Annotated in this window: 39 protein-coding genes and 7 pseudogenes (1 of these 46 running past the window's edge); 26 read left to right on the forward strand and 20 right to left on the reverse strand. The window is 69.3% G+C overall.

Annotated features, from left to right (window positions below):
- The 3 genes and pseudogenes from ACFY01_RS41495 to ACFY01_RS41505 form a co-directional block, all read right to left on the reverse strand.
- Nucleotides 1-392: the 5' portion of a hypothetical protein gene (locus ACFY01_RS41495; RefSeq protein ID WP_390740968.1), read on the reverse strand. 82 nt of this gene lie to the left of the window's left edge; only the first 392 of its 474 coding nucleotides appear in the window; the start codon lies at nt 390-392; its stop codon lies off the left edge, out of view.
- Between the two features lie 686 nt (nt 393-1,078).
- A pseudogene (locus ACFY01_RS41500) lies at nt 1,079-1,393 on the reverse strand (lamin tail domain-containing protein); the annotation flags it as partial.
- An 806-nt stretch (nt 1,394-2,199) separates the two neighbouring features.
- A pseudogene (locus tag ACFY01_RS41505) lies at nt 2,200-2,388 on the reverse strand (transposase family protein); the annotation flags it as partial.
- Nucleotides 2,389-2,531: 143 nt separating this feature from the next.
- Between ACFY01_RS41505 and ACFY01_RS41510 the strand changes: the two are divergent.
- The 7 genes and pseudogenes from ACFY01_RS41510 to ACFY01_RS41540 form a co-directional block, all read left to right on the forward strand.
- Nucleotides 2,532-3,176, forward strand: coding sequence for a LysE family translocator (locus ACFY01_RS41510; RefSeq protein WP_390740969.1), 645 nt, complete (start codon nt 2,532-2,534; stop codon nt 3,174-3,176).
- Nucleotides 3,177-3,419: 243 nt separating this feature from the next.
- A pseudogene (locus tag ACFY01_RS41515) lies at nt 3,420-3,904 on the forward strand (transposase family protein); the annotation flags it as partial.
- Between the two features lie 186 nt (nt 3,905-4,090).
- Nucleotides 4,091-5,452: an IS21 family transposase gene (locus ACFY01_RS41520; protein ID WP_390740970.1), complete on the forward strand. Its 1,362-nt coding sequence runs from the start codon at nt 4,091-4,093 to the stop codon at nt 5,450-5,452.
- On the forward strand, nt 5,449-6,258 hold the full coding sequence (istB, locus tag ACFY01_RS41525) for an IS21-like element helper ATPase IstB (protein ID WP_344406887.1): 810 nt from the start codon (nt 5,449-5,451) through the stop codon (nt 6,256-6,258). Before ACFY01_RS41520 ends, istB begins: the two co-directional genes overlap by 4 nt.
- Nucleotides 6,248-6,898 carry a hypothetical protein gene (locus ACFY01_RS41530; protein WP_390740971.1) on the forward strand — a complete coding sequence of 217 codons (651 nt, stop codon included), beginning with the start codon at nt 6,248-6,250 and terminating at the stop codon, nt 6,896-6,898. Before istB ends, ACFY01_RS41530 begins: the two co-directional genes overlap by 11 nt.
- A gap of 63 nt (nt 6,899-6,961) precedes the next feature.
- Nucleotides 6,962-7,678, forward strand: coding sequence for a Clp protease N-terminal domain-containing protein (locus ACFY01_RS41535; RefSeq protein ID WP_390740972.1), 717 nt, complete (start codon nt 6,962-6,964; stop codon nt 7,676-7,678).
- Between the two features lie 145 nt (nt 7,679-7,823).
- Nucleotides 7,824-7,904 (forward strand): annotated as a pseudogene (locus tag ACFY01_RS41540) (IS5/IS1182 family transposase); the annotation flags it as partial.
- Nucleotides 7,905-8,078: 174 nt separating this feature from the next.
- Here the strand turns inward: ACFY01_RS41540 and ACFY01_RS41545 are convergent.
- Complete coding sequence (locus ACFY01_RS41545) at nt 8,079-9,056, reverse strand: Lrp/AsnC family transcriptional regulator (RefSeq protein WP_390740973.1); 978 nt, start codon at nt 9,054-9,056, stop codon at nt 8,079-8,081.
- A gap of 116 nt (nt 9,057-9,172) precedes the next feature.
- Here ACFY01_RS41545 and ACFY01_RS41550 point away from each other — a divergent pair, with 116 nt between their 5' ends.
- The 5 genes and pseudogenes from ACFY01_RS41550 to ACFY01_RS41570 all read left to right on the forward strand — a co-directional run bounded on the left by ACFY01_RS41550 (nt 9,173) and on the right by ACFY01_RS41570 (nt 12,658).
- Nucleotides 9,173-10,627, forward strand: coding sequence for a carboxylesterase/lipase family protein (locus tag ACFY01_RS41550; RefSeq protein WP_390740974.1), 1,455 nt, complete (start codon nt 9,173-9,175; stop codon nt 10,625-10,627).
- Between the two features lie 14 nt (nt 10,628-10,641).
- Nucleotides 10,642-10,896: a hypothetical protein gene (locus tag ACFY01_RS41555; protein ID WP_390740975.1), complete on the forward strand. Its 255-nt coding sequence runs from the start codon at nt 10,642-10,644 to the stop codon at nt 10,894-10,896.
- A gap of 117 nt (nt 10,897-11,013) precedes the next feature.
- Nucleotides 11,014-11,595, forward strand: a complete 582-nt coding sequence (locus ACFY01_RS41560) for a hypothetical protein (protein WP_390740976.1) — start codon at nt 11,014-11,016, stop codon at nt 11,593-11,595.
- Between the two features lie 37 nt (nt 11,596-11,632).
- Nucleotides 11,633-12,332 (forward strand): annotated as a pseudogene (locus ACFY01_RS41565) (alpha/beta fold hydrolase).
- A gap of 8 nt (nt 12,333-12,340) precedes the next feature.
- A complete protein-coding gene (locus ACFY01_RS41570) occupies nt 12,341-12,658 on the forward strand; it encodes a carotenoid oxygenase family protein (protein ID WP_390741007.1) in 318 nt (105 codons plus the stop codon).
- Nucleotides 12,659-12,870: 212 nt separating this feature from the next.
- Here the strand turns inward: ACFY01_RS41570 and ACFY01_RS41575 are convergent, their stop codons facing one another.
- Nucleotides 12,871-13,815 (reverse strand): cupin domain-containing protein, encoded by a 945-nt coding sequence (locus ACFY01_RS41575; RefSeq protein ID WP_390740977.1) that lies wholly within the window; start codon nt 13,813-13,815, stop codon nt 12,871-12,873.
- 112 nt (nt 13,816-13,927) lie between these two features.
- Here ACFY01_RS41575 and ACFY01_RS41580 point away from each other — a divergent pair, with 112 nt between their 5' ends.
- The 4 genes from ACFY01_RS41580 to ACFY01_RS41595 all read left to right on the forward strand — a co-directional run bounded on the left by ACFY01_RS41580 (nt 13,928) and on the right by ACFY01_RS41595 (nt 16,563).
- Nucleotides 13,928-14,788 (forward strand): NAD(P)H-binding protein, encoded by an 861-nt coding sequence (locus ACFY01_RS41580; protein WP_390740978.1) that lies wholly within the window; start codon nt 13,928-13,930, stop codon nt 14,786-14,788.
- Nucleotides 14,785-15,237, forward strand: a complete 453-nt coding sequence (locus ACFY01_RS41585) for a nuclear transport factor 2 family protein (protein ID WP_390740979.1) — start codon at nt 14,785-14,787, stop codon at nt 15,235-15,237. Before ACFY01_RS41580 ends, ACFY01_RS41585 begins: the two co-directional genes overlap by 4 nt.
- A 337-nt stretch (nt 15,238-15,574) precedes the next feature.
- On the forward strand, nt 15,575-16,009 hold the full coding sequence (locus ACFY01_RS41590) for an RNA polymerase sigma factor (protein ID WP_390740980.1): 435 nt from the start codon (nt 15,575-15,577) through the stop codon (nt 16,007-16,009).
- Entirely contained in the window at nt 15,973-16,563 is a 591-nt protein-coding gene (locus tag ACFY01_RS41595) for an RNA polymerase sigma factor (protein ID WP_390740981.1), read from the forward strand. Before ACFY01_RS41590 ends, ACFY01_RS41595 begins: the two co-directional genes overlap by 37 nt.
- A gap of 102 nt (nt 16,564-16,665) precedes the next feature.
- Here the strand turns inward: ACFY01_RS41595 and ACFY01_RS41600 are convergent, their stop codons facing one another.
- Nucleotides 16,666-17,259: a UbiX family flavin prenyltransferase gene (locus ACFY01_RS41600; protein WP_390740982.1), complete on the reverse strand. Its 594-nt coding sequence runs from the start codon at nt 17,257-17,259 to the stop codon at nt 16,666-16,668.
- Nucleotides 17,260-17,656: 397 nt separating this feature from the next.
- On the opposite strand from ACFY01_RS41600, the gene ACFY01_RS41605 reads away from it, so the two are divergent.
- Nucleotides 17,657-18,817 carry an alpha-hydroxy-acid oxidizing protein gene (locus ACFY01_RS41605; protein WP_390740983.1) on the forward strand — a complete coding sequence of 387 codons (1,161 nt, stop codon included), beginning with the start codon at nt 17,657-17,659 and terminating at the stop codon, nt 18,815-18,817.
- 84 nt (nt 18,818-18,901) lie between these two features.
- Nucleotides 18,902-21,772, forward strand: a complete 2,871-nt coding sequence (locus ACFY01_RS41610) for an AAA family ATPase (protein WP_390740984.1) — start codon at nt 18,902-18,904, stop codon at nt 21,770-21,772.
- A gap of 201 nt (nt 21,773-21,973) precedes the next feature.
- Here ACFY01_RS41610 and ACFY01_RS41615 read toward each other — a convergent pair whose 3' ends face one another.
- The 5 genes from ACFY01_RS41615 to mdlC form a co-directional block, all read right to left on the reverse strand.
- A complete protein-coding gene (locus ACFY01_RS41615) occupies nt 21,974-22,297 on the reverse strand; it encodes a helix-turn-helix domain-containing protein (protein WP_390740985.1) in 324 nt (107 codons plus the stop codon).
- A 300-nt stretch (nt 22,298-22,597) separates the two neighbouring features.
- Complete coding sequence (locus tag ACFY01_RS41620) at nt 22,598-23,503, reverse strand: alpha/beta hydrolase family protein (RefSeq protein WP_390740986.1); 906 nt, start codon at nt 23,501-23,503, stop codon at nt 22,598-22,600.
- A 528-nt stretch (nt 23,504-24,031) separates the two neighbouring features.
- Nucleotides 24,032-25,651, reverse strand: coding sequence for an amidohydrolase (locus ACFY01_RS41625; protein ID WP_390740987.1), 1,620 nt, complete (start codon nt 25,649-25,651; stop codon nt 24,032-24,034).
- Nucleotides 25,652-25,814: 163 nt separating this feature from the next.
- A complete protein-coding gene (locus ACFY01_RS41630) occupies nt 25,815-26,564 on the reverse strand; it encodes an SDR family NAD(P)-dependent oxidoreductase (protein WP_390740988.1) in 750 nt (249 codons plus the stop codon).
- An 11-nt stretch (nt 26,565-26,575) separates the two neighbouring features.
- The gene (gene mdlC / locus ACFY01_RS41635; RefSeq protein WP_390740989.1) at nt 26,576-28,159 is read right to left on the reverse strand and encodes a benzoylformate decarboxylase; all 1,584 of its coding nucleotides are present in this window, start codon (nt 28,157-28,159) and stop codon (nt 26,576-26,578) included.
- Nucleotides 28,160-28,512: 353 nt separating this feature from the next.
- On the opposite strand from mdlC, the gene ACFY01_RS41640 reads away from it, so the two are divergent.
- The 3 genes from ACFY01_RS41640 (at nt 28,513) to ACFY01_RS41650 (ending at nt 31,363) form a co-directional block, all read left to right on the forward strand.
- Nucleotides 28,513-28,917: a tautomerase family protein gene (locus ACFY01_RS41640; protein ID WP_390740990.1), complete on the forward strand. Its 405-nt coding sequence runs from the start codon at nt 28,513-28,515 to the stop codon at nt 28,915-28,917.
- 251 nt (nt 28,918-29,168) lie between these two features.
- Nucleotides 29,169-29,957 (forward strand): acetoacetate decarboxylase family protein, encoded by a 789-nt coding sequence (locus ACFY01_RS41645; protein ID WP_390740991.1) that lies wholly within the window; start codon nt 29,169-29,171, stop codon nt 29,955-29,957.
- A gap of 278 nt (nt 29,958-30,235) precedes the next feature.
- Complete coding sequence (locus ACFY01_RS41650; protein ID WP_390740992.1) at nt 30,236-31,363, forward strand: MerR family transcriptional regulator; 1,128 nt, start codon at nt 30,236-30,238, stop codon at nt 31,361-31,363.
- Nucleotides 31,364-31,701: 338 nt separating this feature from the next.
- Here the strand turns inward: ACFY01_RS41650 and ACFY01_RS41655 are convergent, their stop codons facing one another.
- From ACFY01_RS41655 to ACFY01_RS41670, 4 genes and pseudogenes are all read right to left on the reverse strand, one after another.
- The gene (locus ACFY01_RS41655; protein WP_390741008.1) at nt 31,702-32,298 is read right to left on the reverse strand and encodes a transposase; all 597 of its coding nucleotides are present in this window, start codon (nt 32,296-32,298) and stop codon (nt 31,702-31,704) included.
- Nucleotides 32,264-32,446, reverse strand: a complete 183-nt coding sequence (locus ACFY01_RS41660) for a hypothetical protein (protein WP_390740993.1) — start codon at nt 32,444-32,446, stop codon at nt 32,264-32,266. The genes ACFY01_RS41655 and ACFY01_RS41660 overlap by 35 nt, the downstream gene beginning before the upstream one ends.
- Nucleotides 32,443-32,966, reverse strand: a pseudogene (locus ACFY01_RS41665) (transposase domain-containing protein). Before ACFY01_RS41665 ends, ACFY01_RS41660 begins: the two are co-directional and overlap by 4 nt.
- Nucleotides 32,967-33,215: 249 nt before the next feature.
- Entirely contained in the window at nt 33,216-33,779 is a 564-nt protein-coding gene (locus ACFY01_RS41670; protein WP_390740994.1) for a GNAT family N-acetyltransferase, read from the reverse strand.
- Between the two features lie 136 nt (nt 33,780-33,915).
- Here ACFY01_RS41670 and ACFY01_RS41675 point away from each other — a divergent pair, with 136 nt between their 5' ends.
- On the forward strand, nt 33,916-34,731 hold the full coding sequence (locus tag ACFY01_RS41675) for a hypothetical protein (RefSeq protein WP_390740995.1): 816 nt from the start codon (nt 33,916-33,918) through the stop codon (nt 34,729-34,731).
- A 205-nt stretch (nt 34,732-34,936) separates the two neighbouring features.
- Here ACFY01_RS41675 and ACFY01_RS41680 read toward each other — a convergent pair whose 3' ends face one another.
- Together ACFY01_RS41680 and ACFY01_RS41685 are read right to left on the reverse strand one after the other, a co-directional pair.
- Nucleotides 34,937-35,308, reverse strand: coding sequence for a fic family toxin-antitoxin system, toxin component (locus ACFY01_RS41680; RefSeq protein WP_390740996.1), 372 nt, complete (start codon nt 35,306-35,308; stop codon nt 34,937-34,939).
- Complete coding sequence (locus tag ACFY01_RS41685) at nt 35,305-35,553, reverse strand: hypothetical protein (protein ID WP_390740997.1); 249 nt, start codon at nt 35,551-35,553, stop codon at nt 35,305-35,307. Before ACFY01_RS41685 ends, ACFY01_RS41680 begins: the two co-directional genes overlap by 4 nt.
- A gap of 1,184 nt (nt 35,554-36,737) precedes the next feature.
- Here ACFY01_RS41685 and ACFY01_RS41690 point away from each other — a divergent pair.
- Together ACFY01_RS41690 and ACFY01_RS41695 are read left to right on the forward strand one after the other, a co-directional pair.
- Complete coding sequence (locus tag ACFY01_RS41690) at nt 36,738-37,139, forward strand: hypothetical protein (protein WP_390740998.1); 402 nt, start codon at nt 36,738-36,740, stop codon at nt 37,137-37,139.
- A 406-nt stretch (nt 37,140-37,545) separates the two neighbouring features.
- A complete protein-coding gene (locus tag ACFY01_RS41695; RefSeq protein ID WP_390740999.1) occupies nt 37,546-37,770 on the forward strand; it encodes a DUF3761 domain-containing protein in 225 nt (74 codons plus the stop codon).
- 328 nt (nt 37,771-38,098) lie between these two features.
- On the opposite strand, the gene ACFY01_RS41700 is transcribed toward ACFY01_RS41695, so the two are convergent.
- Nucleotides 38,099-38,923 (reverse strand): helix-turn-helix transcriptional regulator, encoded by an 825-nt coding sequence (locus ACFY01_RS41700; protein ID WP_390741000.1) that lies wholly within the window; start codon nt 38,921-38,923, stop codon nt 38,099-38,101.
- A gap of 220 nt (nt 38,924-39,143) precedes the next feature.
- Between ACFY01_RS41700 and ACFY01_RS41705 the strand changes: the two genes are divergently transcribed.
- On the forward strand, nt 39,144-39,881 hold the full coding sequence (locus ACFY01_RS41705; protein ID WP_390741001.1) for an SDR family oxidoreductase: 738 nt from the start codon (nt 39,144-39,146) through the stop codon (nt 39,879-39,881).
- 216 nt (nt 39,882-40,097) lie between these two features.
- Nucleotides 40,098-40,256, forward strand: a pseudogene (locus ACFY01_RS41710) (transposase family protein); the annotation flags it as partial.
- A 95-nt stretch (nt 40,257-40,351) separates the two neighbouring features.
- Here the strand turns inward: ACFY01_RS41710 and ACFY01_RS41715 are convergent.
- Nucleotides 40,352-40,780 carry a MarR family winged helix-turn-helix transcriptional regulator gene (locus ACFY01_RS41715; protein WP_390741002.1) on the reverse strand — a complete coding sequence of 143 codons (429 nt, stop codon included), beginning with the start codon at nt 40,778-40,780 and terminating at the stop codon, nt 40,352-40,354.
- On the reverse strand, nt 40,780-41,196 hold the full coding sequence (locus tag ACFY01_RS41720; protein ID WP_390741003.1) for a polyketide cyclase: 417 nt from the start codon (nt 41,194-41,196) through the stop codon (nt 40,780-40,782). Before ACFY01_RS41720 ends, ACFY01_RS41715 begins: the two co-directional genes overlap by 1 nt.
- Nucleotides 41,197-41,537: the final 341 nt, after the last annotated feature.

Raw genomic sequence — 41,537 nt, forward strand, 5'->3', positions numbered from 1 at the left:
TGCAGGCCCTCACGAGGTGAGACCACCAGGTTCGGCTTGCTCGGACAAGCGATGACGAAGTCGGCCTGGGCGGGCCCAGCGTGGACGAGCAGCCAGATCTGGCCTTCGTCGTCATCGTCGCGTTCGGCGAACGTCACCGGCTCACGCAGCTCGGCGTTCTTCAATGTCAGGCAGCGGTTCCATCCGGCGTTCTTGATCCGGACAAGGTGCTTGTTCTCGCTGGAGGAGATCGGAAGGATCTCCCACATCGCGGTCTTCGCAGTTGTCGTCGGTTCCTGACGCCACAGGCGGACCTGAAGGTCCGAGTCGGCGTTGCGGCAGGGCGTGATGTGCCTGCCGCTGACCGCATGGGTCAGCAGTTGCGCCCCCTTGGGCAGCTCCTTGGTAACCACGGAAGGTCGCTCTCCTTTCAGGAATGACATGGATACCTGAAATCCGTCGGCGGGGGTTGCCGACGCCTCGGGCTCATGTCCGCGCCAGGACAGCACCTACGCCAGCGGCACATGCCAGAGGAACCGTTCCTGTGTTGGGTGGTTCACCCGGAGAGATGATCGCCATGACCATCGGGCTGCACGCTGCCAGCCTGCCACGGGCCGACGGCGTCGCCTACCTGAGCGAACGCCACGCGCTCTCGCCCGCCACGCCTCCCGCGCAGAACTGAACGGCTGATCGATGCGTTGTGTGCTAAATGGGCGGGCGTCCGGCGATGCTGCCGCCCGGGGTCGCCCGGCAGAGCGATGCGGGCAGTGATGTGCTTGCCCACCGGCTCCCGCACCACCTCAAGTGGTCACCCACCGTACAACCGAGGTCCGCCCACAGCCGCTGGCGCCAGTCGCATTGCGCAGGGGGCCAGTGCCATACGACAGCCAGTGAGCTTGCCATGGCATAACGACCCGACCTGCCGTCCTTCGAGTGATGGCTTCCGGTACACAGGCGCGTCACGACCGAACGCCTGTACACATCGCCAAATGGGGCGCTCGGGCGCACGGGTAGCTCCTCCAGCCCGGCGGCGGCGCCCCCGCCCGCGGCGCGCCTCCGGGACGAGCGGCGAGCGTCGCGACGGTCGCGGTGGTCACAGCCCCAGGGAGTAGTCGTCGACGAAGACGAAGCGGCCGTGGTCGTTGCACAGGGTTGCGCTGTCGTGGCCGTTGTCCCACACGTACTGGTGGCGGTCCTGGTACAGGTCGGTGTGGCTGTCGCGGCCCTGGCCAGTGTGGATGCGGACGGTAGAGCGGCCTTCCAGCCGGTAGGGGTGGAAGGTGTAGGTGTGGCCGTCCTCGTCTTCGAGGTTGACGTCCTGGTAGGAGTTGTTGGTGACTTCCACCCACTCCCTGTTCAGGGACCTGATAGCGCGGTTGTCGCGTCCCGGGGAGTCGTAGTGCACGGCACTGATTCCACCGGGACGTTGGGCACCTGGACCAGATCAGGTCGTGGTTCGGCCGGCCACTGCGGGGCATGGAGCAGCGGTGGTCAACCCAGTCCCCTGCTCCCGAGGGGCTGTCCGGTCGGGGGGGAGGAACACCGGAGCCGCGGCAGCACGGCACCACCACGCCCCTCGTGAATCAGGCGGCTTCCCCGCCCTGGCAGTGACCATGACCGACCTGCTCGGCAACGGCCCCTCCGCACCCGTCTGGCACCCCATCCAAGCCCCCGACCAACGCGTCCTCTGACGCCAGGCCCGACACCCGTACACGCCCTTGAGTGGCCGCGCGTCTCTTTTCTGCGGGCGTGGTCGGGGGGCGGGATTATCGCATCGTGACGCCGGTCGGGCCTTCGTGGTGGGTGGTCCGGTCGGGGCCGACGGGTGGCCTGGACGGTACGCCCGCGGCGCCGGACAAGACCGGCGCCGCGCGTACGGGAAGAGGTGGCAGTGGCGCTGCGGAACGTGGACGCCGGCGGCGCGGACCGGCTGGCGCCGGCAGTAAGAGCTTGCCGCGACCGAATCCGACAAACAGCCAGGAAACCTCAAGGGAAGCGGTGCTTTGGAGCATGCAGCGGACCTCGGCTTTGTCCCAGGGCTCGTCACCGACCTGGATCACGATGAAGGCAGGGTCTGCAGCGCCAGACTCCCGATAGTGACTGACCGCGCGGCGCATGGCGTCGGCGAGCCCGTGCGGCGCAGGGCCGGCTCGGCCTGGCCGCCCAGCGCAGGTGCGTGGTGAGGAGGGTCAGTTGCTGCGGGCCTCGCGCAGGCGCCAGAAGGACGAGGATGGCATGGACGAGGTGGGTTATGCGGGTGGTGGAGCATCGAACCTTGCGCTGTAGCCGCCAGGTCTTGAGGGCGGCCATGGCCTGTTCAACGAGTGCGCGGATCGCGGCGTGGGAGCGGTTGACCGCTTGCTGACCTGTGGACAGCGTCTCCCAGCGGCCCCAGTAGGGCAGCCGGACAGCGAGCGTGGATGTGCCGAACGGCAAGGCCGTATCCTGCGGTGGGCGAAGCAGGCGCTGCATATCCGCCGGTTGTCCATTGCAGTGGGCGCATCCCCACTCCGGGGTACCAGGCACCCAACGAACTACCAGGAGGTTGACCGGTGATCACTCTGTCCGCAGTGGGAGGAGTGGCTCTGGTCGAACTAGGCATGGCCCTGACTCCGGGACCGAACATGATCCACCTCGCATCCCGCGCGATCACCCAAGGCCGCAGGGCGGGTCTGGTCAGCCTCAGTGGAACCGCCGTGGGCTTCGTGTGCTACCTGCTGGCCGCGGCTGCGGGCCTTTCCGCGCTGTTCACTGCCGTGCCGGTGGCCTACACAGTGGTCAAGCTTGCTGGGGCCGTCTACCTGGCGTACCTCGCCTGGGGCATGCTCAAGCCCGGCGGCCGTTCGCCCTTCGCCCCGGCCCAGGACCTGCCTCCGTTCTCCGACGCCCGACTGTTTTCGATGGGGCTGCTGACCAACCTGCTGAACCCTAAGATCGCTCTGCTGTACGCCGCCCTGCTGCCGCAGTTCCTGAACCCACAGGCGGGTCCGGCCTGGAAGCAACTGCTCCAGCTCGGCGGTGTACAGATCATTGTGGGGATCACCGTGAACGCGGTGATCATGTTGGGCGCAGCATGGGTGTCGGGGTTTCTGGCCGCCCGGCCCCGCGTCATGACCGCCCAGCGGTTCACGGCAGGCGGCCTCCTCGGCATCTTCGCTCTGCGCACTGCACTGTCCCGCACCCCCGTCTCCACCTGAGCCATGCCTGCGTATCCGTAACGCGGCCAGCGCCGCATCCCGGCCCGGCTCATGCAGTGTGAGGGCCATTCCCGCGATCGTCTTGGTCGCCACATCTACGAACCATGTCACCCACGGACACGGGCCGTGTCCAACCTGATTCGCCGGGCGGGTAGTTGGGGGGCGGGGGCGGCGGTGAGACGAGAAGAAGCTCTTGGTAGACGGGTTCACGACCGAGATCGCCTGTCCGTCAGGAGATTCCGCGTGCTTGTCTATCCTTCCGGCGTCGATGTGTCCACCGAGAGCCTGCGCTTCCTGACCGCCCGCCTGCGCAACAGCCGCCGAGAACGCGGCACCCGATGGCGTCGACTGACCGCCGGACGGCAGGCCCTGCTTGTCCTCGGGCACCTGCGATCCGGCCACACCTACGCTCAGCTCGCCGCCAGCTTCGGTATCGGCACCACCACCACCGCCTACCGCTACCTCGCCGAAGCCGTCGAGATCTTGGCCACCCGGCCCCGACCCTGGCTCAGGCCATGAAGACCGCCTCCACCAAGGCGTTCGTGATGTTGGACGGCACCCTGTTGCCGATCGACCGCGTCGCTGCCGACCGCCCTTTCTACTCAGGCAAGCACAAGAAACACGGAATGAACGTGCAGGTCATCGCCGACCCCGCCGGGCGACTGTTGTGGGCCTCACCCGCACTGCCGGGCGCGGTCCACAACATCAAGGCGGCCCGGACGCACGGTGATGGCGCTTCCTGAAAACGGTCACCCGTGATCTGGTGGGTGGCCAAACCTGCTCGGTGGATCTCCCCGCCCTTCGGGTGACGTTGTTCGGTCTCTTCGCGTGATGTTGGTCGGCGTGTCGTCTTGGCCCTCGTGTGTCGTGGACAGCCTGCGTGGGCTTGATGGTCGGCCTGTTCGGGGGCCTGGATGCTCACGCTGGAGGAGGACGTGGACGCTCACGCTCTGCGTCGGCAGGGGTGGACGATCTCGGCGATCGCCCGGCATCTGGGCCGTGACCGCAAGACCATTCGCGCTTATCTGAACGGGGAGATCACTCCTGGCCAGCGGCGGCAGCCGCCGGATGCGTTCACGCCGTTTGTGGAGTACTGCCGACGCCGACTTGCCGATGATCCGCATCTGTGGGCGACCACGCTGTTCGACGAGGTGCGGGAACTCGGCTATGAGGGTGCGTACTCGACGTTCACCCGGGCTCTGCGCCGATATGAGGTGCGTCCGCATTGCGAACCGTGTCACGGGGCGAAGGGCCGCGACACGGCCGTGATCGCCCACCCGCCGGGCGAGGAGATCCAGTTCGACTGGCTGGAGCTGCCGACCCCTCCGGGTGAGTGGGGTGTTGGAGAGCACGCGCATTTGTTGGTCGGGGCTCTGTCGCATTCGGGACGTTGGCGGGCTCAGCTGGCGGAGTGCGAGGACTTCCCGCACTTGGTCCAGGCCCTGGATGCCGTGCTGCGCAAGCTGGGCGGGACAGCCCGGCGGTGGCGGTTCGACCGCATGCCGACGGTCTGTTATGCCTCCAGCGGGCAGATCACTGCGGCATTCGCCGGCGTCGCGAAGTACTACGGCGTCGGAGTCGACATCTGCCCGCCGCGCCGCGGCAACCGCAAAGGGGTCGTGGAGAAGATGAACCACGCTGCCGCTCAGCGGTGGTGGCGCACGGTCCCCGATCACCTCACCGTCGAGCAGGCCCAGTCCGGCGTCGACAAGCTCGCTGTGAGGATGGACGAGCGCCGCCGCACCGTCGGAGGGGCTCGGACGACGGTGGGTGAACTGGCCGCGGCGGAGACGCTGTTGGAGATTCCGTCCGTGCCGTTCCCGGCCGAGTTGACGGTCGAACGGACCGTGAGTGCGCAGGGCCTGGTGCAGTTCGAGGGCAACTTCTATTCCGTCCCGCCCGGCCTGCCCGGGGTGAGACTCTTTGTCGTCCACCGCCTGGGCGAGGACGTGGTCAGCATCGCCACCGCCGGCAGGGCGGTGATCGCCCGTCACCGGCGGGCGCCCCGCGGGGCGGGGCAGACCGTCCGTGACGCCGGACATGTGATCGCGCTGGAGCGCAGGGTGCTGGAGTCCTTCTCGGACCGGGCGCCCTGCAAGACCAAGGTCCGGCGCCCGCCCTCGGAGGCCGCGCTCGCCGAGGCCGACAAGCTGCGGAACCGGCAGGCCACCGGGTCGACCGCCGAGCGGGTCGTGGTCGACCTCTCCCACTATGCCGCCGTGGCCGAAGGGCTGCGGACCGTTCCCCCGCCGAAGGAGGAGGAGAACGAGGAGTGAGTACGACGCCGATGCAGATGAGCGAAGCACGCCGCTATCAGCAGCTGCGGGCCCACCTGTCCTATCTGAAACTCAACGACGCCGCCGAGGCTCTGCCGCGGGTGCTGGACCAGGCCCGAGCCGAGCGGCTGTCACTGACCGCCGCTCTGGAGAGGCTGCTGGAGATCGAGGTCGAGGCCACCGAGGCACGTCGGCTGAGTTCCCGGCTGCGGTTCGCCTGCCTGCCGGAGCCCTGGACGCTGCCGGACTTCGACTTCGCCGCCCAGCCTGGTGTCGACGAGAAACTCATCCGTGACCTGGCCACCCTGCGCTTCCTGGACGACGCTTCGAACGTGCTGTTCGTCGGCCCGCCCGGGGTGGGCAAGACCATGCTCGCGGTCGCGCTCGGCCGGGCCGCAGTCGATGCGGGCCACCGTGTCTACTTCACCACTGCCGCCGAGCTCGCAGCGAAGTGCCACAAGGCTGCCCTGGAGGGCCGGTGGAAGACCTGCATGAACTTCTTCGCCGGCCCCAAACTGCTGATCATTGACGAGTTGGGCTATCTGCCGCTGCCGGAGGACGGCGCCTCTGCCCTGTTCCAGGTGATCAACCAGCGGTATCTGAAGTCTTCGACGATCCTGACGACCAATGTCGGGATCGCCGACTGGGCCGGCGCTTTCGGCGACGCCACCGTTGCCGCGGCGATGCTCGACCGGCTCCTGCACCGGGCCGCGGTCGTCGGCATCGACGGCCCCTCCTACCGGCTGCGCAACCACCAGAACCAGGCTGACGCCTTGCGGACGGGAGTGAACGCCCGTGTCTCCTGACCAGCCCATCATCCCCGAGGACACCGACTCCATGGCCCGACGCTGCCCGGTCTGCGAAACCGTCTTCGCCGTCGCCAGCAGCACCAGTCGGCAGGTGTTCTGCTCGCCCACCTGCCGCGAGGCCAACCGGCAGAAAGTCCCCACTCAGATGACCTGCCCGGTCTGCGCGGGCGAGTTCACCGCCTATGGCCGCGCGAAGCGTCGCGTCTACTGCTCTCCCGAGTGCCGGCACAAGGCGTTCAACAGCAGCGAGTACCACGAGCAGCGGACCTGCCCGACCTGCGAGAACGTTTTCGACGCCCCCACAACGGTGCGGCGGGTCTACTGCTCGCCCGCATGCCGCAAGGATGCCGAACGGCAGCGCGAGCATGAACGTGACGAGGCCCGGGCCCGTCGCCTGGGTGAGGTGTCGCTCCCACCGCCGCAGACACGGCCAGAGTTCCCACCGCCACCGAAAGCCGTCACTCGCCCTGGGCGCCAACTCGTCGCCGAACGGGACCCGTTGGAGCCCACGGCAACCCGCAACTGCCCGCACTGCCAGCAGCCCGTGACCATCGTCGCTCTGCTGGCCACCCCAGAAGCCGCACGTCCTCCCATGCCCACCGGTCCCGACGTCATCCCGATGCGGAGACTCCCCTGACACGCGCATGACGCAAGGCAAGCACGCCTTGACAATTTTGAATTGTCAAGGCGTACTTGCCTCATGGCTCTTCCAGACTTGGACGATCTCATCGCGGAAGTCGACCGCAGATGCGACACCGCGCACCGCCCCGGCGGACAAGAACAACCGGACTGGCTCGCCCTCCTCACTGTTGCCGCCCAACTCGCAGGCCAGATGCAGGCGCTGGCAGATGACCTGGTCGAGGACTACGTCGAGCACTGCCGGATGCATGGCTCTTCCTGGACCGACATCGGCGCCGCCCTGGGCGTGACCCGACAGGCGGTCCAGCAGCGTTTCCACGCACCGCACAAGCGATACAGCCCCGAGACCATGACAGACGACCTCCGCCAGGCGATGGTCCACGTCAAGCAGGCGGCGGTGCAGCACCGCAACAACTACATCGGCACTGAGCACCTGCTCTGGGGGCTGACCGCACAGGACAACAGTGCCACCCAGCTCCTGCAGTCAGCCGACGTCTCACCGGAGACGGTCCACCGGTCCGTCGGGACCCGGCTGAGCATGGGCGCCTCCCAAGCAGCCGAACGCATCGCATGGACGCCCTACTCCCGCAAGGCCATCGCCATCGCGGAGGCACGGTCCGAGCAGAATGGCTCCGAGCACATCGACTGCGACGACCTGCTGATCGGACTTGCACAGGTCGGTCGCGGAGTGGCCGCCAACGTCCTGAGCGAGGCCGGCTTCGACCCAGCCGCCCTCAACGCCACAACGGCGGACACCCGCTCATCCCAGAACGGCTGACCACAACCCACTCCCTAGGGGCCGCCGACCTCACGGTCGGCGGCCCCTCATGGCTCGTACTCCCCAATCTCCCCACACCGTTCAATACCGGATCAACCGAGGAAGAAGAGCAGGTCTGGCCGAATCCAGGAGGCCCCATCAACGCATCATCGACGCCCTCGCGGAGGCTCGCGTGCCCTGCTGGGCGGACAAGGGCTACCGAGGCGCCGGCGGCACCATACGGCTGGAATCGCCGCATGACATGGTCGTTGCCCGAGCCGATGCTCACCGCGGCCGTGGACAGTCCTGTCCTGCCGGCCGGGTGGGCAGCGGAGCCGAAGTCATGGACAGGGCTCTCTCTTGTCCGTTGTCCACTGCTGAACGGGCATCAGGGCCTGCCTGACCGGAACTTGTGATCGGCTCAGAGGCTGCCGGGGCGGACCAGGCCGGTCCTCTTCACCCCAGTCAGGATGGGGGTGACTTCAAGGGTGGTGATGTGTTCGAGGGCACCGATGGTGTCGCTGAGGAAGTGGTACAGCGCGTTGAGGTCGGTTGCCGCGACGGCCACGAGGAGGTTGGCGTGGCCGGTGGTGGCGGAGGCGAAACGGACCTGCGGGTGGCGGCTTAGCTGGAGGCCAGTCTCCTCCAGTCCGACGGGTGCGACGGTGATCCACAGGAGGGCTTCGGTGCGGATGCCCAGCCGGGCCAGGTCGACCTCGGTCGCGAGTCTGAGGACCTGACCGCCCACCAGTGCCTCCACCCGGCGGCGGGCGGTGAGGGCGGTGGTGTCGGCGCGGCGCGCGAGGTCGGTGTAGGAGGCCCGGCCGTCCTCGACCAGCGCGGTGATCAGCTGGTGGTCGAGGGGCTGGAGGACGGGCCGACTGGGGGCCGCGGGCAGGTCGGGCCGCAGGCTGGTCAGTTCGGTCTGCGTCAGCAGGCCGCCGCTCCAGTCGAAGGCGGCCGGGAAGACCCGGAGCAGCACGTGTGAGGTCCAGGACTGGACCGCGGGGGTGGCGGGCAGGTCGCGCAGCAGCAGGTTGTTGCGGGCGTCCGGTCCGTCCAGGAACATGATGGTGCAGATCTCGTCGCCGCCGCCGAGGACGTCCACCCAGATGGTGTCGGGGCGGCGGGCGAGGGTGGCGGCGATGGCACTGATCCGGTTGGGCTTGCACCGGATGCGCAGGGCCAGCGGAATCAGCTCGGGGAAGTGCACGGGGTTGCGTACGGCCGTGGCCCGCAGGGTGCCGTCGCCGAACAACGGTGCCGCTCGGCGTACGACGGTGCGCTCCGAGATGCCCAGGACGCGGCCGACCGTGCGCCACGAGGTGCGTGGTGCGGCCAGCATCGCGGCGGCGATCCGGCTATCTGTTTCATTCAGCTGGTGGCGCACTTTCTCCATGGAGCAAGATTCTATGTCTTCCTTTCTCCTTCAAGGCGGCCAATTCTGGCTCAGATGCTCACGCCGCCCTAGAAAAGTCTCAGAGCAACCGAGACGAGAGAAAGCAGGTGAGCACGATGACGAGCGTCGAGCACATGGTCGTGGACACCGACCGGGGCAAGGTCAGGGGAATCACGGAGGGCGAGGCGGTTTCCTTCCGGGGTGTCCCGTACGCCGCGTCGCCGGTCGGCGAGCTGCGGTTCGCTGCGCCGCAGCCGCACCCGGGCTGGACGGACGTGCGGGACGCGGCCACGGCCGGCCCCTCCGTTCCGCAGGCGGCCTCCCGGCTGGAGAAGGTGCAGGGGCAGCGCGTACCGGACTGGAACGAGGACGGCAGTCTGACCGTCAACGTCTTCACTCCGCGCCGGGCGCTGGAGGACGGCGCCGCCCGCCCGGTGCTGGTCTGGTGGCACGGCGGCGGCTTCACCAGCGGTTCCGGCGGCTGGGACTGGTACGACGGCGGCCGCCTCGCCGCACTGGGCGACATCGTCGTCGTCACCGCCAACTACCGGGTGGGCCCGCTGGGTTACCTCTACCTGCCCGAGATCGGCGCGGCCAACGTGGGTCCCCAAGACCAAGCCGCCGTGCTGTCCTGGGTGCAGAACAACATTGCCTCCTTCGGCGGCGACCCGCGTACGGTCACCGTCGGCGGGCAGTCCGCCGGAGCGTACTCGGCCCTGTCGCTCGCGCTCGCCCCCGCGACGAACGGACCCATCACCCGGGTGCTGCTGCAGAGCGGCCCCTTCGGCCTGAACCCGCAGGATCCGCACCAGGCCGCCGAGAACGCCGAAGCCTACCTGCGCCTGCTGGGCATCCCGAACGGCACGGACACCGCGAAGGCCCTGCGCGCCCTGCCGGCCGAGCAGTTGCTGGACGCCTACGGCCGCCTGTCCGTCCAGCTCGCGGCTCCGGGCAACGCGGCTCCGCCGATGTACCCGGTCCTCGGCGCCCCAGGCATGCCCCGCACCCTGCAACAGGCCCTCACCGACGGCGCCCTGGAGGGCAAGCCCCTGCTGATCGGCACCACCCGCGACGAGGCGACAGCCTTCTTCGCCTTCGACCCCCACATCCAGAACCTCACCACCGACACCGCCCTGGACGTGCTAACCGCCCAGGTCGGCCGACAGACCGCCCAGGACGTCTACCAGCAGCACGCCGACCGCCTCCCGCAGGCGACACCGGCACAGATCTTCACCTCGGTGCAGACCGACGGCCTCTTCCGCACCGGCTCGCTTCAGATCGCCGACCACCACGCGGCCGGCGGCAACACCACCTACGTCTACCAGTTCGACTACGCCCCCGCCGAGGACCCGTACGCCCTGGGCGCCACCCACTGCGCCGAACTGCCCTTCCTCTTCAACACCTTCGACGCCTACCCCGGAAGCCCGATCCTCGCCGGCGCCGGCGACACCCAGCGCGCCCTTGGCCTCGAATTCGCGACCGCCGTCGCCGAGTTCGTCACCAGCGGAACGACCAGCGACTGGCTGCCCTACGCCCCCGCGACCGCGGCCCGCGTCCGCCACTTCGGCTGAGAGAGGAGACCATCATGAAGCACATCTTCCGCACGCCGACGATGCCGCACTGGGCCGAGTTCCTCACCCTCCTGGTCACCATCTACTCCTCGGACCGGCTGTACTCGCTGACCATCGCCGACCGGTTCGCGAACTGGAACCAGTGGGTGCGCCCGCTCCCCTTCACCCTGGCCTCCATCGCGCTCCTCGTCTTCTGCGTGATGCCGGGCGCCGGCCGGCTCTGGAAGACCCTGTACGCCAAGGCCCTGCACACGGCCGCCGCCCACTGAATCCCACCCGAACCCCGATGCGTGATGGGCATCACATGTCGGGGTTCGAACTTTCCTGCCCGTCCTGCATCCAGTCCGCGTCGGCCACGTTCATCTCGGCTCACCAAGGAAGGCTCAATGGGTTATCTGCGCGGATTCATCCCCTGGATCGTCGCCGGCTTCGTGTCGGGCTTCGTCGACTGGCGTTGGGGTGCGGTCAGCGGGTTCGCCTCGGGGCTGCTGCTCCTGCCCCAGGACCGCCGCCGTGGGGTCGGCCTGGACACGCTGATCCTGGAGGCCAGCACCATCGCGTACTTAGCGTGGGTCGGTGCCGTCGCCGTCGCGCGGCCGCACTCGTCCCTGTCGCACCACACCCACGTCCTCTCCTTCGCCTGGCCGGCCGCCACGGCGCGGGGGACGCTGGCGATCCGCCGCCCCTTCACGCTGGGCATCGCCAAGCGCCAGACACCGCGCGAGGTGTGGGACATGCCGGAGTTCGTCCGCGTCAACGACCACATCACCAGCGCGTGGGGCACCGGCTTCACGTTCATCGGCGTCAGCCTGGCCGTCGCGGGCGCGGTGGATGCCCCTGCCTGGGTGGGCATCGCCGCCCATGTCGCCGGCCTCGTCGGCCCCGCCGTCTTCACCAAGGTCTATCCCGCCCGCGCCCAGGCGCGCCTGCAGGCCGCCCAGGCGCCGGTCACGGCCGTACCACAGTAGTCCCGAGCAGCAGTCCGTCCAAGAGGAGTGCGTACGCATGAGTACTGAAGCAAGGAACGTCGTCCTGGTCCACGGCGGGTTCGTCGACGGTTCAGGCTGGAAGGGGGTCTACGACCTGCTGAGTGCCAGCGGCTACACCGTCACCGTCGTGCAGAACCCCACCCTCTCCCTCGACGGCGACGTCGCCGCCACCAAGCTGGTCCTCGACGCGCAGGACGGCCCGACCGTCCTGGTCGGCCATTCCTACGGCGGCGCGGTGATCTCCGAGGCGGGCAACCACGAGAAGGTGAGCGCGGACGTGTACATCGCTGCGTTCGCGCCCGACAAGGACGAATCCGTCAACACTCTCATCGCCGACCCGCCGCCCGGCGCGCCCGTTCCGCCGATCCTGCCGCCCCGGGAGGGCTTCCTCTTCCTGGACCGGGAGAAGTCCGCCGCGTCCTTCGCCGCCGACCTGCCCGCCGACGAGGCGCGGTTCCTCGCCGACTCCCAAGTGCCCTGGGGCGCGGACGCGTTGGGCAGGGCCGTCACCCATCCGGCCTGGCGTGCCAAGCCGAGCTTCTACCTGGTCACTACCGAGGACCGCATGATCCCCGCCGCCAGCCCAGCGCGCCATGGCCGAACGGGCCGGGGCGACGGTGACCGAGACGAGCGCCAACCACGCCGTGTACGTGTCCAAGCCCGCCGAGGTCGCCGCGCTGGTCAGGACGGCCGCGGCGCCCGGAACGCGGGCATGACCGAGGGGATGTCCCTTCCTCGCCACCTCCGGGGCCGGTTCACGCCGGTCCCGGAGGAGCGCGAGGCGGCCGCTCTCACGGTGCGGGGCTCGCTGCCGCCCGAGCTGGACGGCCGCTACCTGCGCAACGGCCCCGACCCGCTGCCCGGCGAGGTCTCCGGTCACTGGTTCACCGGCCCGGGCATGCTGCACGGCATCCGGCTGCGCGGCGGGCGCGCCGAGTGGTACCGCAACCGCTGGGTGCGGCACCCGGGAGTTGGAGGGGCTTCCCTTCATCCGCGAGGACTTCACCATCGACCCGGCGGCGACGCCCGCCAACGCCCGTGATCCGGCACGCCGGAATGGTGCTGGCCTAGCCCCACTCGGTCATCGAGGGCCCGGTCCCGCATACCCGGCAGTACCGGCGTTCGGTGGTACGGCATCGACGGCTGCTACGTCTTCCACGTGGGCATGGCTCTGCAGGCGAGTACCAGCAGCGATGGCTGGTTTGCGAGTCAGGTAGAGCAGTGGGCCGGTCGACCGGTTCAGGCCTCTGGGTGTCAGTGGAGGTGGGAGCCGCTTGGCTGGAGTCCTCTGTCGCGCATCGACTCTCGTTGTCGCCAAGCACCGGGGGGTTCGCCGTGATGGCGGCGGAAAGCGGCCGCGAACGCGTAGGGCGAGCTATAGCCGACGCTCCGGGCGATGCCTGCCATGCTGAGTTCGCTCGTGCGCAGGTGGTCGCGTGCTAGGGCCATGCGCCAGTCGGTCAGGTACTGCATGGGGGTCTGGCCGAGTGCCTCCTGGAAGGTGCGTGCGAAGGCGGCCCGGGACAGGCCGCTGACCGCAGCGAGTTCGGGGACGGACCAGGGATGGCCCGCGTCCTCGTGCATGGCCTGGAGGGCGGCGCTCAGCCGGGGGTCGGCGGAGGCGCGGTACCAGCGGGGCGCGTTCGGGCTGTGGCGGAACTCGCTGCGGAGGGCGAGTACCAGGAGGACGTCGAGCAGCCGGTCTAGCACCGTGGGTTGGCCGGGTTCGGGGTGGGCGAGCTCGTGGGAGAGCAAGCCGATCACGTCCCTCAGCGGATCGCCGACGGCTGCTTGCAGGGTCAGAATCTGCGGCAGGGCTGTGAGCAGCCCGTTGCCGATGTCGCCGGAAAACCGGTACGCGCCGCAGAGGAACACGGTCGCCCCGGGGGTGTCCGACTCCCCGTCGGTGGCGTGCCGGGCGCGGAACTCGTCCGGTTCGAGGCAGTTGGTGCCGGGCTCGTGGCCGATGTAGTGGTCTGTGCCGCCGCGCACGAGGGTCACCTCCCCCGGCACAAGTTCCACCGTACGTCCCGGTTCATCGGCGTCGAGCCACAGCCATCCCCGGCCCCGGACGACGGTGTGCACGGACAGTTGGATCGTGCCGGCCAGCCGCAGACCCCATGGGGGCTCGGCGACCGTACGGGCGAACACCGCGCCGCCGGCCCGAGCCCTCGCGAGGTGATCACGCAGTAGGTCCATACGACCAGTATCAGCAGGGCAATCGTCGTGGGCAATCATCGGAGCGTTTGACGTAAAAGTACGAGCGATTCACACATTGATCCGCTCCTCCAGCGTCTCTCACGATAGATCCATGACTGAACCACAGCAGACCACGCTCGTTCTCGGTGGCACCGGCCGCACCGGCTCGCTCCTGGCGAAGAGGCTCGTCGAGCGGGGGCGCGGCGCCCGCACCGCGGCCCGTCACGGCGCCGACGTGCCGTTCGACTGGGACATCCCTCGCACCCACGCCGCCGCCCTGCGTGGCATCGACAGCCTCTACCTCGTCACGCCCGTCATGCGGGTCTCGTATGCCGACCAGGTTGCGGCCTTCCTCGACCTCGCCGAGGCCGCCGGGGTACGTCACGTCACCTGCCTGAGCACCTTCGGCGCCGACGACGTGCCGCCGCAGATCGACATCAAGGCCGTCGAAGCCGACCTGGCCGCCCGATCGGCCATCACCCACTCCGTGGTGCGCCCGGCCTGGGTGATGCAGAACTTCACCGACGCCCACCTGCCCGTCATCGACGGGGCGATCACGGTCCCCACCGGCAGTGGCGCGGAAGCTTTCGTGGACGCGGCCGACGTCGCCGCCGTCGCGGCCGAGACGCTGCTCGCCCCGGAGGCCCATGCCGGGGCCGTGTACTCGCCCACCGGCCCGCAGGCACTCACGGTCGGTGAAGTCGCCGATGTCATCACCGCCGTGAGTGGACAGTCCGTCACGCACCAGGACCTCGACCCCGAGGCATGGATCGGCGGCGCCGTCGCCGCGGGAATTGTGCCGGCCGACTACGCGGTGATGCTCCGCTGGCTGGCCGGCACCATCATCGACGGCCATGGCTCCACGCCCAACGACGACATCGAGAAGGTCACCGGCCAGAAGGCGACCTCCTTCCGCGAGTTCGCGCGGCGCAACGCCCACGCCTGGACGGCAACGGCGGCCGTGTGGCCATGACAAGCGAGAACGCTATTGAGAACCTTGAGGATTTCGCGGCCCTGGACCCGTTCTTCCGGATCATCCAGGAGGGCCTCGTGGGCCTGGTCGACGGGGAGCACTTCTTCGACCTCCTGGCCGAGGACGTCGTGGTTGAGTATGTGGTCTCCGTCCCCGGCTACCCGCGCCAGGTCGAGGGACGGCGCGCGGTGGCCGATCTGTACCGCGGATACGGCCATGAGATGGTCCTGGCCGGCGCGGACGAGCTGGCCGTCCACCACGACACCGACAAGGCGGTGGTCGTCCTGGAGTACGCCGTGCACGGGCGGGCGGTCCGCAGCGGGCGCGCCTACGACAACCACTTCGTCTCGGTACTCACCATCAAGGACCGTCAGGTGAGCCACTGGCGCGATTACCTCGACCCCGTCGCCGTCTTCCAAGCCCTCGGCCGGCCGGCGGAGCCACGCTGACGGGGCGAACCACGGCCTGGCGACGTACCCACGTGTGTCGCCGCCCTCTCCTCGGTCCGGCGTCGGCGGCGCCGCCGAGGACGACGGCTGGCCGCCGTCGCTCGTCTCGGACGGCCTCGGCAGCGCAGGCGAGCCAATCGTTCTGACCGCCCGGAAGCTTGCCACCCATGCGGTGGTGGGGCTGCCGTACCCCGTCCCGACCGGTTTCCAGCGCAGCCGGCTGCGGGAGCTGGCCCGACCGGGGCATGATGCAGCACAGGCACGCCCAGGGTCCTCGGTCGGCAGCGGCTGAAGCCCCAAGGGCACCAACCACGTCGCCACGGAGGCGTACGCCACCATGACAGCCCTCAACGCACCGACGGACGAAGACCTCACCCGCAGGGCACAGGCAGGTGAGACCGCGGCTCTCGGGCTGCTGCTGGCCCGTCACCAGGCGTCCATGCGGGCGGTGGCACTGAGCCTGCTCGGCTACGGCCCTGATGCCGAAGACGCGGTGCAGGACGCCGCGCTGACCGCGCTGCGGCGCATCGGCGACGTACGGGATCCCGCGGCGGTGGGAGCGTGGTTGCCGGCGATCGTGCGCAACAGCTCCCGCATGCGGCTGCGGACCGGCCGGGAGACACCGAGCCTGGACGGTCTCGACCACCTGCACGGGTGTGAACGCGAGGCGTCGTATCCATCGCATCCCGAGCGGGTCGTGGACCAGCACGCGATGCGCGACTGGATCGGGACGCGGTGGAGCAACTGCCCGAGCCGCTGCGGCTGGTGCTGATGCTGCGCCACTTCAGCGGCATCACCTCCTACCCGGAGATCGCCCACGTCTGCGAGATCCAGGTCGGTACGGTACGCAGCCGCCTCAAACAGGCTCGGACAAAGCTCGCCCAGGTGCTACTGGCGAGCGCCACGCACCTTCACGACGACGCCTCCCGGCTCACCGAGTACAGCCGGCAGGAAGCCGAGGCCCCAATGGAAGGCGCCCGGTGCGGCAGTCAGCCCAGGGAGATCCTGGAACTGTGGCCGCCGGAGACCGAACTGTTCGGTGTCCTGAGCACGCCGGGTGAACACTGCCATCCGTTCCCGGCCATGCGAAGGAACCGGGAAAAGGGCGTCACCCAGCATCTGCGCCATGTCGTGGCCAGCCGCTCCGTCACCATCTGGGAAATGGACGTCACCAACCCCGCCGGCATCCCGGACCCCTGCCCTCCGACCCTCGCCTGGATCATGATCCGCCGCAACAGACGAGGCCAGACACTCCGCGTGGTCTTCCCCGAACCACAGCGATCAGGCATCGGTGGCTTCGGTAGTACAGGGGGCGAAGCACCCTGAGTTGCGCACGCCCGCGTCGTTGCGCAGGCGGTCCACGTACAGGGATTGACGCGACGCACGGCGGTGTGTCCGACGCGTGCCCGTGAGCCGTGCTGGTTCCCATCATGCGGGAGAGTGGGGCATGCCGTTGCGGCGCGGTGCCGAGGACACGTGAATGTCCAAGGCGTCCAGGACGCGGACGACGACGTGGCTGACCGGGTCCCCGATCGTTCCGGAACAGGAGGCCGGCAGGGGCTGGACGATCCGCGCACCCATGCGCGAGAGCGTCAGCATGTTCTCCAGGTGGTTCTCGCTGAGCGGGTCGCGTGCGACGAGTACCAGTCGGCGCCCCTCTTTCAGCGTCACGTCGGCCGCACGGGCAATGAGTCCCTCCGCGCAGCCGGTGCATATCCCGGCCATCGTCTTCAAGCTGCACGGCGCGATGACCATGGCGTCCACCTGGAACGACCCCGTCGAGATGGGTGCGCCCCGGTCGTCCCAGGCGTACGTCGCATCCGCGAGGTCGGCGACCTCGTGCGCCGACAATCCGGTCTCCAGCCGCATGGTCGTCGTTGCCCAGGGGGACAACACCAGATGGGTCTCCATATCTGGCTGCTTGCGCAGTCGGCGCAGCAATTCGACACCGAATACAGCCCCGGTCACCCCCGTCATCCCCACGATCATTCTCCGTGGCATGGGTATCCACCGCCTTCGCATGCGATCACTTCGAGCGGATGGATCCACGCGTTCTGAATGTCCTGAGTGCGAACGAGCCGCTCGAAACCGGGCTGCGACCGATTCTCGACTTCGGCAGGGCTGCCCCGCATGCGTCATATGACCATGAGCGTCAGAGTGGTAGCGGCAGTAGGGCAAGTGACTCAGGCCCTGGCAGTCAATCGACCGAAGACAGCGTCTGAGCTGCGACGTAGCTTCTATCCGGGCGACACCCCGGTCGTCGTTGTGCCCACCCAGTTCCAGAGCCCTGCTGCAGCGCCGGTCGAGCACAGTCCCGCCTGTGAGCCGGAATCCGGCGATCGCAGCTTTCACATGAGTCACGTTCCCCTCTGCGGACTGGAAGGGCCCACAGGCGTCGGGCCCGAAGGAGGAGCGGATCATGGCTTACGGCGACTATCAGAACGAGATCTACCTGGACGGGCTGCGCGGGGTGGTGCCGCGGTTCCCGATGACCTACGACGAGCTGGAGCCGCTGGCTCAGGCCGCCATGCCCCCCTCGGTCCGCTCCTACGTCGCAGGCGGCGCCGGTGACGAGCGCACCCAGCGGGCCAACGTCGCCGCCTTCGACCAGTGGGGCCTCGTCCCGCGCATGCTGGTCGGGGCAACCGACCGGGATCTGTCCGTCGACCTGTTCGGGATGCGGCTTCCCTCGCCTGTGTTCATGGCCCCGGTCGGCGTGATCGGGTTGTGCGCACAGGACGGGCACGGCGATCTCGCCACTGCCCGCGCCGCCGCCCGCACCGGCGTACCGATGATCGCCTCCACACTGACCGTCGATCCCCTGGAGCAGGTCGCTGCCGAGTTCGGTGGCACCCCGGGGTTCTACCAGCTCTACACCCCGACCGACCGGGAACTGGCGGAGAGCCTGATCCATCGTGTCGAAAAAGCCGGATTCCAGGGCGTCGTCATCACCCTCGACACCTGGATCACCGGCTGGCGCCCCCGCGACCTGGGCGTCAGCAACTTCCCCCAGTTGCGCGGCAACTGCCTGGCCAACTACACCAGCGACCCCGTCTTCCGCTCCCGGCTCGCCAAGAACCCCGAAGACGATCCGGCTGCGGCGGTGATGCACTGGGCACAGATCTTCGGCAATCCGCTGACCTGGGCCGACCTGCCCTGGCTGCGCTCGGTCACCGACCTGCCGCTGATCCTGAAGGGCATCTGCCACCCCGAGGACGTCCGCCGCGCCAAGGACGCCGGCGTGGACGGCGTCTACTGCTCCAACCACGGCGGCCGCCAGGCCAACGGCGGCCTGCCCGCCCTCGACGCCCTGCCGGCAGTGGTGGAGGCCGCCGACGGTCTCCCCATCCTCTTCGACTCCGGAATCCGAACCGGGGCCGACGTCATCAAGGCGATCGCCCTGGGCGCCACCGCCGTAGGCGTGGGCCGCCCCTACGTCTACGGTCTCGCCCACGGCGGTGAAGCGGGCCTCGTCCACGTCCTGCGGACCCTGCTCGCCGAAGCCGACCTGATCATGGCTGTCGACGGCTACCCCACGCTCGCCGACCTCACTCCTGAAACCCTCCGCCGACTCGTCTGACATCCGCCGCCTCAGGAAGTGGCTGCTGCGCCACACCGAAACCGGTTGCGCTTTCAAGTAATCCGGTGGGTCTATATTCAAACAGTGAGCACTTCCGAGAGGCGCCGGCAGGCCCCGGAAACGCCCCGATCGTCCCTGGCGGGGGCGCAGCTGCTGGGACGTGCGGGCGAGCTGGAGCTGATCGACTCCCTGCTCGCAGCTCCTGGCCGGGGCGGCTCGGGACTTCTGATGCACGGCGAGCCCGGAGTGGGCAAGACGGCTCTCCTGGACGCGGCGGCGGCTCGGGCCACGGTTCTCGGGATGCGGGTCCTGCGCGCGTGCGGCGTGCAGGCGGAGGCCCGGATCGCGTTCTCGGCGCTGCACCAGCTGCTCTACCCGGTACGCCATGACGTCGACCGGCTCCCCGAGCACCATCGCGATGCCCTCCACGAGCTCTTCGGCCTGTCCCGGACCCCCGCTCCGGAACAGGTGGTGTCGACGGCGGTGCTCGCCCTTCTGGAACTGACCACGGCCGAGCGTGGACTTTTGATGCTCGCGGACGACGTGGCGTGGTTCGACGAAGCCAGCGCGGACGTCCTGGGCTTCGTCGTACGGCGCATCGCGGACGCCCCGATCGTCTTTCTCGCCGCCTCCAGGACCGGCACCGAGGATCTGTTCCGCCGGTCCGGGCTGCCCGAATGCAGGGTCGAGTCGCTCGGTGCGGAGGAGTCCGGGGCCGTCCTGGACGCGCACGCCCCCGGGTTGGCGCCCGCGGTGCGACGGCGCCTGCTGGCCGAGGCCGATGGCAACCCGCTCGCGCTCCAGGAACTGCCCGCCGCGCTGACCGCCCGGCAGCGCGGAGGTCAGGATCCGCTGCCCGACCGGCTGCCGCTCTCACGACGGCTGGAGGCCACCTGCGCCGGACTGTTCGCCGAACTCCCCGCGCCGACACGCAGGCTCCTGCTGCTGGCCGCCCTGGACTCCGGCGCCGGACTCAGCGTCCTGCGTACCGCCGCGGAGGGATCTGCCGACATCGACGACCTCGTACCGGCCGAGCGAGCCGGTCTGGTCCGCGCGCCCGCCGCCGGCTGCGGTCTCACGTTCTGCCACCCGCTGATCGCCACGGCTGTCGTGAACCTGGCGCCACCCTGCGAGCGCCGGGCCGCGCACGAGGCGCTGGCCGCCGCCCTGGGCGACGATCCCGAGCGCCACGCCTGGCATCTCGCGGAGGCCGCCACCGGACCGGACGAGGCGGTGGCGCGGGCGCTGGACGAGGCGGCGCTGGCCGCCTGGCGGCGCGGCACCACCCCCGGCGACCCGTCGGCCTCGGTCGGGGCGCTGGTCTCGGACCGGCGGCGGGTGGCCGCGTCCGCCGCGGTCACGGCACTGGTGCGCGCCGGAGAACTCAGCCCGCACCCGGTCGACCGGTCGCGCCGCCTGGTCGAGGCCGCCTTCCTCGCCACCATGACCGGCCAACTGGACCAGGTGAACCGCCTGCTGGCCAACGCGGGGCAGACCCCGGACACCCCGACCGGGCTGGTGTTCGCCGCCACCGCCCACCTCCTCACCCACGACGAAGGCGACGTGGACGCCGCCTACCGGCTGCTGGCCCGAGCCCTCGACGACGTCACCGGCGGCGCCCGGACCGACAACTGGGACCACCTCGGGATCCTGTACACCCTGCTGCTGGTCAGCCTCTTCACCCTGCGGCCCGAACCGTGGAAGCTGCTCGAGACCGCGATGGCCCGGTTCCCGCCGGAGGCGGTCAGCACGTTCCGGCTGTGCTACGACGCATATGTCGAGCCCACCCGCAAGTCCGACGCGATCCGGGAGGGACTCGCCGACGCGTTCGCCGCACTGCCCACCGACGCGGCCCCCTGGCAGATCGTCCCGCTCGGGTTCGCCGCCGTCGCACTGGACGCCCTGTCCGACTACCGTCACCTGCTGCACCGCATGATCGAACGAGAGCGCGACGGCGGCGCCATCGGCATGGTGATCCCCGCGCTGATGCTGCTCTGCCAGGACTCCTACGTCCACGGACAGTGGGACGAGGCGGAACGGCTCGCGCAGGAGGGGCTGGACCTGTCGGTGGTCTACGGCTACCAGTTCTGGGAGCACCAGGTCCGGGCCGTCCTGGCCTCGGGTGCCGCACTGCGCGGCAACGCCGCTCTGGCCCGTACCCGCAGCGAGGAGACCACGACCTGGGCCGCACCGCGCGGCATGGACGTGACGGAGGGCTACGCACGGTCGGCGCGCAATCTCGCGGCCCTCGGGCAGGGCGACTTCGAGGAGGCCCTCGTGCAGGCGGCGCGGATCGGCCCGCCGGGAGTCCCCACCCCCGGTGTTCCGGGCCGCTGGATGGTCCTGGACTACGTGGAGGCGGCGGTCCGCACGGGCCGTATCGAGGACGCTCAGGCACATGTCCGCGCCGCCCAGGAAGCCGGCATCCCCCGTATCGGGCCCCGCATCGAGCTGATCACCGCGGGGGCCGCCGCGGTCGCAGCCGACGACGGGGACGCCGCGAAGCTGTTCGAGGCCGCCCTGGCCCTCCCGGACGCCGCCCGCTGGCCCTGGGACTACGCACGCATCCAGTTCGCCTACGGCCAGTGGCTACGACGCACCCACGACATGGCCGGGGCGCGGGTGCAGCTGAGCACGGCTCTGGAGACGTTCGACCGGATCGGCGCCGCCATGATGGCCCAGCGGGCCACGGCCGAACTGCGCGCCACCGGCGTTTCCGTCGCCCGGCCCGACGCGGTGCCGGAGCCACTGACCGCCCAGGAACGGCAGATCGCCGAACTCGCGGCGACCGGCCTGAGCAACAAGCAGATCGGCGAGCGGCTGTTCCTGTCGCACCGCACGGTCGGCTCCCATCTGTACCGCCTGTACCCGAAGCTGGGCATCACGTCCCGGGCCGCCCTGCGTGGCGCGCTGGAAGCACTGGCCGCGGCCGAGGATGACGACCGTTCGCCGTGAAGCGTGGAAGCGCGGTATCCGACCGTGCCGACGGCCGGGCCCGTAACCGGTGAACCGTCGTGGACGGGTCCGGTGCCGTCGAGTCGTCGGCGGGGTCTGACGCCGATTGCCCACTGGCCGGAAAGGCTCCCGTCGACTACGGCCAAGGCCGCTTGCGAGCGAGTGCCGGGTTCGCTCGTGTGGGGGCGGCTGCGGGTCCGGTTACGGCAGGTCGCGCTCACGCCGTGGTAGCCGTATATCCGATGCGGTCCCGGCCCCTGACGTAACGTCGTTCCCGCCGTACCCGTAGAGGAAGCCCTGGCGCAGTTGCAAGGGTGCCATGCCGTGCCAGCGGCGGACCGCCCTGCGCAGGGCGCGCTCGTCGGAGAAGCCTGCCTGGCGCGCCACCTCGCGAAGGGTGAGGCGGGGGCGGTGCAGAAGCTGTTCGACGCGTTCGCGGCGGACACCCTCGAGCTCTTCACTCCTCGTACCGCGCGTGGCTCCACGGCCTCGCCGACCAGTAGCTTCAAGCTGTCGGGCGGTCATGACCGCAGCCAGACAGCCAGGGACGCTGTGGTCACCGTGCCCAGGAAGACCCAGGCACGCTTGTCATACCGCGTCGCAACGGCCCGGGAGTTTTTGAGCCTGTTGACGGCCCGTTCGACGTGTTGCGCTTCTTGTACCGCTCCTCGTCGAAGCCCGGTGGCCGTCCGCCTCGTGAGCCCATGCGCAGGCGAGCAGCCTGGCTGTCGGTCCTCTCCGGGATCGTGTGCCGGATGCCCCGGCACCGCAGATGGTTGGGGATGGACCTTCGGGGTCGAGGGTGGGGCCCTCGTCGGCCGCTGGTCACGGTGCGTGGAAACTCACCTCCGGATAGGCCGAAGTGGGTCCGTTCAAGATGGGCTCCGGGATGCCCCGTAGGTGGAGGTTGAAGAAGGCCGCGACGTAGGTGCGGGTGAGTTGGACGGAGCGCCGGGAAGAGAGCGTCGTGCCGGGGGGTTCGGGGATGCCCAGTTTGTCGGCGAGTACGGGAAGGTCGGTGAAGCTGGCGTGGTTGGAACCGGCAAAGGTCAGCCATCTCTTCCAGCCCCTGAGCCGGCCCCAAGCGTCCGTCCAGGTGGAGTCCTCGTCGGCGCCCGTGGGATGGCCGATCATCATGAACGGGCGTCCGTCCAGGCCATCGTCGGGGACGGGCACGTCCATGGTGCCGTCGAGGTTGACCCCGGCCAGGACGCGCTTGTCGTGGGCCATGGTGGGCACGGCGGACGCGCCTCCGAGGGAGTGCCCCGCCACTCCGATCCGTTTGCTGTCGATCATGTGAGTGAGGCGCCAGGCCGGATGGCGGAGGCTGGTCAACGCATCGATGACGAACGAGAGGTCCTTCGCCCGGCTGTCCTCGATGGCCTTAAACGGGTGTGTGTCGTGGTCGTTGCAGATGGTGCAGGTGAGGGTTTGTCCGTCGGGGAAAGTGGTGCCGGAGTTCTCGTAGGTGTGGTCGACCAGGGCGACGACGTAGCCCCGGCTGGCGAGGTCCTCGGCAAGGCTGGTGATCTCCGTGCGGGGCATAGTGAAGCCCGGCGAGAGCAGTATCAGCGGGAACCTGCCGTGCGACGGGATCGCATCGGTGTGCGACCAGGTGCGGGTTTCGCTGACCGCCTCGGGCGGAATCGTGCTGCCCGGGACCTTCATCTGAAGCATGAGCCGGGCAGCCTCGGTGGTCATGTAGGGGGCGGGGCCGCCGGTATCGGACATGGCGGGGTAGTACACCGACACCATGAGCTGTCGGGGCCCAGCTGAGGGGACCCACGGGTCCTGGCGGTGTTCATCGACGAGGTGCAGGATGTTCCTGCCGACAGCGTGAGGACCGGGTGGAATTTCCTTCCGATCAGCGTGGCCACCCGGGCTGCGGTCCACACCTGATCCTCCGCCCACCCGTGCGCGGCCGGTCCCTGCTCGAGGTACACGGCCAATTTCCGCAGGCCATTTGGAGACAGACGACAGCACGATCCGCTCGGCCCACGTGAGGCCAGAGCCGTGCCTCCTCCGTCCCGCCACGCCTTGTGCCACTTGTAGGCCGACTTCAAGGGCCTCCTGGTAGCGGCTGCGGCGGATTCTGCACATCGTGTGCACGGCGGCAGCAGGTGGATTCATCCAACGGGCGCGCGCGTGGCCAGGACAGGGCCACTGTCAACAAAGTGGACTGTTCACCAAGGGCGGTTGGCTACCGCGAGCGCTTGTGCCGGCGGTAGCCGCGAGTTCGGGGCCGACACCCGATCCCGCTTACCGCGTTCCGGTGGGGGCGATCAGGCGGCCGCCGACGAAGGTGTGGGTGGGGTGGAGGTCGCGGAGGGCGTCGCCGGGGCAGTGGGCGGGGTCCTGGTCCCAGATCGTGAAGTCGGCCCAGCGGCCCGGGGTCAGGGTGCCGCGCAGATGGGATTCGCCCGTGAGGCGGGCAGCCTGGGTGGTGTGCAGGGTGAGGGCCTCGTCGTAACTGATCGCGTGCTCGGGGCCCTTGACGCCGATGACGGTCTGCCTCGTCGTCATGCCGTACACCGAGCGCATCGCACCGAACTGGCCGACCGGGAAGTCGGAGCCCGCGCTGACCTGGGCGCCGAGGTCCATCCAGCCGCGGGCCGGGAAGAGTCGGGCGACGCGTTCCGGGCCCCAGAAGGTCTCCTCGACCTCGGCGGTGTCGTGCAGCAGCGGCTGCTGGATGGTGACGGGGATGCCCAACGCGACGGCGCGGGCCCGCTGCTCGGGGCCGGCGAGACCGCCGTGCTCCATGACCAGCGTGCCGGCGGGCAGGCCGGGGTTGCGGTCGAGGACGCGTTCGTAGACGTCGAGGAGAGTGCGGACGGCGCGGTCGCCGTAGGCGTGGGTGCCGACCCGCCAGCCGCGCCGGATGACCGCCTCGACCGCCTCGACCAGGGCGTCCGGCTCCCAAATCAGCATCCCGGAGAAGGAGTGGTCGCAGGCGTACGGCTCCTCGGTGGCGCCGGCCTCCAGGCCGCCATCGAGGCCGAACTTCACGCCCCACACCGACAACTGCGGGTCGGAGGTGTCGCGCCACTCCTCCATGGTGTCGAGCAGGTTTTCCACCTGGGCCGCGCTCGTCATGCCCAACGCCGAGATCAGCGCGCGCACCCGGACGCTGAGCACGCCCGCCTCGCGGGCGGCGCGGAGCACCCGGTAGTCCTCGGGGGCGACCGCGCAGTCCCGCACGGTGCCGATGCCGGTGGCGGCGTAGTCGCGGGTGGCGATGCGCAGTCCCTCGATGCGCTGGGCCCGGTCCGGGGCCGGGACCAGACGCTCCACCAGGTGCAGGGCGTTGTCGATGAGCCGCCCGTCCAGCTTGCGGTCAGCGCCGCGGCCGATGGTGCCGCCGGGCGGAACGGGGGTTTCCTCGGTGATGCCCGCGAGGCGCAGCGCGTAGGTGTTGACGACGTCGTTGTGGCCGCCGCGCTTGACCAGGACCGGGTGCCGGTCGGTGGCTGTGTCGAGTTCGGCCGCAGTGGGCATGCGGCGCTCGGCCAGGTTGAGTTCCTGCCAGTTGGTGGTAGTGCGGATCCACTCACCCTCCGGGGTGACGGCGGCCCGCTGCCGGATCAGGTCGAGGAACTCGGGGATGGTGTGGGCCTGGTGGACGGGGACGTCCTGGGCGCCGAGCGCGGCGAAGATCAGGTGGGTGTGGGTGTCGTCGAAAGCGGGGAGCACGGTGGCGCCGGGCAGGTCATGGACCTCGGTCTCCCCGGTCACCAGGCGGTCGAGGCCGTGCGGGTCGGCGGACACGGCCGTGATCCGGTCACCGCGCACGGCCAGGGCCCGCTGCGGGGCCTGGCCGGAGGCCAAGGTGTGCACCGCGCCGGCGCGGATCAGCAGGTCGGCTCCGTGGTCGGTCATCGTCTTCTCCTTGAGCTCGCAGCGTTTCGAAGGTGTCGCTGACGAGACTGTTGTAGAAGCCGTTCAGCAATTCGCGCCATATTCGGATTGGCCACGCAGGAAACACGTCACTCGTCCACGGAATCATGCAGATCATGCGCCATCATCGGTCCGGGTGGACGTCCTAGAAACTGGTCCGGGTTCCGCCGTCGATCGTCACCATGGTGCCGGTGACGTAGGCCGCGGCGGGCGACAGCAGGAACGCGGCGGTGCGGCCGAACTCCCCCGGGGTGCCGAGCCGGCGCAGCGGGATGCCGGCGGCGGTGCGGTCGGCGTCGCCGGTGATCGACTGGAGTTCGAGGGCCCGGTCGGTCGCGATGTGCGCGGGTACCAGGCCGACCACCCGCACGCCCCGGGGGCCGAGTTCACCGGCGAGGGTCTTCGCGTAACCGGCCAGGGCCGGGCGCAGGGCGTTGGAGACGGCGAGGCCGGGGATCGGCTCGTACACCGAGGTGGAGAGCACGAAACCGATCACCCCGCCCACGCTCAGCTCTGTGGCGACGGCCCGCGACAACCGCACCGCGCCCAGGAAACCCGACTCGAAGGAGGCTCGCCACTGTTCGTCGTCGACGGCGTCCGTGGTGCCCGTCGGCGGGCCGCCGACGCTGATGAGCGCGCCGTCCAGCCCTCTGAACGCCTCGCGTGCCGATGCGATCAGTCGGTCCGGCGTTGCGGGGTCGGCGTTGTCGGCGACGACGCCGACGGCCTGCCCGGGGCCGCCGAGCTCTGCCTCGGCCGCGGCCAGCGAGTGCGTGCTGCGCCCGCTGACCACCACCTTCGCCCCGCCGGAGGTCAGCTCGCGGGCGGCGGCCAGACCGAGACCGCGGGTGCCGCCGGTGACGATGTAGACACGGTCCTTGAGTCCGAGATCCATCACTGCTCCCGTTACAGCATCGCCTTCTGGGGCTGGGTGGCCACCACGATGACGGTGGTGGTGTCGGCGGTCAGGGCCGCCTTGAACTCGCGTTGCAGGTCCTCGGTGGTGTCGACGTCGACCGCGCGGCAGCCGAAGCCGCGGGCCACACCGGCGATGTCCAGTCCGGGCAGGTCGAGGCCGGGGACGCCCGGCGTCTCCTCCAGCACCGCGAAGGACTTGAGGATCGAGTACTCCTGGTTGCGCATGACGACGTAGACGATGGGCAGCCGGTGCTGCGCCGCCGTCCAGATGGCCTGCACGGAGTACTGGAAGGAACCGTCGCCGATCAGTCCAACGACCGGCCGGGGAACGCCCCGCTGCCGGTCGGCCAGGGCGATCCCGACGGCCGCCGGTGTGCCCCAGCCGATGCCGCCGCTGGCCGTGGCGAAGAAGGAGCCGCTCCGGGTGGTGGGCAGCCACTCGATCTGCTGGGCCATGGTGGAGGTCGACTCGTTGACGATGACGGCGTCGGCCGGCTTGACGCTGCTCAGGGCGGCGTAGACCTCAGGGGGCGTCAGCGGGCTGTTCGGCGCCTCAGGAAGCACCCGGGGGCGCGCCATCGGCTCGGGAGCGGTCCGCGCGGTTCCGTCCGCGACCGCGGCCACGAGCTGCTCGATCGCTGTCTTGGGATCGCCGAGCAGGCTGTCGCCCACCCGCGCCGCCGCGGCGACGTCGGGGTTGCCGGTGATCTGGAGGAGCTCCGTGCCGTCGGGCAGGTAGGGGCCCGGGACGTAGGGGTAGTAGCGGAACACCTCGGCGCCGATCACGACGACCAGGTCGTGCCCGGTCAGCCGGTCGCTGATCGTCTTCACCGACATGCCGAGCGGCCCGCGGAACAGGGGGTGGTCCTCGGGGAAGGACGCACGGTCGAGCAGCGGGGAGCCGTAGACGGCCGCGCGCAGCTTCTCGGCGAGGGAGACCGCCGCGTCCCAGCCACCGGCCTTGTCCACCTCCGGACCGAACACCAGCGCCGGACGGCGGCTGGCGGAGATACGGTCCGCGAAGCTCCGTAGCCGGTCGGGGTCGGGCAGGACCCGGGCGCTGAAGGTCCGCATGCGCGTGAAGCCGGACAAAGGCCGCTTCCAGTCGTCCATCGGCACGGACAGATAGACGGGACCGGCGGGCGGCTGCAGGGCCATCGCGTACGCCCGCAGGAACGCCTCCGGGACGTCCTCGGCGCGCGCGGGCTCGTACGACCACTTCACCCAGGGCTTGGGCAGCGTGGTGGCCTCCCGGTTGCCCAGGTAGGGCTCGCCGATCAGCAGTTCCCGGTGCTGCTGGCCGGAGGTGACGATCAGCGGGGTGTTGCCGTGGTAGGCGGCCACCAGGTTGCCGACGGCGTTGCCCAACCCCGCCGAGGAGTGCACGTTGACCAGCGCGGGCCGACCGGTGACCTGGGCGAAGGTGTCAGCCATCGCGATGACGGAAGCCTCCTGCAAGGCCAGTACGTAGGTGAAGTCCTCAGGGAACTCCTGCAGGAAGGGCTGCTCGGTGGAGCCCGGATTTCCGAAGACGGTGGTCAGTCCGAGAGAGCGCAGCAGATCGTAGGTCACGCTCCGGACAGTGGCTTGCTCAGTCATGGCTACCTGCCAGTTTTCGTGCCGGGACCGGTGGGGGGAGGATTCATGACATAGTTCCCCGCACCGCCCGCCAAGGCTTCCGTCCAATGACTGAAAAGCCTGCTTAGGCGTGTGCCCTACGCAGGGAACGCGCCGCCCGCGCAACTCCGGGCGCCCGCCGCAGTTGCGGCCTCAGTCGGATGACCGAAGGCGAAACCCCGTGACCCGACGGAGGGTGTACGAGCCGTCGCGGATCTCCCGCGAGCGAGCCGGCCGACGGCGTCGAACCCGGAGCCGTGCACGAAAGATCCGTGGACGGTGATTCCCCGGTCCGAAGAGGAGCCGACATGCCCGTCTACACCTGCACCGCCGCCCAGGGGACCCTGACCAGTGGGTCGAAGGCCGCGCTGGCGGCCGAGATCACCAGGATCCACGTGACGATCAACCATGTGCCACCGGCCTACGTCAACGTGGTCTTCTCCGAGCCACCACCGGCCAGCGTCTTCGCCGGCGGCGAACCGGGAGCCCCGCTGATCATCAGCGGGTGGGTCCGGCGGGGGCATCCGCAGCAGGAGGCCACGCGGCTGGCGCTGGAGCTGTCCTCTGCCGCCGCCCGGATCGCCGGGGTGGCGGAGGACCACGTGATGGTGGTGCTCCAGGACGGACCCGCCCGCTCCGCCGTCGAAGGCGGCCGGGTTCTGCCCGAACCCGGACAGGAGAAGGAGTGGCTGGCGCGCCGGGGTGAGGCCTGACCGAAGCCGGCCGCGCGCACCGGCCGCCGCCGCTGGGATCCCTGTCCAGTGCACCTCACCGGCGGCCGCAGACGGGTCGCGGATCGGCTCGGTCCTGCCCTCGTCGGGCCGCCTGCCGAGTGATTTCAGTACCTGACCGGGCTGCTCCTCTTCCCACGCGTACGCGAAGCAGTCATTTGACCCAAGCCGGCCGGCGTGTGGGTGCGGAGTATGGATCGGTCCGGCCCGACCCTCGTTCTGTGGAGGTATCCATGCTGAAGGGCTACACCTACCCGCTGTCCCCTCGCGGAGAGGCGAATCTCGCCCCCGCTCCACCGTGGCACTACGCCGGTGACATCGTCGGCGTCGAGTTCTGGACGGACCCGGCGGCGGCCGCGGCGACCCTCCCGGAGGGGCTGACTCCGGACGCCGGGTCCGACGGGCGCGTGGTGGCGCTCTTCGTCGACTGGCAGTTCTCGGCGGAGAACGACGAGTACCTCGACCCGGTGCGCAGCCAGTACCGCGAGTTCATGCTGCTGGTGGACGCCCGGTTCCGGGACCAGCCGGTGTCCTGGTGCCCGTACATCTACGTCGACAACGACCTCGCCATGGCCCGCGGCTGGGTTCAGGGCTTCCCGAAGAAGCTGGGCTCGGTGGCCCAGACCCGCGTCTTCGCCGCGCCCGGCAAGGCATCGCCGTCCCTCGCGGCAGGCGGGAAGTTCGGTGCGTCCCTGTCGGCTGCCGGGCACGCCCTGGCTGAGGCACGGGTCACCCTGGAGGAGCCGGCGAGCGATCCCGCGGCCCTGTTCCGGCCCACGGTCAACCTCCGGCACTTCCCGTCACTGGCCGCCGGCCAGTACGACAAGCCCGCCGTGCACGAACTGGTCATGGCTGACTTCGGCGACCGGCAGCTCGCCGACGTCTGGGTCGGCTCCGGCGACATCAGCCTCTTCCCCGCCCGCGGCGAGGAACTCGCGGACCTGGCGCCCGTACGCACCGGCAGCGGTTTTCGCGCCTCGATGTCCTACACCGTGACGGAGGTGCACCGGCTGGGCGAGTAGCGGGACAGGGCCGGGACGGCGGGAACGCTCCGTCCTGCCGGCGATCAAGCTCGACCCGGCCAAGGGGGTCGCCCTCTGGGGCTCAAGAACTCCCGGGCCGTTGCGACGCGGTATGACAACCGCGGCTAGGTCTTCCTGGGCACGGTGACCACAGCGTCCCTGGCTGTCTGGCTGCGGTCATGACCGCCCGACAGCCTGAAACTACTGGTCGGCGAGGCCGTGCAGCCACGCGTGGTACGAGGAGTGAAGAGCTTGACCCTCACGCGGCGTCATGCCGCATGGTCGGTGGCGTGGAAGAACACCTGACCGTGGGACGCGTGGCCGAGTTGGCCGGCGTGAGCGTCCGCACGCTGCATCACTACGACGACATCGGCCTCGTGCGACCGTCCGCGCGGACCACGGCCGGGTACCGGGCCTACTCGGCGGGCGACGTGGAGCGGCTGCGGGAGGTGCTCGGCTACCGGCGGCTGGGCTTCGGATTGCGCGAGATCGCCGATCTGGTGGACGACCCGGCCACCGACGCGGTCGCGCACCTGCGCCGGCTGCGCGGCCTGCTGCAGGAACAGCGCGACCGCGCTGCCGCCATGGTGACGGCCATCGACAAGGAACTGGAGGCACGAGCCATGGGGATCAGGACGACGCCGGAGGACCAACTGAAAGTGTTCGGCGCGCAATTGTACGAAGCCATCGGGTCCGCTTACCCGGCGACGCGGCGCAACGAGCCGCGGATCGCCGCGAGGATCTGGGATGCGCTCGGGGACGCACGGACGGTACTGAACGTCGGGGCCAGCACCGGCTCCTACGAGCCCCCGGACCGCGAGGTCATGGCGGTGGAACCGTCGGCGGTGATGCGGGCGCAGCGTCCCGCGGGTGCGGCGCCGTGCGTTGCCGCCAGTGCGGAGCGCCTGCCGTTCGCTGACCAGTCCTTCGACGCCGCGATGGCGGTCAGCACCGTTCATCACTGGCCGGACCCTGTTGCCGGGCTGCGGGAAATGCGGCGGGTGGCCCGCCGCGTGGTGGTGTTCACGTACGACGCCAGTACGACCGGCTGGCTCCAGCGATTCTGGCTCACCCGCGACTACCTGCCCGAGTTCGCTGACCTCCTCACCGGATGGCCTTCACTGGCCGACATGACCCACGCGATCGGGGGCCACGCGGAGCCGGTGCTCATCCCGTGGGACTGCGCCGACGGCTTCTTCGAAGCCCACTGGCGCCGACCCGAGGCCTACCTGGACGAACAGGTCCGCCGCGCGGTATCGGTATGGGCCAGAGTCGGGCCACAGGCCGAGCAGCGGGCGGTGGACAGCCTCCGCGACGACCTTTCCTCAGGCCGGTGGGCCGAACACAACCGGGACCTCCTCGCCCTCGACACGGCAGAGCTGGGCCTGCGCCTGCTCGTGGCCTGAACCATCGTGCGCGAGGACGCCGCAAAGGAGTCGACCCGCCCGCCTCAATACACGTTGCGGCAGCGAAGCTTAGCCTCGAAGGCACGCTCGACCTTGAGGTTCTGGCCATACAGGTCGAGCATGGACCAGTCTCTCCAGGCCGCCCCGGCTCGCGCACGTTCGCGGCCTTCGCCTCCAGCTCGATGAGCTGGTAGTGCCGAGCCTGACGTCCTGCGCCTTGAGCTCATCGAGCTCGGGGACGCATTCCGCGCCTACCAGCAGCGCACCGAGCCCGACCTCGCTCTCCTCGCCGAGCTCCACGAGCGCAAGGCCCGCGCCTTTAGTCCAAGGCCGTGAAGTTATGGGCTGGTGGTCTGTGTCGAGAGGATGTCGATGCTGATGGTGGCCTTGTAGGTGCGGCGGTCGACGCGCAGGCTCTTGTGGGCGTAGCGGGACAGGGGACGCTTGACGGCGCGGGGGCTGAGGCGGAGGCGGCGGGTGGGCATGGGCTGGTCCAGGACGGCGCGACCGATGGTGCCGACGAGGTCGACGACGGTGTCGGCGATCACGCCCGCGGCCTGGATGACCTGGTCGCGGGCGGTCTGTAGGGCGATGCTGAAGCTGGCGCGGTCGGGGTCAGCGCCGGGGATCGTGTCGGTGGCGTCGGCGATGGCGATTCTGATCAGCTGGTAGGCGGTTAGCAGGGCGTAGACCTCCTGGGTGATGCCGGGCGTGGTCCGGGCGCGCAGGACCCGGCGCCCGAGCATGGATTTCTTGATCGCGAAGTAGGCGGACTCCACTTCCCACCGCTCGTGGTACAGCTTGACCAGCTCGAACGCCGGATGGGCACGGTGGTCGAGCAGGGTGGTGGCCAGACGGTAGACGCCGGTGGTACGTCCGGCGGTGGCGGCGATGGTGATCTCACACTCGATGATGCGGACGTCCAGCGTGCCGATCCTTGGAGAGGAACGAGCCGTCCTCGAAGCGGCGCAGGATGGGTGGCTTGCGGGCGGCGGACAGGCGGGCCAGAATCGCGGCCCCGGTGTCGGCCACAGCCTCGAGGAAGGCGTTGGAGGAGAAGCCCCGGTCCAGCAGCGCGATCATGCCCCGGTGCAGGGAACGCGTAGGCGCTCACCCTGCGTGGCCTCGCCACGGGTGCGGGGTCCGAAGACCGCGTCGATGACGGCGCGGGTGCCGCAGGCCACCAGGGCTACCAGCAGGATCTGCGGGTAGCCGGATGTGGCGTACTGGTTGGAGCCCTTGCCCAGGCGGGCCCGGGTTGCCGGGTCGTCGGGGGCGTCGAGGTAGGTGCCGTCGATCGCCACCACCAGCAGACCGGCCCAGCGGGCCCCGGCGGTGCGGATCGCAGACGCCGGCCCGCGCACCAGGTCGAACAGTGCGCGCACCGGCCGCTCCCCGAGCCTGGAACGGGCGTGCCACACTGCGGTGCCGGTGACCTTCGGTATCGGCAGCGAGCCCAGCGCGGAGGTGAGCTTGGACCACACGGCGAGGTAGCTGCATTCCTCGAACAGCGTGGCCGCAACAGATAGACCACCACCCGGGCGGGCAGCTTCCGCAGCCGCTGCTGAACGGACCCGCACCCAGCGAGGACCTCATCGACCATCTCGAACGGCACGATCCGCGTCAACTCGCCCAGATGGCCCGGGGCGAAGATGCCTTCGGCTACCGCGATCTCGCGGGTGATGACACACTGACCGGGCAGCGGAGCTCCTATGGTGAACGACTTGTCTTGGCAGACCTCGCTCTACCGGGGCTCTGCTCTCTACGTCGGGTGGTCCGCCAGAATCAGCTGCGTAAGACGGCCTGCCTACGACCAAGCCCCTCAAACAGCGCTCACTGCTGGACCTCCTTGTCAGGCCCGATCGGTCTTCCACTCCCGGGCGAGTGTCGCGTAGATGTACTCGCTGCCCCAGCGCTCGTTGTCGAGGTCGTTCTCGACAAGGTGCGCCTCCCGGCGCATGCCCAGGCGCTCGCACACGCGCACCGACCCGGTGTTGAGCACGTCAAGGCGGGCGAAGAGCCGGTGGACGCCCAACTCGGCGAAGGCCAGCTCGGCGGTCGCACGCGCCGCCTCGGTCGCGTAACCCCGACCGCCGTACGCCGGGTTGAAGATCCAGCCGATCTCTACCTGGCGCGCCCGCGCGCTCGTGAGCTTCAGGACAACCTCGCCGACGACCTTTGCCTCGCCGACCGGGCAGACGGCGACCACTAGGCCGTCGCCATCCTCGGCCCACGCTGTCCCGGCCGCACGCCGCGTCAGGCTCTGCGCGCACTGTTCACGGGTGAGGGGCTGCCGGTAGAGATAGCGAGCGACTTCGGGGAGGCCCTGGTACGCGTACAAGTCATCGAGGTCGTCCGGCGTGAACAGACGCAAAAGGAGCCGTTCGGTGCGCAAGGGCAGTGAGAGCGTGGTCATGGATCTGGTGTTTCTCCCCCGAGGGCTACCCCGGCAGCCCAAAAGACCGGACCGCGGAGCTCCCAACGACTCGTCTTGGGCAACGACGCCGTTCTAAACCCCTTGCCACCAGCTGTGCAACCGTAATTTCACGGCCTTGGCCTTTAGCCTGTGGGCCGACGTCAGTGGGGACGGCTCCCTGCGCCAGGAGGCACAGCGCGCCGATAAGGCTGCACAGACCACCCGCGAGATGCACACCAACCGCACCGGCCAGCCCACCGGCGACACAGCGGTCGGCGACCAGCCGACGGTGGAACGGCTGCTGACCCGGCAACAAGCCGTGCACACCCGCACCGTGCTGGACTACGTCGCCGCCCACTCCCCGCACCCGGAGGCCGAGGTGCGCCTCGCGGTGCTCATGCTCACCCTGCGGGCCGCGCGCGCCGGCACCGGGAACATCACCGGCCAGGACCTCACCGGCTGGCTCCCCAATGATGCCGAGCGGGTACTTCAGCAGCTGGTCGCGGCCGACTGGCTGCGCCTGCCCGGCACCGTCGCCGAGGTGATGGCCTCCCGTCCCGAGGATCCCACCGCGTTCACCATCCCCACCCTGCTGCCCGAGCAGCCCCGCCCGTTCGCCTTTGGCAAGACCACCCGCTCGAGGATCTCCGGCTGGGCGCAGAAGGCGGTGGGTGACCGGAAGATCCGCAAGAAGAAACTGGGCGCCGCCACCCGGCTCCTGGCCTTGTACACCGCCGCCCACACCCGCCCCGACGGCCGCCTCGGACACGCAGAAGACGGCGGACTCCACCTGGACCAGGCTGCCGCATTCTGCGCCCTGCTCCCCGACCAAGTCGCCGAGCAGGCCGGACTGCTGGTCACTGCCGACTGGCTCGCCGAAGCCGACACCGCCGGGGAACAATTGCGCGGACAGCTCACTGAGCGCATCCTGCCGCTGGGCGGGCTGCTGTAACACGCCGGGCCCGCCGCAGAGCGGCGGCAGGCCCTTGGCTCACATCCGAGCCCGGAGGCGTTCGGGTAAGGCGAGAGGGGCAGCGGCCGTTGGGTCGCGGGTGCCATTCAGGTTTCCAGCGAAGTACCAGATGATCATCGCCACGCGGGCGGCTACCGACACACGGAGCCGACGTGGCCTGAGGCGGTCACCACCCGGTGCGGGTTCAGGGTTTCCAGGTGCGCAGGAAGGAAGCGATCCGGTCGGCGGTACAGCGCGGGTTGTTCAGCTCGTGGGCGAGCGCGGTTAGCTGTTCGCGGGTGGGGCTGACGGGGATGTTGCTGGCCTCGAGATACATGACGGCGACGGCGCAGGCGACGGTGAGGTTGGAACGCTCCAGCCAGTGGCAGCGGCCCAGGTTGTGGACCAGGGCGGCGGCGCGGGCATAGGCGCCACCGTAGACGGGGGTGTCGAGGAGTTCACCGCGGTGGCGGGCGACGGCGGCGATGGGCACGCCGTAGTCGTCGGCGGCCGGATCCCGGTGCCCGGCCCGTTCCGCCACTTCCAGGATCCAGGATTCGTCGACGTGCAGGATCACGCGGCGGCGCCCGGCTGCGGATCGGCGTACGGGGCGTCGAGCTGCTGCTCCAGATCGTCGAGGAAGGTGCCGTGCTCATCGATGAGCCGCTGGGCAGCAGCCATGCCGGCGGCACGAGCACCGGTGGTGTCCTCGATGATGAGCCGCTCCACGTACTTGTTGAAGTCCAGCCGACGGGCCCGCGCGGCGGCCTTGCCTGCCTCCAGCACATCCGCTTCCAACCGGAGCTGCGTCTGCTTCTTCATAGAAGTCACACCTGATGGTAGCAGGGTGGTAGCATGAGTGCGCAGTCTGCGCCGCACGCACTTGTGGCCTGTGACCACGGTGAGCGGCGCTGCGCCGCCCCTCCTGACCTCCCCACGCGAGGACCGACGGCTGCGCAGACCCCGCACCAGGTGCGCCCTCCACACGCCTGCCTCGACCGAACTACTAGAAGAAGCAGAAGTGAAGGGCCGGGTCTCTGACCTGCGGCCGCGTAATCGATCAACGCTGCGACCCGCAACTTAGCTGTCGGTGGTTGTCAGCGTTGATCGTCGTTGAGAACCTTCGACGGCCCTGAGACGGCCCAGAGGGGCCTGCACGTTGATCTCGCGTTCCGGGGCCACTCTCTGGCCTTCCCCGGCCGTGCCCCGCCCGATCGGCGCTGACGAGGGAGACGCTGACCTGGGGGTTTCCAGTGCAGTCGCCGCGATTCCCCGCTGTTCCCTGAGCAGTCCCCCCGCGGCGGGCACTCGGAGGGCACAGTGCTTCGCTGTCAGAGGCCGTGCCTATGAACCGTCCCCGTTCGGGGTGGTGCCCAAGGGCTGGAAGTCTTCACGCCCCCTCGACCGCCGGCCGACCACTCCGCCACGGCACCACTTCAGGGATCGAGTCCCTGGCGGCGGGCGAGCCCGGCTGCCACTACAGGGTAAAACGGTCATAAAATCTGCATGAACGGGCACAAACGGACATGGAACGGAATAAAGTGAGCACTGTGTAGTCAAGGGGTGCATCACCGGGACAGCCCCGACGCCAGGAGAATCTCAATGACCTACGGAACGATGGCCGCTCCCGACTCCAACCCCCACGCCAACGCCGCTTTGGCTGCCGACTGCGAGGTGTGCAACGGCTGGGGAAGCGTGATCACTTCCCAGGGGCGGCACGAACTGTGCCACACCTGCCAGTCCCCCACCGAACACGAGTGCCACGACAGCAGCTGTTTGCAGGGTGTCAGTCCATCCATGCATTCTGGATCAACAACCTCTTGTCCATGTGCGGGTCACACCAGACAGAGCGGTCCGCGTAGCGACTTTGGCCGCAAGTTTCAATGACCGAGTCAAGCGGATGGGGTGCCGTCCATGAGCGAGGACGGGTGCCCGTCGGGGTTGTATGTGCCTCAGCCGACGAAAGTCAGCCACGACAGTGGCGCGCCGACCGATCAGGCGCGCGTGTGCCTCGCTGCACCCCCACCGGCCTCAGCCCCGTTGCCGAGGTATGCCGTCCGTCCGAGCAGGGTGCGATCGCCGGCCCGCAGCGCAACGCCGACGCCGCCCTCAACCACACCGAATGGACCCCGCCCGCAAACGAAAGCACACCGGACGCCGACCGCGCCTGGTGGGACCTCAACGCCGTCTGCCTCGTGGTCCTCGGCCCCGACGCCGACAACCACCTCGCCGACTTCATCGCCAGCCAGTACGCCGACAAAGCCGGGGCCCTCGTCATCGCCTGCCTGCTCCACCTCGCCGACGACGGCAGCGGCGCCCGCTTCTGGTGGCGCTTCGCCGCCGGCACCGTCCCCCTCCCCCAACCAGCCTTGGTCGACCGATTGCGCACCCTCACCTCCCCGCTGTGAGGGCGGATAACGGGTCGGTGCCCAGCCCGAGGCGATACCACCCGCGCGTCAGTTCAGGAAGTCCGACGAATGTTCGGGCGTTGAGGAACGGACCGAACGGGATGGCCTTCTTGCGTCCCGGCGCGGCGCGCGGAGACGGGACCGACCGACCCAGCGCGGTGCGCCCGGCAGGTATTCGGCGAAGGTGCCGACCAGGGAATGCTCCACCCCGTACCAGGAGCAGGGAGTTACGGGAGTGCTCCGGCAGGTCAAAAGACCCGGCAGCGGTGGCGGGAAGCGGTTACCGCCACTCTTGGCACGCTGCCTCGGGGGTGTGGGATGTACTCAGACGCCATCCGTTTACCGATCAACGGGGTTGTCAGGTCGAACGAGGGTCTTGATCGGGTGATCGCGGTGCGGTTGGTGCATGAAGGCAGGGCCTCCGGTAGCTCGGGGTTGTCGAAGCCGACGAGCACCAGGAGGCCATGTTGCTGCAGTCTTTCACGCTCGCGCCGTACGCGGCTGGACACGCCGCCAGCAGCCGAAGGATAAGTACGAGACCGCGAGGTGCAAGGACGCTTCCCTGTCCTGCTCTCGGCACTCGCAGGGCACCTGTTCCCACCACCACGGCGTCCGCTACTGGTTCAAGTAGACCGCCCCTGACAATTCCTGCCGTCTCCTGGCCCAGGGCTGAAAGGTTCTCAGGTAGCGAGATAAAGGATCACCAGGCTCGGTGGGGCGGGGGTCAACCTGATCACCTCGTTCGAGACGAACTGGGGCTCGTCGTGCCCCACCGGGGCCGCCCCCGTCCCGGAGCCGACAGAGAAGTAACCGTGTGCAGTTCGGCGTCGAAGACTGGCTGGCCCCTCACGCGTCATCTGCGGTGGGGCGGCCCTGTTTCCTTAGGAATTGCTCGGCGCGTAGTCGCCGGCCCTCCGCTGCCGTACCGTGAGCGCTGGTGCTGCCGCCGGTCTTCTCCTTCATTTGCCGGTCACCGCCACGCCCTCGTCGGGCGGTTCGCTGCTGTCCAAGTAGACGACCAGCGTCTGTTCCGGCTGTTCGGCCAGGTGAAAGGCGGTGTATGCATAATCAATCACTCCCCGTTGGGAGTGCCGTAGCCGTTTTCGACCGCTGTGCCGGGCCTGCACCTCGTACTGGGGCCACCAGTCCCGCACTTCCGGGCTGCCCTCGTTCAGGTCCTCGATCAGTCGGGTGTACCGCGTGTCGCCGGAATGGCGTGCCGCTAGCGTCCGAAGTCGGCCGAGGAGGCCACGTGCTTCGGGTTCCCAGTCGACCAGAACGTCCCGGGCCACCGGTTCGAGGAACACCCAGCGGGCGAAGTTGGCGGGCCGGTCCGCCTCAGTGATGAGCCTCGGGAACAACTCGTGGGCTGCCTGGTTGTGACTGAGGACGTCATAGTTGCCGCCGATGATGTACGCCGGGTTCGGCTGGAGCAGCAGGGGGACGGCGCTCGCCTCGGCTGTCAGTGGCTCGCTTTCTTCGGCTTCGGCCGCAGGCGCGTGACCGGCGAGTTGGAGAAGATGATTGCGCTCGTTCCGGTCGAGCCGCAGCGCCGCGGCGAGGGCGTTGAGCACCTGTTCGGAGACGCGGATCTTTCGCCCCTGCTCCAGATACGTGTACCAGGTGGCGCTGATCCCGGCCAGCAGTGCCAGTTCCTCTCGGCGAAGTCCCGGCGTCCGTCGGCGGCCGGTCTGGGGCAGGCCTACCTCGTCAGGGGTCAGGCGCTCTCTCCGGCTGCGCAGGAATTCACTCAGCTGACGGCGTTGGTCCGGCTGCGTGGGCATGACTGGATGGCACCTTCAGTTCCAGAATAAACACGGTCTGGATACCAGGCTATGCCCCGCGGAGACTGGTGTGCGAGTACGGGCCGCGGCATGACCGACGGCCCCACACGGTCACACCGGCACCCGGCCTGCCAGTGGCGCAAAGGCTTGCGGACGCTCCCCCATGACCTGCTACCACTCGGTACCCCGGCCCCGGTGCCCAAAATGGAGAGGGCAAGTCATGTCCGGAATCAAGGGCAAAGTGGTGGCGATCACGGGAGCCAGCAGTGGCATCGGCGAGGCGACCGCGCTGCTGCTCGCCGAACGCGGCGCGCGACTCGTCCTCGGCGCACGCCGGTCCGAACGCCTGGCGGAACTGGTGGCCCGGATCGAGAAGGCAGGTGGCACGGCCGTGCAGATCCGCACCGACGTGACACGGCGGGGGGACCTGCAGGCTCTGGTCGCGCTGGCCGGTGAGCGCTTCGGCCGACTCGACGTCCTCGTCAGCAACGCCGGAGTCGGCACCATCTCGCCTCTCGACGATCTGCGCTTGGAGGAGTGGGACCACATGGTCGACGTCAACGTGAAGGGCGTGCTGCACGGGATCGGTGCCGCGCTGCCGGTCTTCCGGGCGCAGGGCACCGGCCACTTCGTCACCACCGCCTCCACGGCCGCGTTTCGCGTCGTGCCGTCCATGGCCGTCTACGCCGGCACCAAGTTCGCGGTCCGGGCCATCTGCGAAGGACTACGCCAGGAAGCCGGCGACTCCCTGCGGGTGACCACGGTCTCACCTGGTGTGACTGCGACCGCATTCGCCGAGGCGTCGACCAACAGTCAGGTGAGAGCAGAGATCACGAAGATGCGGGACGACCTCGCGATCCCGCCCGACGCGATCGCCCGGGCCATCGCTTTCGCGATCGAACAGCCTGCCGCGGTCGACGTGAACGAGATCGTCGTCCGGCCCACCGCCCAGAGCTGACCTCCGCCGCCCTTCCGGTGCGGACACCCGCACCCGCGAGACTGTTCCAATGCCCGAGTGGGAACGACGGACGCGACGCCAGATAATCGAGGTCACTGAGACCGAAGATCGACCTGGAGCCGCGTCCGCGTGCAATCTTCCCTGGTCAGCGTCCTCACGCGCCACTTCGAGGACGCAGCCGCGCCATGTCCACCCACGGACCCCTACGAATTGGCCATGCTGGCCGCGGTATTCGACTGCTTCCCCGATCCACGCCAGGTACGAGGACGCCGCTACCGGCTCGGCTCGCTGCTGGGGCTGTGCCTGGTCGCGGTGCTCGGTGGCGCGCGGTCGCTGGCTCAGATCGCCCGCTTCGCGGCCGACCTGGCGCCTGAGGGCCGTTCCTTCGGGGACGGTGGGGCTGGCCTGTTGCAGATGCCACCGGCCGGTGGGTTCGGGTCCGGTGGCCTGCGGTTGTCGGTGAGGGTGTTTCAGGATTCGGGACGAGCCAGGCGGCCGAGCAGGGATACCGCGTCGTCGAGGGGCACCGGCTGGAAGAACCGTGCGTCGGCGTGCTCAACGGCGGCAATCGCGCGTGGGGCCAGGTCGGCGCCGGCGTCGGTGACGCGCAGTCGTTTGGCGCGGGTGTCGGCCGGGTCGACTGCACGCTCGATGAGTCCTTTGTGTTCCAGGGTGCGTAGTACCTGGGAGGTCATCTTGACGTCGGTGCCGGCTTGGCGAGCGAGAGCCATCTGGTTGGGATGCTCGCCCTGGTTGTTGAGCCACCAGGCGCAGGCGAGCAGCACGAACTGCACATGGGTGAGATCGAGTGGGGCCAGAGCTGTGGCGATGTCACGCTGCCAGCGCAGGGTGGCATGCCACAGCAGGAATCCGGGGCTGTCGCTGGGGCTGAGGGGCATCAGCTCAGAGCCAGCTTGGCCAGCGCGGCCATCGTGTCGGGCCAGTCGGCGGTGATGCCCGGGCCGATCTGCGGTCCGGCCTCGTCGGCACCGGTACCGGTGATCTCCATCCGGTACACCACCCGGATCCGGTCTTGGTCGATCCGGTCGATCTGGTGGGTGGTGCGCAGCAGCAGGCCGTTGAAGCTGGCCTCGTCGATGAACAGTTCGTCTTCGACCGCCTCGGCGATGCGCAGCAGTACCGGGTCGTCCCCGGGCGGTGTCATCGCAATCTGCGTGCCCGCCGCGAACGGGCCACTCATCTCGATCTTCTCGATCTCGGCGTTCCAGGTGCCCCAGTTCTCAACGTCGGCCCAGAGCCGCCAGATCGCCTCGGGGGTGGCGCTGGTCTCGATGCTGTGCTCGTACTCCCACATGAGTGATCTCCTCGGCTAGATGATCTATCAAGAGATTATCTGCGCAGAGATTATCTGTCCAGTGGTGCACGACCCCATCCCGCAGTGCCGCGATCACCCACCCGAACCACTGCCCGTGCCCGCACCGCCGAGGAGGTCCTAGCCCACGCAGGGGAGCCCCGCCTCACCGCCCAGGCATCCTCCCGGCCCTCTGGCACGGCACCTACCGCTGCGGCAACCCCCGAAGGATTTCGAGAGTCGACCACTTACTGATCTTTTCGTAAGTTCGGTGGGTGTGGTGGGCTTGTCGATGGGAGGCTGTCGGCGTGGCTTACCAACCTTCTCCTTCGGTTGCCGGCTCC

The sequence above is a fragment of the Streptomyces sp. NPDC001480 genome (genome assembly GCF_042894725.1).
In the GTDB taxonomy this organism is placed as follows: Bacteria; Actinomycetota; Actinomycetes; order Streptomycetales; family Streptomycetaceae; genus Streptomyces.

What these genes read in the sequence shown, in the direction of transcription:
- ACFY01_RS41620 (WP_390740986.1), bottom strand. Translation starts at nt 23,503, where the DNA reads ATGTCCGATACCGGCGGCCCCGCCCCCTACATGACCACCGAGGCTGCC.
- ACFY01_RS41625 (WP_390740987.1), bottom strand. Translation starts at nt 25,651, where the DNA reads ATGACCGACCACGGAGCCGACCTGCTGATCCGCGCCGGCGCGGTGCAC.
- ACFY01_RS41705 (WP_390741001.1), top strand. Translation starts at nt 39,144, where the DNA reads ATGTCCGGAATCAAGGGCAAAGTGGTGGCGATCACGGGAGCCAGCAGT.
- ACFY01_RS41560 (WP_390740976.1), top strand. Translation starts at nt 11,014, where the DNA reads ATGGGTTATCTGCGCGGATTCATCCCCTGGATCGTCGCCGGCTTCGTG.
- ACFY01_RS41660 (WP_390740993.1), bottom strand. Translation starts at nt 32,446, where the DNA reads ATGATCGCGCTGCTGGACCGGGGCTTCTCCTCCAACGCCTTCCTCGAG.
- ACFY01_RS41615 (WP_390740985.1), bottom strand. Translation starts at nt 22,297, where the DNA reads ATGACCGCCCGACAGCTTGAAGCTACTGGTCGGCGAGGCCGTGGAGCC.
- ACFY01_RS41535 (WP_390740972.1), top strand. Translation starts at nt 6,962, where the DNA reads ATGGCTCTTCCAGACTTGGACGATCTCATCGCGGAAGTCGACCGCAGA.
- ACFY01_RS41545 (WP_390740973.1), bottom strand. Translation starts at nt 9,056, where the DNA reads ATGGAGAAAGTGCGCCACCAGCTGAATGAAACAGATAGCCGGATCGCC.
- ACFY01_RS41590 (WP_390740980.1), top strand. Translation starts at nt 15,575, where the DNA reads ATGACAGCCCTCAACGCACCGACGGACGAAGACCTCACCCGCAGGGCA.
- ACFY01_RS41550 (WP_390740974.1), top strand. Translation starts at nt 9,173, where the DNA reads ATGACGAGCGTCGAGCACATGGTCGTGGACACCGACCGGGGCAAGGTC.
- ACFY01_RS41650 (WP_390740992.1), top strand. Translation starts at nt 30,236, where the DNA reads ATGGTCGGTGGCGTGGAAGAACACCTGACCGTGGGACGCGTGGCCGAG.
- ACFY01_RS41695 (WP_390740999.1), top strand. Translation starts at nt 37,546, where the DNA reads ATGAAGGCAGGGCCTCCGGTAGCTCGGGGTTGTCGAAGCCGACGAGCA.
- ACFY01_RS41640 (WP_390740990.1), top strand. Translation starts at nt 28,513, where the DNA reads ATGCCCGTCTACACCTGCACCGCCGCCCAGGGGACCCTGACCAGTGGG.
- ACFY01_RS41670 (WP_390740994.1), bottom strand. Translation starts at nt 33,779, where the DNA reads ATGACCACGCTCTCACTGCCCTTGCGCACCGAACGGCTCCTTTTGCGT.
- ACFY01_RS41630 (WP_390740988.1), bottom strand. Translation starts at nt 26,564, where the DNA reads ATGGATCTCGGACTCAAGGACCGTGTCTACATCGTCACCGGCGGCACC.
- ACFY01_RS41555 (WP_390740975.1), top strand. Translation starts at nt 10,642, where the DNA reads ATGAAGCACATCTTCCGCACGCCGACGATGCCGCACTGGGCCGAGTTC.
- ACFY01_RS41520 (WP_390740970.1), top strand. Translation starts at nt 4,091, where the DNA reads ATGCTCACGCTGGAGGAGGACGTGGACGCTCACGCTCTGCGTCGGCAG.
- ACFY01_RS41570 (WP_390741007.1), top strand. Translation starts at nt 12,341, where the DNA reads ATGTCCCTTCCTCGCCACCTCCGGGGCCGGTTCACGCCGGTCCCGGAG.
- ACFY01_RS41605 (WP_390740983.1), top strand. Translation starts at nt 17,657, where the DNA reads ATGGCTTACGGCGACTATCAGAACGAGATCTACCTGGACGGGCTGCGC.
- ACFY01_RS41585 (WP_390740979.1), top strand. Translation starts at nt 14,785, where the DNA reads ATGACAAGCGAGAACGCTATTGAGAACCTTGAGGATTTCGCGGCCCTG.
- ACFY01_RS41580 (WP_390740978.1), top strand. Translation starts at nt 13,928, where the DNA reads ATGACTGAACCACAGCAGACCACGCTCGTTCTCGGTGGCACCGGCCGC.
- ACFY01_RS41700 (WP_390741000.1), bottom strand. Translation starts at nt 38,923, where the DNA reads ATGCCCACGCAGCCGGACCAACGCCGTCAGCTGAGTGAATTCCTGCGC.
- ACFY01_RS41575 (WP_390740977.1), bottom strand. Translation starts at nt 13,815, where the DNA reads ATGGACCTACTGCGTGATCACCTCGCGAGGGCTCGGGCCGGCGGCGCG.
- ACFY01_RS41685 (WP_390740997.1), bottom strand. Translation starts at nt 35,553, where the DNA reads ATGAAGAAGCAGACGCAGCTCCGGTTGGAAGCGGATGTGCTGGAGGCA.
- ACFY01_RS41600 (WP_390740982.1), bottom strand. Translation starts at nt 17,259, where the DNA reads ATGCGAAGGCGGTGGATACCCATGCCACGGAGAATGATCGTGGGGATG.
- ACFY01_RS41645 (WP_390740991.1), top strand. Translation starts at nt 29,169, where the DNA reads ATGCTGAAGGGCTACACCTACCCGCTGTCCCCTCGCGGAGAGGCGAAT.
- ACFY01_RS41720 (WP_390741003.1), bottom strand. Translation starts at nt 41,196, where the DNA reads ATGTGGGAGTACGAGCACAGCATCGAGACCAGCGCCACCCCCGAGGCG.
- ACFY01_RS41715 (WP_390741002.1), bottom strand. Translation starts at nt 40,780, where the DNA reads ATGCCCCTCAGCCCCAGCGACAGCCCCGGATTCCTGCTGTGGCATGCC.